Below are 56,910 nucleotides of genomic sequence, written 5' to 3' on the forward strand. Positions count from 1 at the left end.
GCAACCGGGTAGCGGTGTTCAAAAGCAAAGCGGGTTGACAGTGGGGGCGAGTCCATACATAGGAGCGAATTCATTCGCGAGAGGCCTGTACATCCGATAGATATTTATCGTTTGAAATGCCGTCTTCGCGAATAAATTCGCTCCCACGGGGTGGGTTTTATTCTGCCGAAAGCACCCGTGCCAGAGTGGATTTCACTTTGCCCATGCCATCACGCAGCGCCTGCTCGATCTCGGCCATGGTAATGATTGCCGTGGACTTGCCCGCCGCCGGGTTGACCACCAGCGCCAGACAGGCGTAATCCAGCTCCAGCTCACGGGCCAGTGCCGCTTCAGGCATGCCGGTCATGCCGACGATGTCGCAGCCATCACGCTCAAGACGAACGATCTCGGCCACCGTCTCCAGGCGCGGCCCCTGGGTGCAGGCATACACGCCACGATCACTGAACTCGCACCCTTCAGCCGCCAGTGCCGCAATCAGACGATCGCGCAGCGCCTCGCTGTAGGGGTAGCTGAAATCGATATGAGTGACCTGCTCCAGATCGTCGGCAAAGAAGGTGTGCTGACGACCGCTGGTGTAATCCACCAGATCATGGGGTACGCAGAAATGCCCGGTTCCCATGGCCGGATGAATACCGCCCACCGCATTCACGGCCAGAATCGCTTGCGCACCGGCCTGCTTCAAGGCCCAGATATTGGCGCGGTAGTTGACCTGATGCGGCGGCAGGCGATGAGGATGGCCGTGACGGGCCAGGAACATCACTTCGCGACCGGCATAATCACCGATCTGGATTTCGCCGGACGGCGCGCCATAAGGCGTGTTCATGGGCAGAGACTGGCGAATGTTCAGACCTTCAAGCTGGGTCAGGCCTGTTCCGCCGATAATCGCGTAAACCGTCATTGCAAATCCTTAATCGATCAATTGGGCATTGCGCAGCGCCTGAAGCGCCGTCAGCCAGCGCGGATGCTGGCGATAATCCGTCGAAGCATGAGCCTGGCCACGCATGCGGGCGATACGCGCCGAAGGCTTGACCTTCAGGCGTTGCGCAGCGCTCAGGGCCAGCTCGGCGGCGGCCCGGTCATTACAGACCAGACCCATGTCGCAACCGGCCGTCAGCGCAGCCTCGATGCGACTGGCCGCATCACCCACCACATGAGCACCTGCCATGGACAGGTCATCACTGAAGATGACACCGTCAAATTGCAGTTCGCCGCGCAGGATGTCCTGCAACCAGCGACGGGAGAATCCGGCAGGCTGCGAATCGACTTGCGGGTAGATGACATGGGCAGGCATCACTGCCGCCAGTTGCTTGCTCAGGCGCGCAAAAGGCACGAGGTCCTTGCTGCGAATCTCGTCCAGGCTGCGCTCGTCATTGGGGATTGCTACATGGGAATCGGCTTCCGCCCAGCCATGACCCGGAAAGTGCTTGCCGGTGGCGGCCATGCCGGCAGCCTGCATGCCACGGATAAAGGCACCAGCCAGCACGGCGGCACGCTCGGGATCGCCCTCGAAGGAACGGGTTCCCACCACAGCGCTGCGCTGGAAATCGAGATCCAGTACCGGGGCGAAACTCAGGTCCAGGCCAACAGCCAGCACTTCGGTCGCCATCAGCCAGCCGCAATGCTCGGCCAATGATTCGGCATCGGGCTTGTCGGCAATGGCACGCATCGCAGGCAAACGCACGAAACCCTGTCGCAGACGCTGAACCCTGCCGCCTTCCTGATCCACGGCCAGCAGCAAGTCAGGGCGAATGGCACGAATGGCCGCGCTCAACTCGCGTACTTGCCGCGGGTGCTCGATGTTACGGGCAAAGATAATCAAACCGCCCACTTCGGGCTGACGCAGAAACTGACGGTCTTCGGCGGTCAACCAGGTACCGGCGACATCGACCATCAGGGAGCCTTGCAGGCCTGAACTCATAGAAAAACCCTTAACACACCATTACCAATCAATCCGGGCATGGTGCTTGATCCTGGAGCCTCGCGCAATGCGAGCGCATCCAGGAATCGTCAGGCCTTGGCGGCGACGGGGGCGCTTGAGGAGCTTTTGGTGCGCGGCTTGAGCTGCGCTGCGATCATGGCGGCGTCTGTCACACCGGTTTCGGCACGCATGCCGGCTGCCAGGAATGGCACCATCAGACGCATGACCTGCTCGATGGAAGTGTTGACGCCGAAATCGGTCTCGGCGATGGCACGCAAGGCCTTGATACCGGACATGCTGAAGGCTGCGGCACCCAGCATGAAGTGAACGCGCCAGAACAGCTCGATAGGCGGAATGCGCGGGGCGGCTTCGTTGACCAGGGTCATGTAGCGGCGGAACACCTTGCCGTACATGTCTTCCAGATAGCGACGCAAGTGACCCTGGCTCTGACTGAACGCAAGCCCCAACAGACGCATGAAGATCGACAGGTCATTGCCGCTGCGCGGCTGAACCACCAGCGCCTGCTCGACAAGCATCTCCAGCAACTCTTCAAGCGTTGGCTTTTGCTCGGGCTTGGCCTGACGACGCTCCAGCTCGCGTTCGAGACTGATGCAGAAAGGCCCCAGAAAACGCGAGAAAACCGCCTGGATCAAGGCCTTCTTGGAACCGAAGTGATAGTTCACCGCAGCCAGATTGACCGACGCCTTGCTGGTTATCAGACGCAAGGAGGTTTCGGCAAAGCCTTTTTCTGCGAACAATTGCTCGGCAGCATCAAGAATGCGTTCAACGGTTTCCGACTGGGCCATGGCTCTCTGCCTAACAAACGAACGTTTGAAACATACGTATCAGCCGGGCCTCTTGTCAAGCGGGCTGTTCACAGAGTGGCCGAACAGTCACTTATCCGACCTCTTGCAGACAGACTGCAACCCGACCGTCGGGCGACGAAAATGAAAAGGACGATTGCCAACACGCCTTCACTGTATATAATCCCAGTCACTGTATAAAAAGACAGAGCGCCTGCCATGATCAAACTGACGCCACGCCAAGCCGAGATTCTTGGCTTCATCAAACGCTGCCTCGAAGACAATGGCTACCCGCCTACCCGCGCGGAAATCGCTCAGGAACTGGGCTTCAAATCCCCCAACGCGGCGGAAGAACACCTCAAGGCACTGGCCCGCAAGGGCGCCATCGAAATGACTCCGGGTGCGTCACGCGGCATCCGCATTCCCGGTTTCGAGGCAAAGCCTGACGAGAACAGCCTGCCGATCATTGGCCGCGTTGCCGCGGGTGCGCCGATCCTGGCCCAGCAGCATATCGAAGAGTCCTGCAACATCAACCCGACCTTCTTTCATCCAAGTGCCGATTACCTGCTTCGGGTCCACGGCATGAGCATGAAGGATATCGGCATCCTCGATGGCGACCTCCTGGCCGTACACACCACCCGTGAGGCCCGCAACGGCCAGATCGTGGTGGCACGGATCGGCGACGAGGTCACGGTAAAACGCTTCAAGCGTGAAGGCAGCAAGGTCTGGCTCATTGCTGAAAACCCCGAGTTCGCACCTATCGAGGTCGACCTCAAGGATCAGGAGCTGGTGATCGAAGGCCTGAGTGTCGGCGTCATTCGCCGCTAAGGAGACGTTATGCAGTTCCATCAAGCACCGCACACGCAATTACCACTGTTCGAGGCGTTCATGGCCCAGCCCATGGTCCCGATGATTGCCGAGGAACCCGAAAAAGCCTGGGGCAACGGGCCGGAAGTTTTCAGTGAACTCACATTGCGCGGCGCTGCCGGGAGCTGCCTGAGCCTTATGGCACCCATTCTTCGGGAATTGAGCCAGGACACCAACGACCGCTGGCTGACCCTGATTGCACCACCGGCAAGCCTTACTCAGAGATGGCTGAGGGATGCAGGGCTCAACCGAGAGCGAATCCTGCTATTGCAACCTCGGGGGAATCAAAGCGCACTGGAGTTGACTCGTGAGGCGCTTCGGCTGGGACGCAGTCATACGGTCGTCAGCTGGATCAATCCGCTGAGCGCTACTGCTCGCCAGCAACTGGTCAATGCGGCACGGGTCGGGAGTGCGCAGAGCCTGAATATTCGACTGGGCTGATTGCCCAGTCGTTAATGAAGCACCCGCGGGCCGGTATCTTTCTCAAGCTCACCTTCAGCCAGCCGACCGGCCATCTGCACACCTACACTCAGCATCGCCTTGGCAATCTCGACATGCTGACCTTGCATGAAAGACTTGGCATCTGCAGAGAAATCGAGGGTAACCAGCGCCCCTTCATCATCGGCGCGACGCAACTCTATGCGGCCGTCAGGTAGTTCGACAATTTCAAGAAAAGAGGTAGGCATTAGTACAAATACTCCGCGAAAGGCCAGCATTGTAACAGCCTGCCAGCCTGTAGATCATTGGTTTTAGCACTCGCTCAAGCCTTCACGAAAACGAATGGCCAGACCCTTTAGTTGTTGCCGCCAGCCTTCCAGTTCCTCACGAGTCAGCTCAATGGCCGGTTCGTCGTCCAGATTTACCGCCACAATCATCGGCTGGGTAACATCTCCCTTGGGAGCTTTAGGAGCCCGAGGCGGTTCGAACAAGGCGTTGTAGGCCGACAGAAGCTGCGCCAGCCAGGTTTCCCTGTTGCGCGCCAACTCGACCAGTTCGGCCATTTCCGGGATTGCTACGGCGTCCAGCACTTCCTGGGTCAACAGCAGCTCGGCTCGTGGCGCATTGGCCTGAGGCAACCGGTAGAAACCGGCAATTTCATGACACAACCCCAGCAGCGCACCATACAAATGAAACAGGACGGACTCACGCTCGGCCTGTAACAACGCCTGGGCATTGATGGCCTGACCTTTCTCGGCCTTGCCCAGCGCTTCAAGCGCAAGCCCGGCAAAGTAGATCTTCTGATTAGTGCGGGTATAGAGCTCATGGGCCATGGCGGCATTCTCCATAACGGTCAGATAAAAAGAGCATGGCCACAAGCGTCAAAGCTCCCGGCAGGATCAAACCCTGCCTGGAGCCCCTGGGCAAACTGTACCCGACCTGCGCCGGGCACACTTGATCAGCGCTTGTCTTCGACCTTCCAGACACCGCCATCATAGAAAGCACGCCAGCCGGTCGGCTTGCCTTCCACTTCGGTCTGAACATATTGCTCTTTGGTCTTGCGGCTGTAACGAATTACCGCCGGACGGCCATCGGGGTCTTTCTTCGGCGCTTCGCAGAGGAAGTGATACTTGGGATCGATTTCATCCTTGTGCGGCACGATCTCAATGACCAGCGGCGCACGGGTTTCACGGTTCTTCGGGAACTGGCTTGCGGCCAGGAACAGACCGGAAGCACCGTCGCGCAGGATGTAGGTGTCATCGACCTTGTCGCACTTGAGCTCAGGCATCTTCACCGGGTCCATCTTCGGTGGCGCAGCCTCACCACTCTTGAGCAGCTTGCGAGTGTTCTTGCATTCGGCATTGGTACAGCCGAAGAATTTGCCGAAACGGCCGGTCTTGAGCTGCATTTCACTGCCGCACTTGTCGCACTCCAGGCTCGGACCTTCATAGCCCTTGATGCGATAGGTGCCCTCTTCGATTTCGTAACCCGAGCAATCCGGGTTGTTGCCGCAGATATGCAGCTTGTGCTTCTCGTCCAGCAGATACGCATCCATGGCCGTGCTGCAGACCGGGCAACGGTGCTTGCCGCGCAATACGCGGGATTCGGATTCACCCTCGTCATCCTCGGCGATCTCGTCACCGGGCGTCAGGTTGACCGTCGCCTTGCAGCGCTCCTTGGGGGGCAGACTGTAGCCCGAGCAGCCGAGGAAGACACCGGTCGACGCGGTGCGGATCTGCATCGGACGACCGCACACCTTGCACGGAATGTCGGTCATGACCGGCTGGTTGGCACGCATGCCGCTGTCAGGGGCTTCGGCCACTTCAAGCTTCTTGCGGAAGTCGCCGTAGAACTCGTCCAGCACGTTCTTCCAGTCGCGCTCGCCCTGGGCCACATCGTCGAGGTTCTCTTCCATGCCGGCCGTAAAGCCGTAGTCCATCAGGTTGGAAAAGCTCTCGGACAGACGACCGGTGACAATATCGCCCATTTTTTCCGAGTAGAAACGGCGATTGTGCAATGCAACGTAGCCACGATCCTGGATGGTCGAAATGATCGCCGCATAGGTCGAAGGACGACCGATGCCGCGCTTTTCCATTTCCTTGACCAGACTGGCTTCCGAGTAGCGAGCTGGCGGCTTGGTGAAGTGCTGGCTCGGGTCCAGTGTCACCAGCTTCAGGGTTTCGCCCTGCGCCATGTCCGGCAGCACACCGTCATCGCCAGGCTTGGAGATCTGCGGCAATACACGGGTGTAACCGTCGAACTTCAGGATGCGGCCCTTGGCGCGCAGCTCGAAGTCACCGGCAGCCACACTGACCGTGGTCGACAGGTATTGCGCAGGCGGCATCTGGCAAGCCACGAACTGGCGCCAGATCAACTCGTAAAGGCGCTCGGCATCACGCTCCATGCCCGACAGCTTGCTTGGATGGGTATTCACGTCGGACGGACGAATCGCTTCGTGAGCCTCTTGCGCGCCTTCCTTGCTGCTGTAGACATTCGGGGATTCCGGCAGGTACTTCTTGCCGAACTCTGTCTCGATGTAAGCGCGCGCCATGCTGACGGCATCGGCCGACAGGTTGGTGGAGTCGGTACGCATGTAAGTGATGTAGCCCGCTTCATACAAGCGCTGGGCCATCATCATGGTTTTCTTCACACCAAAGCCCAGGCGGTTACTGGCTGCCTGCTGCAAGGTGGACGTGATGAATGGCGCAGACGGCTTGCTGCTGGTCGGCTTGTCTTCGCGCTTGACGATGCTGTAGCTGGAGGCCTTGAGCTTCTCCAGCGCCGCCATGGCCTGTGCTTCGTTGAGCGGCTTGAAGGCCTCGCCGTTTTCCCTGGCGACTTCAAAGCGCACATTGGCGCCCTTGGCAGTGCCCAGGTCGGCGTGGATTTCCCAGTACTCTTCAGGATTGAAGGCACGGATTTCGCGCTCACGCTCCACCACCAGCTTCACGGCAACCGATTGCACACGACCGGCTGACAGGCCACGAGCGACCTTTTGCCAGAGCAGCGGCGACACCATGTAGCCCACGACGCGGTCGAGGAAGCGACGGGCCTGCTGGGCGTTCACACGGGCGATATCCAGCTCGCCTGGCTTTGAAAAGGCTTCCTGAATGGCTTTCTTGGTGATTTCGTTGAACACCACGCGCTTGAAGCGGCTGTCATCCCCACCGATGGCTTCGCGCAGGTGCCAGGCAATGGCTTCCCCTTCGCGGTCCAAGTCCGTTGCGAGATAGATGGTGTCGGCATCCTTGGCCAGCTTGCGCAGCTCTTCGATCACCTTTTCCTTGCCGGGAAGGATTTCGTATTTGGCCTTCCAGCCGTGTTCGGGGTCGACGCCCATACGCGACACCAACTGGCGCCGGGCCTTTTCCTTGGGGCTCAGTGCGGGCGCTTCGCTCGCAGTTGCCTTGCCACGCTTGGCGGCAGGTTCCTTGGCAGCACTAGCCGAACCGCTGGTGGGCAGGTCTCGGATATGGCCGATACTCGACTTCACCACGTACTGGTTGCCCAAATACTTGTTGATGGTCTTGGCCTTAGCCGGGGATTCCACGATGACCAGCGATTTGCCCATGGATCAGAAAATTCCTGAAAACTAGATGAAAGACAGAGTGGAGCTTATAAAGGCCACGCTATATATAGTGGCTACAAGGTGAGGTCAAGCACAGGCTGTTGCGCGGCCCCGACTCACGGACGGGTAAAAAGACTCGGCTCGACCTGAACCAAAGCAAAGCGCGGCACTTGCTCGCCGTCAACCTCGACGGACTCGAGGAACATGCTCAAAGGACGTACCCACATCCCGAAATCACCGTAAAGAGCTTGATAGAACACCACTTCTTCCTCGGTTTCGGAATGACGCGCAACGCTGAATACCCGGTACTCCGGGCCTTTGTAATGGCGATAGAGCCCTGGCTCTAATTGCATGCTGTTGCCCTCTTGAAACATGACTGAAACAACGGGTAAAAAAATTGCTTTTTCCAAAATACAAAAGCCGGGGACCAGGCCCCGGCTCGCATCAATTCAGGGTCCGTTGACGACAACAGACCCTTTCAATCTCAGATGCGTTCAAAAACAGTGGCAATGCCCTGGCCCAGACCGATACACATGGTCGAGACGCCCAGCTTGCCGCCATTCTGCTTCATTACATTGAGCAAAGTACCCGAAATACGCGCACCGGAGCATCCAAATGGATGGCCCAGAGCGATAGCGCCGCCGTTCAGATTAACCTTCTCGTTCATCTTGTCGAGCACTTTCAGATCCTTGAGCACTGGCAGGGCCTGTGCGGCGAAGGCTTCGTTGAGCTCGAAGAAGTCGATATCGGCAATGCCAAGCCCCGCACGCTTGAGGGCTTTCTGAGTCGCAGGTACCGGGCCGTAACCCATGATTGCCGGGTCTACACCCGCAACGGCCATGGAACGGATGACCGCCATCGGCTCGATACCCAGGTCCTTGGCACGCTGGGCAGACATGACGATCATGCAGGACGCACCATCGGTAATCTGCGATGACGTACCCGCCGTTACAGTACCGCCCTTGGGATTGAATGCAGGCTTGAGCGCCGCGAGACTTTCCAGAGTGGTATCCGGACGGATGGTTTCGTCGTAGTCGAAAACCTTGAGGAAACCGTCTTCGTCATAACCCTGCATCGGGATGATCTCGTCCTTGAACTTGCCCTCCAGGGTCGCCTTGTGGGCGAGCTGGTGGGAGCGCAGGCCGAAAGCGTCCTGTTGCTCACGGGTAATGCCGTGCATCTTGCCGAGCATTTCGGCAGTCAGGCCCATCATGCCCGACGCCTTGGCGGCATGCAGGGACATGTGCGGGTTAGGGTCGACGCCATGCATCATGCCGACATGGCCCATGTGCTCGACGCCACCGATCACGAACACATCACCGTTGCCGGTCATGATCGCCTGGGCCGCCGTGTGCAGCGCGCTCATGGACGAGCCGCAGAGGCGGCTCACGGTCTGGGCCGCAGAGGTGTGCGGGATCTGGGTCAGCAACGACGCCATGCGTGCGATGTTCCAGCCCTGCTCCAGGGTCTGGTTGACGCAGCCCCAGATGACATCTTCCACCTCGGCCGGGTCGATCTTCGCATTGCGCTCCAGCAACTTGCTGATCAGGTGCGCCGACATGTCTTCGGCACGGGTGTTGCGGTGCATGCCGCCCTTGGAGCGGCCCATCGGGGTGCGACCGAAGTCGACAATCACGACGTCTCTTGGATTCAAGCTCATACGTTCATTCCTCAGAAGGCGCTTAACCGAAGAAGCTCTGGCCTTTACTGGCCATTTCACGCAGCTTCGCGGTCGGTTGATACAAGGCACCCAGCTCGGCATATTGGTCAGCGAGGGCAACGAATTGGGCGACGCCGATGGAGTCGATGTAACGCAGCGCACCACCACGGAACGGAGGGAAACCGATGCCGTAGATCAGGCCCATGTCGGCTTCGGCAGCAGTCTCGACGATGCCGTCTTCCAGGCAGCGCACGGTTTCCATGCACAGCGGGATCATCATCCAGTTGATGATGTCTTCATCGGTCACTTCACGCTGCTCGTAGACGATCGGCTTGAGCACGTCCAGCACGGTAGGGTCGCTGACCTTTTTAGGCTTGCCCTTCTTGTCCGTCTCATAGGCATAGAAGCCTTTGCCGTTCTTCTGGCCAAGGCGCTTGGCCTCGTACAGCACGTCCACGGCAGAACGAGTATCGTCCTTCATGCGGTCCGGAAAGCCTTCGGCCATGACGTCACGACCATGGTGGCCCGTGTCGATGCCGACCACGTCCATCAGGTACGCAGGCCCCATGGGCCAGCCGAACTTCTCCATGACCTTGTCGATGCGCACGAAATCCACACCGGCACTGACCAGCTTGGCGAAACCGCCGAAGTACGGGAATAGGACACGGTTGACCAGGAAGCCTGGGCAATCGTTGACCACAATCGGGTTCTTGCCCATTTTCTTGGCGTAGGCAACGGTGGTCGCCACGGCTTCTTCGCTGGACTTCTCGCCACGGATGACTTCCACCAGCGGCATCATGTGTACCGGGTTGAAGAAGTGCATGCCGACGAAGTTTTCCGGACGCTTGAGGGCCTGGGCCAGCAAGGAGATGGAAATGGTCGAGGTATTGGAGGCCAGGATAGTGTTTTCAGCCACATTGGCTTCGACTTCGGCCAGCACCGCCTGCTTGACCTTGGGGTTTTCGACTACCGCTTCGACCACCAGATCGACGTTGCCGAAATCGCCATAAGACAAGGTAGGACGAATCGCATTGAGTGCTTCAGCCATCTTGGCAGGTGTCAGACGACCTTTGTCGACACGGCCACCCAGCAGCTTGGAGGCTTCATTGAGGCCCAGTTGAATGGCTTCTTCGCGGATATCCTTCATCAGGATCGGCGTGCCTTTCACAGCCGACTGATAAGCGATACCGCCGCCCATGATCCCGGCGCCCAGTACGGCAGCCTGTTTCACGTCCTTGGCCAGTGCATCGTATGCCTTGGCTTTCTTTTTCAGCTCCTGATCGTTCAGGAACAGGCCGATCAGACTCTGCGCCGCAGACGTCTTGGCCATTTTCACGAAACCGGCAGCTTCGACTTCCAGCGCCTTGTCACGACCGAAGTTCGCGGCTTTCTGGATGGTCTTGATGGCTTCGACAGGTGCCGGATAATTCGGGCCGGCTTGACCTGCGACAAAACCCTTGGCGGTTTCAAATGCCATCATTTGCTCAATGGGATTGAGCTTGAGCTTGTCCAGCTTGGGCTGACGCTTGGCCTTGAAATCGAACTCGCCACTGATGGCGCGCTTGATCAGATCCAGAGCTGCGGCCTGAAGTTTTTCAGGGACGACCACTGCATCGACAGCACCGACCTTGAGGGCGTCTTCGGCAGCGTTTTCCTTGCCGGAAGCGATCCACTCGATGGCGTTGTCGGCCCCGATGATGCGTGGCAGGCGGACAGTACCGCCGAAACCGGGATAAATGCCCAGCTTGACCTCGGGAAGACCGATCTTCGCCGTGTTGGCAATAACGCGATAATCAGCCGCCAGACACATCTCCAGGCCACCGCCCAGTGCGATGCCATTGATGGCGACGACCGTGGGCACACCCAGATCTTCGAAGTCGCTGAAGATCCTGTTGGCCTCGAGGTTACCGGCAATCAGTTCGCTTTCCGGCAACTTGAAGTTATCGACAAACTCGGTGATGTCGGCGCCGACAATGAATACATCCTTGCCGCTGGTGACAATCACGCCTTTGACAGAAGCGTCGGCCTTGAGGGTATCAACCACCTGGCGCAGCTCGCTCAGGGTCAGGCGATTGAACTTGTTGACGGACTCACCCTTGAGGTCGAAATTCAATTCGACGATGCCACTTTCAAGAGCCTTAACCGTGATGGCTTTACCTTCGTAAATCATCAACTGATCTCCACAATAGGGAAGCTGAACAATACTCGCCGAACCTTTAGGTTCGACGAGACTACGACGTCGCCGTCGATGAACACGCCAAATCAAGCACACCCGCCGACGTGGTAGTCAGAGTTCTGTCAGAGCCGTCTGACGACCAAACGATCAATTCATACGCCCGTTTGATTTGGGTATGCACACCATCAGGCAAAACCCGAAAATTGTCAATTCGACGAAACATCAATAAAAACGGCGTATTGGCCAGATTGCAGCCTTGCCTTCACCCAAGACCCCAAGTTTGATTTGGCCCCATTCAAAAAAGTGATAATGCAAAGCTCGACGCAAACCCCGGACGGGACTTTTTTGCACCGTTGAGGCTCGCAGATGAAAAATACTCGGGAAAAACGCGACAAAACGGAGCGTAAGGTCTAAAGTCTGGCCAGTGCCTGCAAAGCCGCTCATCGGCGCGCAGGACTCGGCGATCTACGGCATTGCACCGTAACGCCACGAATTATCGGCCTGCCTGGCCAACCCCCAGCCCGATGTTGTTGTCGGGCTTTTTATTGCCTGTACATCAGGCGGGCTTCAAGCCAGCGCCCTGAGCACTGCATCGATTTTCGGCAATACCTGCGGCTCCCCCTTCTCGCCCCAGAACAAGGCAATCATCTGCGCATCGGCCTCGACCTTGAACACGTCCGCCGGCAACGTATTGAAATGATTTATCAGCCCCGCATCCTCACAAGGCTCTCGCCAGCGGTTGAGCCAGACGCCCGGCTCACTCTGCCAATAAGCCCAGCACGCCTTCTGCGAGCCGGAACGAGGCCGGTGGTATTGGGCGCAAGGGCTTGGAGGCTCCCTGGAGAGCCAGTGCGGCCATTCCTGGGGCGCCAGTTGCATGGCCATTCCCAGGCGCCGCGCTTCAAGGCGCAAAGCCATTCTGCCGCTCTGCTGACGCGAGGGACGCAGCCATACCAGCGGGCTCAACATCACACAAATGATTGACAGAACCACCAAGGTCGTCATATTTCTTGTCCCCGCCCGATCAGGCTCTGTACGAAAAGTGGCCGCAACTGGCAATATCCGGCATCGAAATGGATGCAAATGCGCGCCGATAAAAGGAGATCACCGAAAGAGTCGCAGAGCAGACAGCACCCTTGCTCGCCAGCTTTCGCAGCACTAAAAAATCAAAATAAACAATGGCTTGCAAAAGGGCCTGCCCACAAGCGTGCGAAGAAGCCATACTCACCCTTATCGCAATCCTCTCGGAGGACCTCCTTATGTCGTATCAACACATTCTGGTTGCCATTGACCTCACCGACGAGTGCGACCCAGTTATCCGTCGCGCTCGTGTATTGGCCCAGGCCAGCGATGCCACCCTGTCGATGGTGCACATCGTCGAACCCATGGCCATGGCCTTCGGGGGCGACGTTCCAATGGATCTGTCTCAGTTGCAACAGCAGCAATTCGATCAGGCCAAGGAAAAGCTGGAAAAACTGAAGGAAAAATACCCGGAGATCAAGGCAGGCGAAAGCCATCTGGTCTACGGTCAGCCACGCCAGGAAATCCATCAACTGGCCAAGAACCAGAAGTGCGACCTGATCGTTGTCGGCAGCCATGGCCGCCACGGCCTTGCCCTGCTGCTGGGCTCCACCGCCAATGACGTCCTGCATGGCGCACCTTGCGACGTGCTGGCTGTACGCCTGAAAAAGCCTGAGTAAAGCGAAAAGCCCGGGCATCGATCCCGGGCTTTTTTTTGCATCACGCAATCATCAATTCTGTAGGAGCGAATTCATTCGCGAGAGGCCCATACATCCGAAGAAAATGTATCGACCCCAATGATGTCTCGCGAATAAATTCGCTCCTACCTGCTTATCACTCGTCCAGTTCGGCCCAGCGCTCCAGCAAGGCATCAAGCTGAGCCTGCAGGCTTTCGACCTGAGCCAGCACCGCAGTGGTCTGCTCGGAAGAACGCTGATAGAAGCCCGGCTCGGCCATTTCGGCGGTCAGGGCAGCGATGAGCCCTTCCACTTCATCAATCTGCGCCGGCAAGGCTTCCAGTTCGCGCTGCTGCTTGTAGCTGAGCTTCTTTTTCGCAACCGGCATTTCCTGAGCGGCGACCGGTGCAGCCTGCACCACCGCGCTGTTCAGCTCGGCCTTGCCCGACTTGGTATCGGTCACGCCCAGCAGGCGCGGTGAACCGCCCTGACGCAGCCAGTCCTGATAACCGCCTACGTATTCGCGAACCTTGCCTTCGCCCTCGAACACCAGGGTGCTGGTCACCACGTTGTCCAGGAATGCCCGGTCGTGGCTGACCATCAGCACGGTGCCCTTGAAGGTCAGCAGCACTTCTTCAAGCAGCTCCAGGGTTTCCACGTCCAGGTCGTTGGTCGGTTCATCGAGGACCAGCAGGTTGGCCGGCTTGCTGAACAGCTTGGCCAGCAACAGACGGGCACGCTCACCACCGGACAATGCCTTGACCGGCGTACGCGCACGTTGCGGGCTAAACAGGAAATCGCCCAGGTAGCTCAGGACGTGGCGGCTCTGACCATCGATGTCGATGAAGTCACGACCTTCGGCAACGTTGTCGATCACGGTCTTTTCCAGATCGAGCTGGTGACGCAACTGGTCGAAGTAAGCGACGTCCAGACGAGTACCGACCTCGACCTTGCCCTCGGTAGGTTGCAGGTTGTCCAGCATCAGCTTGAGCAACGTGGTCTTGCCGGTACCGTTGGCACCCAGCAGACCGATACGGTCCTCGCGCTGCAGGACCATGGAGAAATCCTTGATCAGCGTCGGGCCGCCCGGATGCGCGAAGCTGACGCCTTCCAGCACCATCACCTGCTTGCCGGATTTCTCCGCAGTATCGAGCTGGATATTCGCCTTGCCGGTACGCTCGCGACGCTCGCTGCGCTCGACGCGCAGAGCCTTGAGGGCGCGCACACGACCTTCGTTACGGGTACGACGGGCCTTGATGCCCTGACGAATCCATACTTCTTCCTGAGCCAGACGCTTGTCGAACAGGGCATTGGCGGTTTCTTCCGCAGCCAGTGCCGCTTCCTTGTGGACCAGGAAGCTGGCGTAGTCGCCGTTCCAGTCGATCAGGCCGCCACGGTCGAGTTCCAGAATACGGGTCGCCAGGTTCTGCAGGAATGCCCGGTCGTGGGTGATGAACAACACAGCGCCCTGGAAATCCTTGAGGGCCTCTTCGAGCCAGGCGATTGCGCCGATGTCCAGGTGGTTGGTCGGTTCGTCGAGCAGCAGCAGATCCGGCTCGGAAACCAGTGCCTGGGCCAGCAGCACACGGCGACGCCAGCCACCGGACAACTCGGCCAGGGTCTTGTCAGCCGGCAGTTGCAGGCGGCTCAGGGTGCTGTCGACCAATTGCTGCAGGCGCCAGCCGTCACGGGCTTCGAGCTCCTGCTGGACATGCATGAGCTTGTTGAGATCTTCCTCGGTCACGCAGTTCTGGGCAAGGTGATGATACTGGGCGAGCAAGGAGCCCACCCCATCAAGACCTTCGGCGACCACGTCAAAAACGGTCCGCTCGTCGGCCACAGGCAATTCCTGGGGCAACTCGCCGATCTTGAGGCCAGGCGCACGCCAGACAGCGCCGTCATCGGGCTTCTGCACGCCCTTGACCAGCTTCAACATGCTGGATTTGCCTGTACCGTTACGGCCGATGATGCACACCCGCTCACCACGGGCGATCTGCCAGGACACCTTGTCCAACAACGGCATGGCGCCGAAAGCAAGGGACACATCGCTGAATTTGAGCAGGGTCATGATCTTCTCCAAAAACCGGGCGCGCATTCTACCTGAGATCACCCGCGGATGTCGGCATTCATGCCACCGGGCAGCGACAGAGTGTGACGGCCTTATAACATCCGGTTTCATTCAAGCGTGTTACTGCCTTCGGCAATGCTTTCACCCAAGGCTGGCAAAAGGCTAAGCTAGCGGCACTTTTCACGAATCATCTGCTCGGAAGTCTCATGCGCAGTCGCTTGTTCAGCTTTTTATCCTGCCTGCTGCTCTCTGCCACCGCGGCCCAGAACGCTCACGCGGCAGACCTCAGCCAACAACGCCAATATTACGACGAAGCAAAACGGGCACTGGCCAAGGGTGATTCGGGCCCTTATCAAATGTACAAATCGGCACTGGCCACTTACCCGCTGGAGCCCTACCTCGAATACGACGAACTGACTGCGCGTCTCAAGACCGCCAGCAATCAGGAAATAGAACGATTCCTGGCCGAACACGGCGATCTGCCCCAGGCCAACTGGATGAAACTGCGCTGGTTGCGCTGGCTGGCCGAACGCGGCGACTGGCAGCCCTTCGTCAAGTACTACAGCCCCAAGATGAATTTTGTCGAACTGGACTGCCTGTACGGCCAATACCAGTTGAACAACAACCTGCGCGCCGAAGGCTATGCCAACGCCGAAAAGCTGTGGATGACCGGCAAGACCCAGCCGGCCGCCTGCGATGCCTTCTTCAGCCAGTGGGCCGCCGCTGGCCAGTTGACCGAACAGAAACGATGGCAGCGTGCCAAGCTGGCAGCCCAGGCTCGCAACTACAGCCTGGCGAACACCCTGGTCAACAGCCTCAACTCTCTGGCGCCTCAGGGCAAGTTGCTGCTGGCCGTTGCCCAGAAACCGGAGATGCTCAATAACCCGGCGCAGTTCGCTCCCGTGGATGAGGCCATGTCCGATGTGGTGGGCCTGGGCTTGCGTCGCCTCGCCAGACAGGACCCGCAAAAAGCCCTGGCCATGCTCGACGGTTACGCCGCGACCATGCACTTCTCCCGTGAAGAACAGGTGGAGATCGCCAAGGAAATCGGCCTGACCCTGGCACGTCGCTATGACGACCGCGCTCTGGAGGTCATGACCAAATACGATCCCGAGCTGCAGGACAACACTGTGACCGAGTGGCGCCTGCGCCTGCTGTTACGCCTGGGACGCTGGGAGGATGCCTACGAACTGGCACGCCGCCTGCCTCAGGATCTGGCAAGCACCAACCGCTGGCGCTATTGGGAAGCTCGCGCACTCGAGCTTGCCCAGCCGAACAATCCGCTGATCCCGAGCCTGTACAAGGACGTGGCCAAGGAGCGCGATTTCTATGGCTTCCTGGCGGCCGACCGGACCCAGAGCCCATACCAGCTCAACAACAAGCCTCTGGCGCTCAGCCCTGCTCTGGTCAACAAGGTTCGCAACACGCCGGGCATACGCCGCGCCCTGGAGTTTCATGATCGCGGCGAAATCGTCGACGGTCGTCGCGAGTGGTATCACGTCAGCCGTCTGTTCAGCCGTGACGAAATGGTTGCCCAGGCCAGGCTGGCCTATGACATGAAGTGGTATTTCCCGGCGATCCGCACCATCAGTCAGGCGCAGTACTGGGACGATCTGGATATCCGCTTCCCCATGGCCCACCGCGACACACTGGTCCGTGAAGCTCAGGTACGCGGCCTTCATTCGAGCTGGGTATTCGCCATTACCCGTCAGGAAAGCGCATTCATGGATGACGCCCGTTCAGGCGTGGGTGCCAGCGGCCTGATGCAGTTGATGCCGGCCACCGCCAAGGAAACCGCCCGCAAGTTCAGCATTCCGCTGGCCTCGCCGCAGCAGGTGTTCGATCCTGACAAGAACATTCAACTGGGTGCTGCCTACCTGAGCCAGGTTCACGGTCAGTTCAATGGCAACCGGGTGCTCGCCTCCGCCGCCTATAACGCCGGCCCGGGCCGCGTTCGCCAATGGCTCAAGGGCGCGAACCATCTGGCATTCGATGTCTGGGTAGAAAGCATTCCCTTCGATGAAACCCGCCAGTACGTGCAAAACGTGCTGTCTTATTCCGTGATCTACGGGCAAAAGCTCAACTCACCACAGCCGCTGGTTGATTGGCATGAGCGATTCTTCGACGACCTGTAAACGCTGATGGAGGGCAAGTCAGCCGCGCTGCCTTGCCCTCCTCGACACAACCAGTTACTCCAGAATCTCCACCGGCATCCCCACTTCGAGCACACCCGCCCCGTCATTGACCATATTCTGGCCAAACATCACATCCCCCTCGACTTCACGATAGGTCTTGAGCGTCGTCAGAGGCTCACGGTCTTCGCTGCGCTGGCCGGTAGCCGGATCGATGGTGGTCAGGATGCAGCGTGCGCAAGGCTTGAGGATGCGAAACTCCATCTCGCCGATGCGGATGCGTTTCCAGTTGTCCTCGGCAAAGGCCTCGGCACCCTCGATGACCAGATTGGGCCTGAAGCGCAGCATCTCCTGAGGACGCCCGATTCTGGCAGACAGATCGTCGAGCGAACCCTGACCGATGAGCAGCAAGGGGAAACCATCGGCAAACGAAACCTTGTCAGCGCCTGTGCCGTAGCCACTGGGCAGCGAGCGTGCGCGGTCCACCGGCACATAGACCATGCGGGTCGGCTTGCCGATGAATTCGCTGACCCAGGCGGCCGCCTCCTCTCCCGCATCCGGCACCTGCAAGGTATCGCGCCAGACCGTCACACCGCGCAGAGTTGCCTCCACATCGACAGGCAGAGCCACATCCAGAGGCTGGAAACCGGGAGCAGAAAGGGTCACGCCACCTGCCGCATTCCACAGAACGGACAGCTGTGACATGTGCGGCAAGGCACGCTGAGTGAAGAACCGTCCGCTGTTTGCGTCCACCAGCATCCAGCGTCGATCGCCTGCCAGCCCCAACTCATCGAACGCTGCGCGCTGCAGCACTTCGGCTTTACAGGATTTGAGGGGGAAACGATAAAGAGAAGCGAGACGTAGCATTGCCTGTTCCTTGGTGGCTCGAAAAACTGCGACATGAAAGTCGCAGCTTATACGAGGCGCCCCAGGCAAAGCAGCAAATGTTTCAGCCGCCGCTGACCATCAACAGGCGCTGGCGCACGACTTCAACCAGTTTGTCGGGCTGGAACTTGGAGAGGAAGTTGTCGCAACCGACCTTCTTGACCATGGATTCGTTGAAACTGCCGGACAATGAGGTGTGCAACACGATGTACAGACTGCGCAGACGCGGGTCGTTGCGGATTTCCGTGGTCAGGCGATAACCGTCCATTTCAGGCATCTCGGCATCGGTAAAGACCATCAGCAGTTTTTCCTCGACGTTCTCCCCGGCGTCCGCCCAGCCCTTGAGCATGTTCAGCGCCTTGAGACCATCGCTGGCCACATGCAGCTTGAGCCCCAGTTGCGAAAGAGTGTCGCGCAATTGGGCCAGAGCCACCTTGGAGTCATCCACCAGAAGGATTTCACGACCACGGGCCTGCTCCAGAGCCGGATCTTCCAGCTTCTCGCGGGACACCTTGGCGTTGTAGGGCACGATCTCGGCGAGGACTTTTTCCACGTCGATAATCTCCACCAACTGGTCATCGACCTTGCTGATGGCAGTCAGGTAATGCTGGCGACCGGCGCTGGCTGGCGGCGGCATGATTGCATCCCAGTTCATGTTGACGATACGGTCCACGCCGCCGACCAGGAACGCCTGCACGGAGCGGTTGTATTCGGTCACGATGATGGTGCTGCCCGGGCCTGGAACCAGCGGGCGCATGCCGATCGCCTGAGACAGGTCGATCACCGGCAGCGTCTGGCCACGCAGGTTGACCACACCACAGACAAAGGAGTGACGTTGCGGCATCAGGGTCAGCTTGGGGAGCTGGAGCACTTCCTGGACCTTGAACACGTTGATCGCGAACAACTGACGACCGGCAAGGCGAAACATGAGGATTTCCAGGCGATTCTCGCCCACCAGCTGTGTGCGTTGATCTACTGTGTCGAGAATGCCAGCCATTTATAGCTCCTGAAGCGTTGATCACGATGGGTCTGCAGTACCTGTATCGGCTGCAACAGCCCGGACCTTAATAGCCATAAATACAATGTCCAAGCATTGATGTCACATTACCATCATGCTTTACTGATGTCGCACTGCCTGCGGTCAAATATGACAGAAAACTCTTCTTTGACCCCTACAAAAAACAGACTCGATGCTTTCGAGCCTAGGGGGACCCCTGAGCCCCTATCAGGGCTGACCTGATATTCTCAACTCTCAATAGCCATTATTGTGACGCCATTCACAGTGAACGAATGGAATCATGCCTGTGTTCGTCTTCCAGTCCGACAACGGTTTGGCGCCACTCAAGGCTTCATTTTTCAAATGTTCACAAGCAATCCTTAAGCAATATTCGGAAACCCCCTACATACATTCATTTGAAATCACCATTAACTGTCGTCCATTCGCTGCGGGCGAAACAAATTCGCTACCTGAAATGCGTGGAGACAGAGGATGCTGAACAGTAATGAGTGGCAGGAAAAACACGATCAGTTCCTTATCAACTCGCAGAACCTTCTCTGCAAGTCAGAGGAATGCCTGTCACACCTGGAAATGATCGGCGACGATGAAGACGCCATCGAAGGCCTGCTGACCAATCTGCTCAAACTGAGCCTCGAAGCACAGAGCGCTTCGATCGAAAGCCTTGCCGATTTCTCCAGAAAGCTGCAGCAGTGGCTCACCGAAGCCTGCCAGTACCCGGGCTTTTCGCCGGAAATCCTGAATACGCTGAAAAGCTGCCTGGAATTGATGTCCTGGCAACTGGAACTGATCGATCCGCAAACCGGCGAACTGCTCATGGATTGCGATGAGCAGCAGGCGCTTCTGGCAAAGTTGTCTGAAATCTCCAGTATCAGCGACCAGTAACAGCAGGTTTACAAGTCATCCCTGCCCAAAGCCCCCATTCCTTTTTTAAACTCTGCAGCCCCATGGAAATATCCAGAAACATTATTAAGAATAACCACCACCCATATTGACCGGCAATTTTCTGTTTACAGAAGTGCAGGTTAACCATTAAATCGTCCTGCATCGAGACAAGATTACTGACCGGGAATGGGCAGACTCTTGAGTTGACGAGCTGTTATACAACTGCCGGATATCGATCCGCACCGACCCTACAAGTGGCGCCATTCGTTATGCATGTCAGCAGGAAGCTCCCAGGGTTTCGATACCTGAACACGAAAAACGGCCACTGGCTGACCAATGCACTGTGCATAAGCGCAATCCTGGGCAACATCGGGCTGTTCCTGAGTACCGATGCCCTGCCCCTTCCACTGCTTGCCCTCAACCTGATCACCTTCATCAGTATCTGGCTCACCCGACTGCGCAACCGCCAGTTGATCCAGCTCAAGCCTCAGGAACTGGCCGAACGTATGCTGGAGGTTCAGGAAAGCGAGCGTCATCGACTCAGCCGGGAACTGCACGACGACATCGGACAGATGCTCACTGCGGCAAAGATCCAGTGCAACTGGCTGGAGCGTCGCCTGCCCGCAGAGGCGCAATCCCACGGCGCACAGCTGAATGCCATCCTTGAAGAAACCCTGGATAAAGTGCGCGACCTGTCCAGCATTCTCAATCCCCGCCAGCTGTCGAGCCTGGGACTGGAGGCCAGCCTGCGAGCCCATCTGCTGAAGAACCTCAGCGACAGTCAGGTACGCTGGAGCCTGGAGTGTCAGCAGCGGCTGGCCGGCATTCCCGAAGAAATGGCCATGGCCGCCTTTCGTATCGCTCAGGAGGCCGTGACCAACGTGCTGCGCCACTCCCATGCGAAAAACCTGCTGGTGCGCCTGCAACGCCTGCCCGGCGGGCTTTCGCTCTTTATCTCGGATGACGGCGTCGGCTTCGAGCCGACAGACAACCCCGCAGATGCCGGCCAGCGCGGCATGGCAGGCATGGCCGAACGAGTCGCCTTGCTCAATGGCTCCTGGAGCCTGCACAGCACGCCGGGGCAAGGCACCCAGATCGACGTATTGTTTCCCTGGGCCCCTCGTACACACGAACGGGCCAATGCATACAAGAAGCCTCAATGACTTGCAATCTACTGCTGATCGATGACCACTCGCTGATCAGGGCGGGCGTACGCGCTCTGGTTTCAGACATTCCCGGCTACGCCGTCATTGGCGAAGCGGCCGATGGCAGCCAGTTGGCGAGCCTTGCGCTCGAACTGCAACCTGACATCATCCTTCTGGACATCACCATGAAGGACACCAATGGCCTGGATGCTCTGGAGCAACTGCTTGCGGTACAGCCCCACAGCAAAGTGCTGATCATCTCCATGCACACCGACCCCGACACAATCATGAGCGCCCTGGAAATGGGTGCTCACGGCTATCTGCTCAAGGATGCGACCGCCAGAGAGCTGGAACAGGCGCTGGAAGCCCTGCGCAACGACGAACGCTATCTGAGCCCCGCCATCGCCCATACCGTGATCAACCGGGCCTTGCGCGGTCCGCGCACCAACAGGCCCGAAGCCCTGGACAAATACAATCTCACCGCTCGCCAACTGGAGATACTGCGTCTGGTGGTACGAGGCAAATCCACCCGGGAAATCGCCAATGGACTGGGCCTGAGCATCAAGACCGTGGAGAGTCACCGATCGCAGATCATGAAGCGCCTGCAGATCTACGATGTTGCCGGGCTGGTACTGTTCAGCGTGCGTGAACGGATCATCAGCCTGGACGATTGAGTGCCTGAACCGCTCCGAGTACAGGTGAATTCTTCGGCAGATGGACCTGCAAGGCCGCCGGACGTGCCACGAAACGCAGGTTCTCGCCCGACAGCGGCTCACCATCAAGATTGATGTCCAGCCCCTGGGCAGACTTGAGTTCGACCCAGGGCAAGCGGGCACGTACAAACATGTTGTCGATCCCAAGGCCACCTTCGAGCAGGCTCTTGAGCGTGCCGACCACTTCCTGGGGCGCTGGCAGGATGCTGATATCCAGCATGCCATCATCGACCATCGCCTCTGGACACAGCACATGTCCGCCTCCGGCCTGACGACCGTTACCGATGCCCAAGGCCAACAGATTGCCACGCCAGTGGAAGTCCGGCCCGACCAGCTCACCGTGAGCAGCATGCAGCTCGCTGAAGCGCGACAGCCCGGTAAACAGATAGGCTGCACCGCCCAGCACCTTTTTCAGGTCTTCGGATGTATTGGCCGTGACCTGGCTGCCAAAGCCACCGGTGGCCATGTTCAGGAACAATTTGCCGCCGACTTCACCGAGGTCCACTGCACGCGGCTCCACATACAGCAGATCCAGCGCGTCAGCCACTTCCAGCGGTACGCCTGCAGCCCGGGCGAAATCGTTGGCAGTGCCCAGTGGCAGGATAACCATACTGCTGCTGGTACGAGCCTGGGCCAGCGCTTCGGCTATGTCGCGCACCGTCCCGTCACCGCCTCCGGCAATGATATGCCGGTGCCCGGCTGCCAGTGCCTCAGTGACCAGTCGCTGTGCATCGCCGCCCTCCCAGGTCAGTCGTACATCCAGATCCCAGCCTTGTTTGCGCTTTTCCAGCACGGCGTTGCGGACATCCTCGTTAAGCGACTGCTTGCCGTGCAGAATCAGAATCGCTCTGCGTTTTGTCATGACGCCTCCCCATGTTCGATGATCTGTACAAGCACAATTTCCGTATAGCACCTGATGTGACCCCACCGAACAGGAAAAGGCCCGTCCCTGAAGATAATTTTTTCCGGGGCACAAGCAGTGCAGGATGACCCGCAATTACTGGGTAAAACGTCCCTGAAGCCCCTTTGCAGCACGATCAAGGGCAAAATAATATCGCCAGAGTGAAACTTTTTTTGTGTCATGAGCTTTACTGTCAAGAAACCCCCATTTGAGGTGGTTAACCTTCGAAATGCAGAGAAAAGACTTACGCTATCAAAGGCTTTGGATACCTTGGGAAAATTGACAACACTTCAAAACAACAAGGAAAAAAACCAAAAACGACAAATAAATGGCTTTACCAAAGATAAATAAATAGAAAAGATATTTTTTTGACTCTACGATATGACGACTGACAGATCATGGACCGGTGCTCGAGCCATGAGTGCCATGTAGTGAGGGAGCTTTATGCGGTTGCAACCAGTCGACAGTCTTTCGCTGACACGCACCAGCCTGGTCGAATACTTCCTTTTGGGCATCCGTCTGATACATGGAGTTTCCTGCATCCTGCCGGGGATGCTGATCCTTGCGGTGATGCACAACGGCACTATCGAAAACTTCAAGGACTACGCACTGATGCCGCTGTTCTTCAGTGTCGTCTGCGTCCTGATCTTTCAGGCACTGGGGGTTTACTCCGAAGCGCTGTTCAGTAACGCATTGCGCTTGCGCGTCATTGCTTTCGCCTGGTCTGCCGCCTTCGGCCTCTTGCTGTTCATGCACCAGACCATGGGCTTTTTCGAGCACCTGAACAACGAGCAACTGATTTTCTGGTACCTCAGCAGCCTGGCCCTGTTCTGCATCATTCGTTTGCTGATGCTGGCGTTTTTCAAGCACCAGATGCGCAAAGGTATCTTCTTGCAGAACGCAGTGATTCTGGGAGCTACGGAAAACGGCATGCGCCTGGCCGAATACCTGCTTGAGCATCAGGATATCCGTTCGGGGGTAACCGGCTTCATCGATGACCGCATCGGCCGCATGCCCAAGACCGTCGCCAACCTGCCGTTGCTGGGCAACACCAGCGATCTGGAGCGATTGATCCGTGAGGAAAAGGTTACCCAGGTGCTGGTTGCCCTGCCCTGGACTGCCGAAAACCGCATGGACTACATCATTCGCGAACTGCGCAGGCTGCCGGTGAATGTCTTGCTGGTGCCGGACATGATCGCCTTCCGGCACACCCACAACCGCATTACCGAAGTCGCCAAGCTGCCGATGTTCAATGCCTCCGATGTGCCTCTCAATGGCTGGTCGCCGTTCTTCAAGCGTGCCGAAGACATTGTGCTGTCGACCCTGGCGGTGCTGGCGCTGTCGCCGTTCATGCTGCTCATCGCCCTGGCAATCAAGCTTGATTCTCCAGGCCCGGTGCTGTTCCGGCAAAAACGTTATGGCTACAACAACCGCCTGATCGAGGTCTTCAAGTTTCGCTCCATGCATCAGCATCAGGCCGATGCGACCGCCGAGCAACAAACCACCCGAGGTGACGCCAGGGTCACTCGAGTCGGGCGCTTCATACGCAAGACCAGCCTGGATGAGCTGCCACAGTTGTTCAATGTCGTGGCAGGCAGCATGTCGATGGTGGGACCTCGGCCCCATGCGACGGCAACCAAAGCGGCCGGCATTCTCTTCGAGCAAGCGGTGAAGGAGTACACGTCACGCCACAGGGTCAAGCCAGGCATCACCGGTCTGGCACAGATCAATGGCTATCGTGGTGAAACAGACACCGTGGAAAAAATCGAAAAGCGCGTCGAATTCGATCTTGAGTACATAGAAAACTGGTCCGTCTGGTTCGACCTTTACATCCTTATGCGCACTGTTCCGGCAGTGCTCTTCACTCGTGAGGCTTACTGATGAGCAACCTCATCCCCTGCATCATCGCCGGCGGGTCCGGCACCCGACTCTGGCCAGTCTCTCGCGAAGCCATGCCCAAGCCTTTCATGCGCCTTCCCGATGGCGAAAGTCTGCTGCAAAAAACCTTCAAACGCGCCACAGGGCTGCCGGAAGTCGAAAGGCTGCTGACGGTCACCAACCGTGAAGTGTATTTCCGCACTGCTGACGACTATCGCCAGCTCAACAAGACCAGACTGCCTCTGGATTTCATTCTTGAGCCTTTTGGCCGCAACACGGCGGCCGCCATCGCCGCGGCGGCGCTGCATGTGGCCCGGTTGTATGGCGACAACGCCAAGCTGCTGGTGCTGCCCGCCGACCACCTGATCACCGATGTGGATGCCTTCTCCAAAGCCGTCGGCGTCGCCCAGGAACTGGCCGAACAAGGCTGGCTGGTGACTTTCGGGATTCTGCCGACCAAACCGGAAACCGGTTTCGGCTATATCGAAAAAGGTCCGTCACTCAATGCCGAGGGCTATCAGGTCGCACGCTTCGTCGAGAAGCCGGATGAAGCCACTGCCCAGGGTTATGTGGACGGCGGACTGCATCTGTGGAATGCAGGGATGTTCTGCATGCGCGTCGATGCCGTACTGCGCGAACTTGAAATCCATGCTCCCGACGTGCTGAAAGCGGTCAAGGCCTGCCTTGAAAAGAGCATCAGCAAAGAAGGCAACCATGAACTGCAACTGGAACTGGACAGCGAGCTATTCAGCCAGGTGCCGGACATCTCCATCGATTACGCGCTGATGGAACGCTCGCAGAAAGTCGCCGTGGTGCCGTGCCAGCTGGGCTGGAGCGATATCGGATCCTGGCAGGCCGTGCGCGAACTCACTGCCGCAGATGCACAGGGTAACCAGTGCAATGGCCAGACCGTATTGCATGACGTGACCAACTGCTACATCGACTCCCCGAAACGTCTGGTGGGTGCCGTGGGCCTGGACAATCTGGTCATCATCGATACACCGGACGCCCTGCTGATCGCCGATGGCGCGCGCAGCCAGGACGTGAAAATCATCGCTCAGGAGCTCAAGCGCCAGGGCCACGATGCCTATCGCCTGCACCGCACCGTCACCCGGCCATGGGGCACTTACACCGTGCTCGAAGAGGGCAAGCGCTTCAAGATCAAACGTATCGTGGTTCGCCCGCAAGGCTCGCTGTCGCTGCAGATGCACCACCATCGCAGCGAACACTGGATCGTGGTCAGCGGCATGGCACGGGTCACCAATGGCGAGCGGGAATTCATGCTCGACACCAATGAGTCGACCTTCATCAAACCCGGCCACACGCACCGTCTGGTCAATCCGGGAGTCATCGATCTGGTGATGATCGAAGTACAGAGTGGCGAGTATCTGGGGGAAGACGACATCGTGCGTTTCACTGACATTTATGGCCGGGCACCGGAAGCGGCCAAGGCATGAAGTTCGACGGTAAGGACACCATGGCACGTACACACACAACGATGAGGAACTGAACCACCACGCACTGGACAGGCAGTACCGGCCAACATGATTTCTTTACCCGAGAGGGAGCCTTATTCGTGCATGACAGGAGTTCAGGACCGATGAAAAGCATTCTGCTGTTAATCAGCGTATTGCTGCTAAGCGCTTGCAATACCCCCGCCAGGGTCGGCTTGCCCGACGACAAGGCGCAGATCGAAGCCGGTCAGGCGGCTGGCCGGGCTCTGGCGGGCAAACCCTTGCCACCGGAACGGATTCGCCCCGGAGATACCTTGCGTATCGTGCGTAATACCGGGGAGGCGCCATCCATATCGGCGTTCACCGCCAACTCCATCTATGAGCTGACGCTGTTTCAGGTCCTCAATGACGGGACCTTTTCCTATCCCTACATCGGTACGGTCAAGGCGGCCGGCCTGACCCTGCCGCAATTGAACGATGTACTGGAAAGCAAGCTCAAGGATGTCTATCGCGAGACCGCCCTGACCATCAATATTTCCCAGTCACCGGGCAATACCGTCTTCGTGGGCGGCGCGGTACGCAACTCGGTCACTCTGCCAGTCAATGTGGCCACCAATCTGGAGCAGGCCCTGGTCGGTGCCGGCGGGGTCGCACTGGATGCAGATGCCCGTCAGGTGGCGCTGCTGCGCCTTGAAGAGAACGGCCTCTACAAGACCTATTTCTTCGATTACAGCAAGTTTCTCTGGGCAGACGCCGGTGGTCCTCGGGCACCGGTCCTGCTGCAACGCGGCGATGTAGTGTTCGTCCCCAAATCCTCGGTCGGAAACAAGGTGGACGGTGTCAACCTGTACTTCAACCAGTTGATTCCTTTCGCGAAATCGATAGGCCTGGGCATGAACTACGAGTTGCGCAACAACAACTAATCGTCAGGGAAAAGACATGATCAATATCCGTTCATTTCGCGATCTGCTACGCCTGTTTTTTATCTTCAAGCGCGAAGTAAAGATCACCGTGATGGTGACCTTCGTCATCGTCATTCTGGGCGCGTTCCTGCTGCCCAACCGTTATGAGTCCACCGCGCTGTTGCTGGTCAAGCCAGGCCGCGATACCAGCACCGTGCCCATCGAGCTGTCCGACCGCCAGGCGATCGTGGTGCCTAACGGCCTTCGTGACCCGTTGCTGGACGAAGAGCGCATGCTCACGGGCCGCCCGATCATGCGTATGGTGGCCGAGAAGTACCTGAACGAGCTATCCAAGATCGAGCCTGAAACCGGCGTCATGGCTTCGGTGAAAAGCGGCATCAAGTACGTCGTGCGCTCGATCTTCGAGGCGGGTCACAGCGTGCTGCAATTCCTGGGACTTGCGGAAAAGCGCACGCCGGTCGAGCGCATGGCCGAAGACCTGGAGAAGAACTTCAAGGTCCGTCACGAACAGGGCTCATCGGTGATGGAGCTGACCTTCACCTGGAATGATCCGGTGACCGCGCAGATCGTGCTCAAGACCTGGATCGATGAATACCAGTTGCAACGCACCAAGACCCTGGGGCGCGTCAGCCTATACGGATTCTACGAAACCGAAGTCAAGGCGATTGGCGCCAACATCATTTCGTACAAACAACAGATCCAGGGCTATCTGAACCAGTTGGGCGCGGTGAGCATTTCCCAGCGTCTGGCCGATACATCCCAGGGCCTCAATGACCTGCGCACCGAACGCAACAACACCATCCGCGCCATCGCCTCCACCAAGGCCGGACTCGACACGCTGAAGACACAGTTGGCAGCGCAACCCAAGACCGTCTCGGCAGGCCGTGAGCTGGCGTTGAACCCCAACCGCCAGGACCTGCAAAACCGTATCAACGGCAAGGAAGTCGAGCGTCAGGAACTGCTGCGCTCGTTCAAGGAACAGGCGCCACCGGTGCGTGCCGCCAACGAGGAAATCAACAACCTCAAGCAACTGCTCAAGGAACAGGACGCAACCATCCAGCGCTCCGAAAGCATTACGCCAAACCCTATCTATAACCGCATGCAGAACGTGTATGCCGACCAGCAGACCAGCTACGCCCGCCTGCAAACTCAACTGGCACAGCAGAACGCGCAACTGGCCCAACTGGAAAGCGACCGCCAGCTGGCATTGAAACTGGAGCCTGAGCTTTCGCGCTTGCAGAACGAGCTGGATGCCGCCCAGAAAAGCTACGCGCTCTACACCGACAGCCTGGAAAAGGCGCGCATCGACCGTGAGCTGGACAACAGCCAGATCAGCAACATCGCCACCATCGAAGACGCTACGTTCAACGCCAGCCGGGTCTTCCCGAAAAGTCTGTTGATGCTGCTGCTGGCCTTCCCGTTGAGCGTTGTCGTGGGATTCCTGGCGTTGTACTTCTTCTACTTGCTGGATCAGCGCATCCACGATGGCGACAAGATCGAAGGACGCTTCGGCGTGCCGGTCTGGACCAGCCTACCGGATCTGGAACGCGCCCAGGATCGCAGTGCAGCCCTGACGGCCAACCTGCACCGGATCTACGGCATCCTGCCTTTGGGTCAGGTTGCGCAAAAAGGCCTGGCCATCGGTTTTACCTCCGTGCACCGGGGCGAAGGGGTGAACTTTGTCATCTCGCGCCTGAGTACGCTGCTGACCGAACAAGGCCATAGCGTACGCACTGAAGGCCGTGGGCCGGCCAAACCGGGAGAGATCGTGTTGATCAATGCTTCGGGGGTTTACGGCAACCAGGAAGCGTTTGTCCTGCTGCGTGATGCCGATCAGATCGTGTTGGTGGTGCGTGCCGAGCAGACCACCGTGCCGATGCTCGAAGATGCCCTGACCACCCTGAATACCGCGTTCAAGAAAGTCGACGGCGTAATTCTCAACCGTCGCCGCTTCGAAGTACCGGAGCATGTCCTGAAGTTCCTGAAACGCATCGGGAGCCGCGCCTGATGCAAATCGCCCTGCTCGCCCCGCTTCCACCGGAGCAGAACGGCATTGCCGATTATGCCGGACACCTCAAAAACGCTCTGCTGGAATCGGGGGTGCAGGTACGTACGCCCTTGCAAGGCATCGGCAACGATCCTCGCCAGGCCGAACAACGTGTCGCCGAAACCGACTGGAGTGGCATCGATCTGGTCCATGCCGAGCTGGGCGGCGGACGACTGGCAGAGTTTCAGGCATTGCGGGCATTGCGGCAGCGCTTCCCCCATTTGCCTCTGACCGCCACCGTGCATGATCCGGAGCGTCTGGTATGGCGCCGGGAAAAACTGCCATGGCCGTTATCCCTGGCCAGCAACATGCGCTCTCCCCTGCCGGAAATCGCCACGGTGCTGGCCGACCCACTGTGCCTGCGCGAAGAACGTCAACTGGCAAGAGGCATGACCCGCCTGATCACCCTGACTCAGGCCGGCAGTCAGAGCCTGAAACAGCGCATGGGACTGGAGCAGTCGCAGATGGCCGTGATCAGCCATGGCAACCTGGCAATCGAACCGGTGCCATTGCCGGCCTTGCAGCCTCTGCGGTTGCTGTATTTCGGCTTCATCTATCGCGGCAAGGGTATCGAGGATCTTCTGGATGCTCTGGCCAATGTCTTTGTCGCCCAGCCGCAATTGCGTTCCACTGTGCGCCTGACACTGGCCGGTGGCAGCGAGCCGGAAATGGCCTTCGGGCCGTCGGGCAGCTATCTGGATCAGTTGCGTCTGCGCATCCGGCAACTGGGTCTGGCGGACTTGGTGGACTGGCAACTCGACCTGCCCGCCGACCAGATCGCCCATGTCATCCAGGCCCATCATGTGATGGTCCTGCCCTATCGCGAGTCCAGCAAACTGAAGCTTCTGGGTAAGCTGCGTGGCACCAGCGGCGCACTGTCATGGGCCACCGCCTGCGGTCGCGGAGTCATCACGTCGGATGCCCGCTCGTTTGCCGAAGAAGTCTCCCATGGCAACGGCATGATCTACCCTCAGGGCGATGTAGCGGCTCTGACCGAGGCATTGAATCGTATCTGCGCGGCACCGCGAATGGCCATCGAGTGGTCCGAAAACGCTACGCGCATAGGCAAGACCCGGGTCTGGAGTCAGACGGCAGAACGTTTCAGGGATGTATTCCGGCAGGCATGCGAGGTGAACTGATATGCGGCGCACATCAAGATCATGGCTGGCCATCGCGGCACTGCTGACAAGCGCGATGACTCTGGGAACCGTCGCTCAGGCAGCGACCGTTCTGCAGGCACCGCGTGCGGTGGTCTGGAAGGACTTTCTGGGCGTCAACGTGCAGTTCCAGTATTTCGCTCCGGAGATCTACCAGCAGCAGATGGAGCGTCTGGACGCACTGGGGCTGAACTGGGTACGACTGACCATTCACTGGCCAATCATCGAGCCGGTCCAGGATCAGTACAACCTCACGGACCTGGACAACGCCATGGCTGCCATCAAAAGCCATCGCTACAACACCCTCGCCTATCTGGTGGGCTCGGCCCCCTTCGCCAGCAGTTCGGTCTCTACCGCTGCGAGCCGTGATCAGTATCCTCCGCTGGATTTCAACGTCTTCGCCGCACGCATGGCGGCACTGGCCCAGCGTTATCCTCATGTCGGCAACTGGCAGGTCTGGAACGAGCCGAACATCATCTGGCTGCCCCAGGCCGACCCGGTTGCCTACGGCAATCTGCTGACTACCACCGCCAATGCGATCCGTTCTGTCATGCCGGACAAAACCATCGTGACAGCTGGCATGGCCTACTACAGCCAGATGCAGCACCGCTCGGGCTACATGTTGCAGACGCTGGTGGAAAACGGCCTGGGTTCGCAGAACATTGTGGCGGCCTATCACCCTTACTCCGAATACCCCGAAGGCGACTCGGTCGCGGATCGGGATTTCCTGGTGCGCTCCAATGCCATGAACCAGTTGCTGCACAGCAATGGCGTTTCACAGGTCTGGGCCACCGAATGGGGCTGGTCGAGCTATGCCGGCCCGGTGGAAATGCAGGCCATCATCGGCACTCAGGGCCAGGCCGACTACACCCTGCGCCGCCTGGCACTGATGAGCGCCCTGGATTTCCAGCGCATCTTCCTGTTCAACCTCAGCGATCTGGACGAACGCGCCAGCGCCCGCGATCAGGGTTACGGCCTGCTCGACCTGCAAGCCAACCCCAAACCGGTCTATACCGCGCTGCAAAACTTTCTGAACATCACGGGGCCGCGCCTGGAGCCAGCCGCTCCGCCCACCGTCAGCGCAGTCCCCGATGATCTGTTTGCCGTGCCATGGACACGCAGCGACGGCAAACGCCTGCTGATGTTCTGGAGCGCCAACGGCACCACCTTGAATTTTCCACAAATCCATGAGGGCATCGTGCATGACCCGCTGACCGGCACCCACATTCCATTATCCGGTAGCCAGGGCATCAGCCTGGCCCTTAAACCCACCCTGCAAATTCTGGAATGGAATCCATAATCATGCGAATTCTATGGACACTGCCTTACCTGCCCTGGCCCACCACCAGCGGCGGCAAGACCCGCGAGTATCATCTGCTGCGCAATCTGGCAGCGCGTGGTCATCGCATTACCCTGCTGGTGCAATCCAAGACCCCGCTGGACGATGCCTGCCGCAGCGCCCTGGAACCCTGGCTGGAACGCCTGATCGTCATTGACCGGCGTCCGCTGCTCAGCCTGCGCACCCTGCTGGCCGTGGCTTTCGCGCCACCGCCGATGCTGGCCAGCGTCAACGGCTATGCACCGGAACTGGAACAGACTTTTGAAAAGCTGCTCGAGGAAGACTGGGACATCATTCAGCTCCAGCACACCTATGCCTTCCAGCCTTTCGAAGGGCCGCTCAAGCGTTCGGGCAAACCCTTCGTGCTCACTGAGCACAATGTCGAATCGGCGCTGGGCGCGGCCAGTTATGACCGTCTGCCCCGCTGGGCCAGCTTCTTTGCCGTCTATGACCGCTGGCGCTACCGGCGCTGGGAACTGCGGGTTTTCCGCCAGACCAGCGAGCTGGTGGCCGTGACCGAAGAAGATGCCAAGGTGCTTTCGCGCCTGAGTGGCCGGGCCACCTCCATCGCGGTCAACAGCGTGGATTGCAGCTACTACGCCAATGTTCATGCAGACCGCTACAACCGCCGCCTGCTGTTCATCGGCAACTACGAATACGGCCCCAACGTGGATGCCATCGAGTGGGCGCTGGACGAAATCATGCCGCTGGTCTGGGAGCTGTCACCCACCGTGCGCTTTGCCGTGGGCGGTTTTGGCATGCCCGAGTCCTGGCGCGAGCGCTGGCCCGACCAGCGCATCGAATGGCTGGGTTTCGTGCCGGACCTGCGAGCCCTGCAAAGCAGTTCCTCGATGTTTTTCGCGCCCTTGCGCCAGGGGGGCGGCTCGAAGCTGAAGATTCTGGAGTCCATGGCTGCCGGCCTGCCCGTAGTCACCACCGGGCAAGGTGTTTCGGGCCTGGACGTCACCCATGGCGAGCATTACCTGGGCAGCGAAGAACCAGCACAACTGGCGCGTCTGATCGCCGACAACATCGACAGCCCTGCACGCCTCATCCAGATTGGCGAAGCCGGACGTGCCTACGTGCGCTCACGGCACGACTGGTCGGTTTCGGCCGCCCAGCTGGAAGGCATCTACACCCGAATTTCGCCCCCAAGCAAGGATCTCGCGCATGCGTATCGGACTTGATTACCGCGCTGCGGCCGGTTACCCCGTCAGCGGCATCGGCCGCCAGAACTTCGCGCTGGAAGAAGCCTTTCGTGCTCACCCCGATGTGCAACTGCAATTGTTCGGGGTTGCTCCTTATGATCATCCGATCCGGCGCCTGATCCATACGCCCAAATGGGCGACCCCTCTGAACTCGGTCCATCGGCTGCCCGATCGCCTGGGTTTCGAGGGCCTGTTCCTGCCCAAGGCCCTGCGCGATACCGAAGTGCAGATCTACGTCGCCAATATCAACATGGGCCTGCCACTGGGGCGCAAGCCTGCCAACGTACGCTACGTGCTGCAGTTGCATGACCTGTTCCAGATCACCCAGAAGAACAATCACGGCTCGCGCATCAAGGCCGCGTTCTATCGCCTGACCGACTACCTTTCGATTGCCTACTCCCTGAGAGTCGCCGATGTGGTGTGGGTACCCTCGCAATTCACTGCCAATGAAGTCATCCGCCTGTTCCCGTCCGCCCGGAAAAAACTGCGCATCGTGCCGCTGCTGGTTGAAGGCTTCAAAGATGAGCCAGCGGACATTGCCGCATTGCAATTGCCCGAGCGTTACTGGCTGTGTGTCGGTACCCGGGAGCCGCGCAAGAACATTGCCTGGTTCGTCGACGCCTGGCAGAACGCCCGCCTGCAGTTCCCCACCGTGCCGGACCTGGTACTGGTCGGTGGCAACGAACCCTTGAACGAGTCCCAGCGCCGCCTGCCAGGACTGCATGTGCTCACCGGCATCAGCGACAGCGAGTTGCATGCGGTCTATCGCAACGCTGATCGCCTCTGGCAACCCTCGTATGCCGAAGGCTTCGGACTGCCAGTGATCGAGGCCCTCAAAGTCGGTACGCGGGTTGCGGTAGCCACCGGCTCGTCTCTGGATGAAATCACGCCACCGGACAGCCCGCGATTCTCGCCCACCAACAGCCCGGCCCTGGTGCAACTGATGGGTGAACTGTCCACGGCCCCTGAAGAGGACCCCGAAATCTCCAGGACCTGGGCGACCTATTACGCCCCCGAGGCTTTCTACAAACGCCTGCATGAAGCTCTCGAGGAGTTGCGTTGATGCCGGTAGCGATGCCACTGGGATTGTTTTTCGGCCTGGTCTTCGGAATCCTGATCTGGCTGCTGCCAGCCTCCAAGGTGCTGCTGATCGCGGTCGGGACAGCGTCCATCATTACCGTGATCCGCCAGCCCATTCGCGGCCTGCTGCTGTTCTGTGTGATCGGAGCCTTCATTCCCTATTCCACGATACAGATCGGCATTCGCACCACGGTATCCGAAGCCCTGATCATGCTGACCTGGGCCAGCTATCTGTTGCAGGCCATGTTCTTCGAGCAGCACCGCGTGCCGAAGATGATGCGTACCGAGCGTCTGTTGCTGGCGCTGATGCTGTTCAGTGCTTTCCCGTTCCTGATCGGCCAGCTCACCATCGTTTCCGACGGCAACGGCCCGATCAACTGGGTACGCTGGCTGTTCAACCTGTCGATCCTGTTTCTGGTGCCGCGTCTGCTGCACGATGGCAAGACACTGGAGCAGGTGATCATCGCTGTGCTGACCGGCACCCTGATGTTGCTGGTGCTGTCGATTCCGACTTATGTCATCAGTGGTTCGGCGTCGGCCATCACACCGATTCTGGCGATCATGGGCTACGGCGGCCTCGACGTGTTGAGCGAGAGCCTGCTGTCGCTGTCCAGTCGCATGGGCTCGCCGTGGCTGCACCCCAACGTGGCCGGTGGTGCCATGGCGATGATCCTGCCGATTGCATTCTGCTTCGGTATCACCCGCAGCGGCGGGCCGCGCTCCCTGGGCCTGCTCGTTGCGGCACTGGGCGCCATCGGCCTGCTGCTGACCGGCTCACGGGGCGCACTGGTGAGCCTGATGGCCGTCATGCTGTGGATGGCGCGTCGCCGCTTGCCGTATCTCGGTCGCCTGCTGATAGGGGGCGCCATCGGGGGCGTGCTGTTGCTGATGTTCTATCCGCCGTTGCAGGACCGTCTCATGGGACTGTTCAGCAACGACGACACCAGTACCGCCATCCGTTTCCTGGAGTACACGCACTTCCCGCAGGCCATGGCCCTGTTTCCGTTCGGCATCGGTTTCAAGATCGACCCTCCCGTGCCGGGCTACACCCAGTTCGGTATTTCCAACCTGTGGCTGAACTTCATCTACAAGATGGGCATTCCCGGCATGTTGCTGTTCATTGCCGTCACTGTGAGCTGGTGGAAGGAAGTCCGTCCGACCTCAGGCAAGATCATCCTCACCCCTGACAACGCCATTGGCCTGGGCTGCACGGTCGGCGTGCTGTCCGCGCTGTTCAGCGGTCTGTTCGATCACTACTTCAGTTTCACCAGCGTGCTGGTCGCGCTGTTCTGGCTATTCGTCGGCATCAGCCTGCACGAAGCCAAGCGCCTGCGCACCAAGGCTGGCCCCCCTTTGAAATCCCCCGCCGCCTCAACCGACCTGGGAACACCGCAATGAAACACCGCATGATGCATTCGCATAACCTCAGAGAGGCCCTTCCCGACTACGCCCGCAAGATGGGCGTGGACCTGGAGGAACTGCAGGCCGCCTACCAGTGGATGCTGGACAACGAGGTGTGCTTCGAAACCAGGATCAAGAACACGACCCTGTCCTTTATCTGCTACCTGAATATCGAGCCGCGCATCGAGCATCCTCTGGCCCGACGTTTCTATCGCCTGCTGGCCAGCGAAACACTGGGTGCGCTGATTCCCCTGTACGGCATCAACTGGCCGACCTTGCGCGACCGCATGCTGCGCACCTGGGAGCAGATCTACAACATCCTGATCTGCAAGATTCCCAGCCACACCTTGCGTCTGCTCTGGCTGCGCATGGGAGGTGCCAAGATCGGCAAGGGTTCGACGGTCTGGCGCAATACCGAAGTGCTGGGCGTGGACAGCCTGCGCATCGGCAACGACTCCACCGTCGGCTGGCACTGCCAACTGGATGCCCGTGGCGGTCTGGTGATAGGCGATCATGTGACCATCGCCTCCCATGTACTGATCATCGCGGGCGGGCACGACCTGAACGAGCCCGAATTCTGGGCAGTGGGCGGTCCGGTATTCATTGGCGACTACGCCTGGATCTGTAGCCGCGCCCTGCTCTCCTTCGGTGCCAATATCGGCGAAGGTGCCGTGGTCGGTGGCGGCAGTGTGGTCTCCAAGCCGATCCCGGACTACGCCATCGTCAGCGGACCGAACGCGGAAATCAAAGGCGAACGCGCCCGTAACCTCAAGTACAAAGTGGGCGGCAAAGGCCTGTTCACTTTGTTCCATTAAGCCGCCAGCCCATGCTCGGCTCGACCCTGTGGCTGACCCTCGCGACGCTGACCGGCCTGGCGGCCGGCTTTGCCCGCGAGTGGTTGCTGGTGGCCGCCTGGGGCGCGGGCAGCCAGAGCGATGCGTTTCTGGTCTCGATGTTTCTGCCCGAAGCATTGCGCATGTCCCTGGCGGCCGGCCTGCTGAGTGCGGCAGCCTTGCCGTTGTATCAACAGCGTTCTGCCGAACGGCAGCAGCACTGGCTTCAGGTGCTTGCGCCACGCCTGCTGATTTTCGGGGTGTTGCTCAGTCTGGTGCTGAGTCTGGGTGCCGGGTTATGGGTGCGGCTGATCGGCCCGGGGCTCGATAGCGAAGGCTACGCACAGGCAGGCAGCGGCCTGCACTGGCTGGCATGGTGCGCGCCGGGTTTTCTGCTGCACGGTTTGCTGTGTATTCCCCTGCAAGCGCGTTCACGTTTTGTACTGGCCGGTCTTGGCTCGCTGCTGTTCAACCTGCCACCCGTGATTTACCTCGCCGTGCTCAGCCACTCGGCGACGCCTGAGGGTCTGGCCTTTGCCTGTGTGCTGGGCAGCCTGTTGATGCCGGGTGTTCTGCTGCCGACCCTGTTTCGTTCGGGCTGGCGCCCGTGGTCCTGGCAGACCGAACAGGGCGCGGTGCGTGAGCTGCTACAACGAATCGGCCCGCTGTTGAGCAGCAACCTGGCCAGTCAGGGTCTGGCGCTGCTGGAGCGGATGGTCGCCTCGTTACTGGGTGAAGGCGCGGTGACCTGGATCAACCTGGCGCGCAAACTCATCAACCTGCCCTTGATCGCTCTGATGAGCCTTAACCAGGTGCTGCTGGGCCTGATGAGCGGCAGCGCGAACACCCAACGCCTGTCGCTGCTGCGCCGTGGGCTGGGCAGTGCCACATTGCTGACACTGCCAGCCGTGACCGGGCTGATCGGCGCGGCGGGTGCGCTGGTGGTGCTGTTGCTGCCCAACCAGACCCACGACGGCCCACTGCCACAATTACTGGCCTGGTTCGCCGTGCCCTTGATGTTCGGAGCCTGGAATGCCCTGCTGGCGCGCTATGCCTATGCCGACGGCGATACCCGCTTGCCACTGAACTGCGAATTGATCGGCAGCCTGTGCAATGCCCTGCTGTTGGGCACCTTGCCGTTCTTCCTGGGCTTGACCGGCATCGCCCTCGCGGCCCTTGGCGGCGCGCTGGTCACAGGCCTGCTATTAATGCGTCGCCAATCCTTGCTGGCAGTCGTCCCGTGGCGCAGTCATTGGCTGCTGGCCACGCTGTTCATGTTAATCGCGGCCCTGTTGCTGCATCCCTTGCAAGACATCTGGCTGCAACTGTCCCTGGGCTGCGCCTATAGCGCGGCGCTGCTGGTCGGGCTGGCGTTGTGGCTGAAACCGTGGCGATCTGTTCACGAATAACCCATGTTCTGTGGGAGATAATCCATCGGCTTCAATGCCGCCTCGCGAATGAATTCGCTCCTACTCAGGCCACGTAACTTCTGCAAGAGGCTCACCCGCAACTCCGGAAGCAAACATCCTCTGCCCCACTGTACGCGCAGTATCAAGATGAACAGCCGCATCCTGCGTTTCGGAGTCCAGCAAGAGCTCAGAGGTTACGACACGGGCACCGCAGTAATCGAAAATGCCGTGATCGATCTGGGTCTTCATCGCATCCAGATAACCATGCTTCGTGAAAGTACCCGCATCGGCACCGGCGACACCTATCAGGTGGACATTCAAGTGGCCAAGCTTCTTCACCAGCGTGGCATCGGGGCTGTAATCAAACGCCCAGCCATTGGAAAATACCCGATCAATCCAGCCTTTAAGGATCGCAGGCATCGACCACCAATAGACCGGATAAACCAGTACCAAGGCATCCGCCCGCTCGATCCTGGCCTGCTCTGCGAGCACATCGGCAGGTGGCGAAGCCTTTTCGCGATGAACAGCGTGATCGGCCATGTTGAATCTCGGATCGAATGACTCGGCAAACAGATCCGCGATTTCAAACGTATGCCCGGGATCAGCAAGCATCAGCCCTTCTGCGACCTGTGCCGCCAGACTATGGGTGAGTGACTGTGGGTCGTGATGAGCGACCACGATGAGCGCATGCATAGAGAACACTCCTGTTGATTGCGGATGAAAGACGACGCTTATATACTTTTAGTAAGTTATGCCATTAAGTTACTTTTGGTAGGTTTCCATGTCAAGCACTGACACGTCACCACAGAACCCGGACCCGCAACCGCGCCGCCGGTTATCGCGAGATGACCGACACCGCCAATTGCTCGACGTGGCATGGCAACTGGTGCGCGAGGAAGGGACTGAAGCGCTGACGCTGGGGCGGCTCGCCGAGCAGGCTGGCGTGACCAAGCCCGTGGTCTATGACCATTTCGGCACCCGGGCCGGATTGCTGGCAACGCTCTACAAGGACTTCGATGAACGCCAGACAGCCCTTATGGACGCGGCCTTTCAGACAAGCGATGCGACCCTGCTCAACAAGGCCGATATCATTGCATCGTCCTATGTGGACTGCGTCGTTTTGCATGGGGGCGAAATATCAGGTGTCGTCGCCGCACTGGCCAGCTCTCCGGAGCTTGAGAAGGTAAAGCGGGAGTACGAGGCCATCTTTCTGGAAAAGTGCCGAAATGCCCTGGCTCCGTTTTCACCCTCAGGCGTCATTTCACAGGCTGGCCTGCGAGCGATGCTGGGTGCTGCTGAAGCCTTGTCCACTGCCGCTGCGAGCGCAGAGATCACCTCAGCCCAGGCAAAGGCCGAACTGCTGGAAACCATCATTGCGATGGTCGAAAGGAACAAAATCCTTCCTGAATGAAAAAGGCAGGATCACTCACCCTCAGTGATCCTGCCCTCCTCTAACCCTGAAAAACGCTAGAACCTCAAAGCTGAAACTTCGCCACCAGCACGTTAAAAGACGTGGCCAGACGCGAAAGCTCCTGACTCGACGCACTGGTCTGGTTGGCACCCGCCGCGCTCTGGGTCGAGAGGTCCTGGATGTTCAGCAGGTTGCGGTCCACTTCACGGGCCACCTGGGCCTGCTCTTCGGAAGCAGAAGCAATCACCAGATTGCGCTCGTTGATGGTCGCGACACCGTCGGTAATCTTGACCAGCGCTGAACCTGCACGCTCTGCCAGCTCCTGAGTATTGGTGGCCAGCGACAGGCTTTTGCCCATGGCCGCAACCGCACCGTCGGCACCCGCCTGGACAGTACCGATCATGCCTTCGATTTCCACGGTCGAGGCTTGAGTGCGATGAGCAAGCGCACGCACTTCATCGGCCACCACGGCAAAACCGCGTCCCTGCTCACCGGCACGGGCGGCTTCAATGGCAGCGTTCAACGCCAGCAGATTGGTCTGTTCAGCAATGCTGCGGATCACTTCCAGCACCTTGCTGATATCCCGTACATGACCCGCCAGTTGCGCAACCGCCTCGGTCGACTGAGTAATTTCGCTGACCATGGTGGTGATGCCCTTGACGGTCTGATCCACCTGGCCACGGCCTTGCACAGCATCGTCCGTAGCGGTTTTCGAGGCTTCGGAAGTCGAAACGGCGTTGCGGGCAACCTCTTCGACCGCTGCTGTCATCTGGTTGACGGCCGTGGCCGCCTGCTGGATTTCGTCATTCTGACGGGTCAGCCCGCGAGTGCTTTCGTCGGTGACGGCGCTCAGTTCCTCGGCAGCCGAAGCCAGTTGCCCCGAAGCGCTGGCGATCTCCTGAATGGTGTATTTGAGACCGCCCTGCATATCGGACAACGCATTGAGCAATTGGCCGGCTTCGTCGCCACGATCAGAAGCGATGGGTTGAGTCAGATCACCCTTGGCGATGCGCTGGGCACTGGCGACTGCAATAGCCAGAGGACCGGTAATCATGCGGGTAATCAGGATGCCCAGAATGATTGCAACCACAAAGGCAATCGCGATCCCTGCCAACAGCATCAATGTAGAACTGGACTTGAGTTCGGCAGCGGCAATCGCGCCTTCCTTGATCTGGCGATTGTTGGAGTCAATCATGACCCGCAACAGGCTGCGAGCTTTCACAAAGTCCTCACCAGACAGGGTATTCAGGCGACTGCGTGCCTCGGTCAGGTTACCTGCCGTCATGAGTTCAGACACCTTTCTGGCACCCGAGATATAAGCAGGCATGAGCTTCTCGAACTCATCACCGGCAGCTTTCTCATCGCTCTCCAGAGGCGTGGCACGGTAAGTGGCAAACACCTTCTGCATACGTTCCAGGTCCGCAGCCAGTGCCTGGCGAACCCTCTCCTTGTCCGCCTCCGGTACGCCGCCATCCTGGGCATCAAGCAATCTGTAGAGACCACGGTTGTGGGCCGTCAGGCTGGTCAGCGTTTCATTGGTGTTACCCACCGAGACCAGATTGTTGGAAAAGGTCAATGCCAGCGCATCGGACAGTCGACTGATTCCAACCATACCCAAGCCACCCACGGCCAAGGTAATCAGGGCACAAGCGATGAAAGCTGCCAGCAGTTTGGTCGAGAATTTGGACTGACTCAGAATATTCATGTTGCGAACTCGCAAGGAAGGAGAAGGAACCAGATGAAGAAAATTTCAGGAAGCGCTCCTGTGACATCATATTGCCTTCATTAATTCGCAAAATTTTCACAAATTTTGATTTTTCTGCTTTTCCTTGCCAAATCCCCTCATGCAGGACAGCGCAATGCACGACCGGACCGGGCAATTCTCCGCTTGTCCGACCATTGCATAGGTATCGTCAGAAATGGCGTCTTCCCGGCCCTGCCGCCTTCAAACGCAACATGATGACTCAGAGCAACCCTTGCTCCGCACACACCTTCACCACCTGCTCGCGAAACCAGCCATTGGCTTCGTCTTCCTCGACATGCCTGCTCCAGACCATATCCAGAGTGAATTCCGGCAAATCAGGAGGCAGTTCAAATACGGCAACCCAGGGTTCATTGGCCAGCAAGGTCTGGATACGACGCGGCAGGACCAGGATGAAATCGGTCCCTTCAAGCATTTGCAGCGCAGCACGATAGCTGTTGGCGCGGGTAATGATGTGTCGCTCGCGTCCCTGGCGCTGCAACCAGCCATCCACCATATTGGTGTCGGACGTCCAGGGTGTCGGGTACACATGATGGCGCTGGGTGAAGGTTTCGAGATCGATGCTGGCACACTGGGGCGCGAACTGGGCGTCCATGACGCAGACCAGATCGTCTTCCAGCAGAACCTGGCTCATAAGCCCTTCGGGAATGCGATGAAAGCCAGGGCCGAAACACAAAGCCAGATCGAACTGGCCCTCATTCAGCGCCTGGGCAGGCAGCTCCTTGCTCAGCTTTTGAACGTTGACGGTCACGGTAAATCCGGCAGCGATAAAGCTGCGCATCAGGTGCGGCAGGACCAGCAGCTCGAAATACTCGGGAGCACAGACCGTGAAGGTTGTCTGCCGGCTGGTAGGGTTGAACAGTTGCAGGCCGTCATGGCACAGATTGATCTTTTGCAGGATCTGCTGCACATGACTGTGCATGGCAATGGCCTTGCGCGTCGGGCGCATGCCATTGCGGGTACTGATGAACAAGTCGTCTTCGAAGTTGGCCCGCAACTTCTTCAAGCAGTAACTGACCGTCGACTGACTGACATGCAGTGCTTCCGACACCAGTGTCAGATTACGCTGCTCGTAAACCGAAACGAAGACCATCAGGTCCTGCATGTCGAGCTTTCTGAGGGCATTACTGTTGAGCATCGAGTTTTCTCGTGGCACTGACGGCAGATCAGGTCAGCACTAGCAAGATAACATCAAAACACGATCACGCCGTCTCCCCTTCAACGTCACGGGATTCTTTGAAACCTCACATCATTACAGGGTGTAACAAGCCTCGATGCATCAGGCATTTTGCTGACGGCAGTCGCAACGTGCATGAGGCTGCCTGGTAACCGCAGCCTTGGCAGGCTCTACCGACTCATCGGCTTCCCCCACTTCCAGCCACCAGGTTTCACCACGGCACGGGTACTGGATGTAGAACGGCTGCCCCATGAGCGGCGTGGTAATGGAAACATTCTTCTCCCAGGCCAGCGCCAGAATGCGATCAAAGGGTTCGTGCCAGGCATGCATCGCCAGATCGAAGGTGCCATTGTGAATCGGCAGCAACCAGCGGCCACGCAGGTCGATATGCGCTTGCAGGGTTTGCTCCGGTTGCATATGCACATCCGGCCACTGGACGTTGTAGGCACCGGTTTCCATCAGCGTCAGGTCGAAAGGCCCGTATTGCTCGCCGATGGTCTTGAAGCCATCGAAGTAGCCAGAATCGCCGCTGAAGAAGATCCGCTGCTCATTCGCAATAATCACCCAGGAAGCCCAGAGGGTCTGATTGCTGTCGAGCAGGGTTCGTCCGGAAAAGTGCTGCGAGGGCGTGGCGACGAAACGAACACCCGACACCTCGGTGGACTGCCACCAATCCAGTTGCCGGACCTTGTGCTCAGGCACGCCCCACTCGATCAGGGTGTCGCCCACGCCCAGGGGTGCCAGGAAGTGTTCGGTCTTGTCCATCAGGGTCTTGATGGTCATGTGATCGAGATGATCGTAGTGGTTGTGCGAGAGGATTACTGCCTTGAGCGGCGGCAGTTCTTCAAGGCTGATCGGCGGCTGATGAAAACGCTTCGGGCCGGCCCACTGCACCGGCGAAGCACGCTCGGCAAAGACCGGATCGGTCAGCCAGAACTGATTGTGCAACTTGAGCAGCACCGTGGAGTGCCCGAGGCGAAACACCGTATTGTCCGGTGCCGCCAGCAATTGCTGGCGTGACAGAGGCTGAACAGGAATCTCGCCGGCAGGCCTCGTGTCACGGGGCTTGTTGAACATGGCATTCCAGAACACCCCTAGAGTGCGGACAAACCCCAGCGACTTGACTGGCGCATGGTTGCGGTAGCGCCCCTCGTGCCGCGACAGGACAGGCAATGAAGAGGTATCTGTTTTGGGGTTTGTCATGGCCATGATTTGCTGACTCCTGAGAACAGGTCGAGATTCCTGACGTACTGCTTCAAGCTAAACGCACCTTGCGGGACGTAGCGTGAAAAATGTGTAACTGTGTTTTACACTACACGGTGTAGTTTTAAGCTTGCATCATTCACCACGACAAGTAAACTGCCGAGTGTACTTTTCTCTAAACGCACGTTTGAAGCGAACCTATGAAAGCCCCCATGCGACTTACCGACCAGAAACGCGAATCCATTGTCATGGCAGCCATTGCCGAGTTTCGTGATCGCGGCTTCGAAGTCACCAGCATGGATCGCATTGCCGCACGGGCCGAGGTTTCAAAACGTACGGTCTACAACCACTTCCCCAGCAAGGAAGAGCTTTTCGCAGAAATCATCCAGCGCCTCTGGACGTGCGCAGCGCCCTCGCCAGAGGCCCCTTATCACCGCGATACCAGCCTGCGCGAACAGTTGCGCGACTTGTTGCGAAACAAGATGGATTCCCTGACGGACAGCAACTTCCTGGACCTGGCACGCGTCGTCGTTGGTGCCACTGTTCACTCTCCCGATCGCGCCCAGACCTGGATGGCTCGTCTCAACGAGCGTGAAGAAACCTTCTCAGCCTGGATTCGCGCCGCCCAGAAGGATGAGCGCCTGAAACCCGTCGACCCGGGCTTCGCGGCGTCCCAGGTGCATGCCCTGCTCAAGGCATTCGCCTTCTGGCCGCAACTGACCCTCAATGCCGAAATCCTCACGCCCGAGAAACAGAACGAAGTCATCGAATCGACGCTGGACATGTTCCTGGGCTGGTACGAAGTCAAGCCCGCTCAGTGACTCGCCTGACAATCTCGTGCCGCTGCTCAAGGGATTTGGCCAACCGCTGATGAGTCACGGCCAGAACCCTGGCAGGCGCAGTCGTTGGATAGCCCGCATTGAACGGCGGTGCAGGAGCGTATTCCAATTGCAGCTGAATCGCCTGAGCCTGCTCTTCATCGAAGAGTTCGGCCACCAGCGTCAGGGCAAAATCGATCCCCGCCGTCACTCCGCCGCCGGTCAACAGGTTGCCATCGCGCACCACGCGCCCTTGAGTGGCAATGGCCCCAAAGGCCGCCAGCAACGAATGCGAGGCCCAATGCGTGGTTGCGCGCCGTCCTTGTAATAACCCGGCAGCCCCCAGCACCAATGCGCCGGTGCATACGGACGTGACATAACGGGCCGTGCGCGCCTGAAGCTTGATGAACGCCAGTGTTTGCTCGTCCTCCAGCAAGGCATTGATGCCAAGGCCACCGGGAATGCAAATGACATCCAGCGGCGGGCAATCATTGAAATCCACCGTCGGCACCAGTACCAGCCTCGTGCTGGCTGTCAGCGGATCCAGAGTCTTCCAGATCAGGTGCACCTTGACGTCAAGCAACGAGGCAAAGACTTCGTAAGGCCCGGTCAGGTCCAGTTGCTGTACATCGGGAAACACCAGCAGGCCGATATGCAACGTCATCTCGGTAACTCCATGCAGAAAGTGGGTGGACGCATGAACTGTATCTGGATAGCCTTTGGCAGATATGCCATAAAACCCACTAATTACGCCAATCGTCTCGATAAAGGTTTCTGCATGGCTGACAGCCCGAAAATCGTCCATATCGTCGCCTTCGTCGATGTTCAGGTCCTGGATGTCTGCGGACCATTGCAGGTCTTCGCCTCGGCCAATCGCCGCCTGGAAGGCCTGGGCAAACCGCAGCCTTATGCCATGAAAGTGGTAGCAGCCGAGCCCGGCAGTGTCATGTCGTCAGCCGGGTTGGGTTTGCAGACAGGGCCGCTGCCCGCCGACGAGCCTTGCGACACCTTGATAATTGCCGGAGGTCGAGGCATCAGCGCAGCCATGGAAAATGCAGAGCTTTTGAACTGGATACAGCAACAGGCCACGACAGCGCGGCGTGTGACATCCGTCTGCTCCGGCGCGTTTATCCTGGCGCAGACCGGGCTGCTGGATAATCGGCGCGTGGTCACCCATTGGGACAGTTGCGAGCGACTGGCCAAACGCTTCCCGAGCTTGCGGGTCGACCCCGACCCGATCTTTATCAATGACGGGCGCTTCTGGACCTCGGCAGGGGTTACGGCGGGTATAGACCTGGCGCTGGCCCTGATCGAACAGGACCTCGGGCATGCCATGGCGCTGGCAGTGGCCCGTGATCTGGTGGTGTTTCTCAAGCGACCCGGCGGGCAGGCACAATTCAGCAACGCGCTGTCGATGCAGCAAGCCAGCCATCCCACGGAAAACCGCTTCGCCGACTTGCATGGCTGGCTGATGGAGAATCTGGAGGGCGACTTGTCGGTCGCCAGCCTCGCCGCTCGTGTGGGCATGAGCGAGCGCAGTTTCGTACGCCATTACAGCGCCCAGACCGGCACTACACCGGCCAAGGCTGTCGAGCAGCTTCGCGTGGAAGCTGCGCGTCGGCTGTTGAGTGAAAGCACATTGGCCATCAAACGCATCGCATCACAATGCGGCTTTGGCAGCGAAGAGACACTGCGTCGCAGTTTTCTGCGGGCCTTGTCGGTCACGCCCCAGGCGTATCGGGAGCGGTTCAAACGTTAACTCACTACCACACCCTTGCACTCGCCAAACCCGATCGACACCTGCCCTTCGCGATGACAGCGGGCGCGCAGGATCACTTCATCGCCCCGCTCCAGGAAACGCCGCTCTTCGCCATTGGGCAGCGTCACCGCTTGCTTGCCGCCTTCGGTCATCTCCAGCAGGCTGCCGAACTGCCCGGCCTGCGGACCGGACAAGGTTCCGGTGCCGAACAGATCACCCGGTTGCAGCTTGCAACCGTTGACGCTGTGGTGCGTGACCATCTGCGCCACGGTCCAGTACATGTTCAGGCTGTTGCTCAAGGCCAGACGATAGGGCTCCAGACCCTGAGCCTTCATCTGCTCGGTCAGCAGCAGGACTTCCAGTTCGATATCCAGCGCACCGCTTTCCTGATCAGCAGGATCGAGCAGGTACGACAACGGCTGCGGATCACCTCCGGGACGTGGCGGTTGAGGGCTGCGAAACGGAGCCAGGGCTTCGGCAGTCACCACCCAGGCAGAAATCGTCGTGGCAAAACTCTTGGACAGGAACGGCCCCAGCGGCTGGTATTCCCAGGCCTGGATATCCCGTGCCGACCAGTCGTTGAGCAGGCAGAAACCGGCGATGTGCTCGCTCGCCCGGTCAATCGCAATCGACGTACCCTGTTCATTGCCCGGCCCGATCCACACGCCCATTTCCAGCTCGTAATCCAGCCGCTTGCAGGGACCGAATGTCGGCACTTCCTGACCCGCAGCCAAGGTCTGGCCATTGGGGCGTTTGACCGGTGTACCGGAGATGCACAGCGTTGACGCCCGACCGTGATAGGCAATGGGGACGTACTTGTAATTGGGCAGCAAAGGATTGTCCGGACGGAACAGTTTGCCGACGTTAGTGGCGTGGTGGATGCCGACGTAGAAATCGGTGTAATCCCCTACCCTCGCCGGCACATGCAGGCGGCACTCGCTCATCGGATGCAGCAGATTACTGACGGCTTCCAGGCGAGTACGTTGCGGACTGTCTTCTGCGAGCAGGTGCAACAAGGTATGACGCAAGGTCCGCCGCGCTGTTGCACCCAGTGCAAAGAAGTCATTCAACTGATCACGGCTGGCGACCTCGGCGACCTTCTGCGCTTCGCCTTCGAAGAAACCGGCCTGTACCGCCGCTTGCAGATCGAACACCTGATCACCGATGGCCACGCCGCCACGGAGGCCTGTATTACCGTGGCTGAACACACCCAGCGGCAGGTTCTGCAAGGGGAAATCAGGATGGCCGTTGGCCGAGGCAATCCAGCTTTGGCGGGTTGAAGAAGCATTCATCAAGGCTGTCCCTTATTGAAGAGGCTGGCCATGTCATTCCAGCAAGCGTCGTAGTCGCGTTGCAGTTGTTCACAGTTCAAGGCATAGCGGCTGGGGCGCAGGACCTTGCCGGTCTCGAACATGAAGGCCAGGGTGTTATCTATCTTGTGAGGTTTTAGCTCGGCGGCGATGGCTTTTTCTGCGGTGGCATTGTCGGGGCCGTGGGCGCTCATGCAGTTATGCAGCGACGCACCGCCGGGCATGAAGCCTTCGGCCTTGGCATCGTAGACACCCTCGATCAGCCCCATGAATTCGTTCATCAGGTTGCGGTGGAACCACGGAGGCCGGAAAGTGTTTTCCGCCACCATCCAGCGCGGCGGGAAGATCACGAAATCGATATTGGCCTGCCCGAGCACCGCGCCCGGTGCCGTGAGCACAGTGAAAATCGACGGGTCCGGGTGATCGAAACTGACCGTGCCGATAGTGTTGAAGCGACGCAGGTCATATTTGTATGGCACATTGTTGCCATGCCAGCCCACCACGTCGAAGGGCGAATGATCCAGTTGCGTGGACCACAGCTCACCGAGAAACTTCTGCACCAGTTCAACCGGCGCATCGCTATTCTCGAAACGGGCGGTGGGTGCCAGAAAATCTCGCGGGTTGGCCAAGCCGTTGCTGCCGATAGGTCCCAAATCCGGCAGGCGTAGCGCACAGCCGTGGTTCTCACAGATATAGCCTCGAGCAGTGGCCTCCAGCAGTTGCACGGTGAATTTCATGCCTCGCGGCAGTACCGCGATTTCCTGAGGCTCTATATCCAGCAGCCCAAGCTCGGTGACGATGCGCAACCGCCCCTGCTGCGGCACCACCAGCCATTCGCCATCGGCATTGAAGAATGCCCGCTGCATCGAGGCGTTGGCCCGGTACACGTAAATGCTCACGCCCTCGGCCTGATCCGCTGCACTGGTACTGGCCAGAGCAATCAGGCCGTCGATGATATCCGTGGGTTCGGCGGGAATATCGAAGGCATTCCAGCGCAGGCGATTGGGTGTGATCGGCCCTTGCTCAAGCCCTGTGATCTGCCGGGCCAGGCGCTCATAGCGAGGATGAGCTGCCGAGGGCTTGATCCGGTAAAGCCAGGTACGCCGGGCTTCGGCGCGCGGGACCGTGAAAGCCGTGCCGGACAGCAGTTCGGCATACAGCCCTGACGGGTGTTTTTGCGGAGAGTTCTGACCAATCGGCAACGCGCCGGGCAGCACTTCACTGCTGAAGTGATTGCCGAAACCGGACTGGTAAGCCAGTGGTTCTTGATGGATAGGCATCTGGACCTCTTGTTTTTATGGGGTCGCATAGCGGCGATTCAAAAATCGTAAACGGATTACGAATAACGTAATTTGAGTTTGAGGTGTGGTCAAGCTATAAAGCTGCCTTTCCAGATTGGCGCCCTTCCCATGACCGATGAAATCGAAAGCCCTGCAAGCGGACGCCAGCAAAAGGTTCAGGCCGCCGAAGTCGGTCTGGGTGTACTCAAGGCCCTGGCCGAACTGACGCCTTCGACCTCGCTGTCGAAACTGGCCGAGCACCTGGGGATGCCGGCCAGCAAGGTGCATCGCTACCTGCAAGCGCTGATTGCCAGCGGTTTTGCCGAGCAGGACGGCGTCACCAACCACTACGGGCTGGGCCGCGAAGCCCTGCAGGTAGGGCTGGCCTCGCTGGGCAAGCTGGATGTACTGAAGGTCGCTGCGCCGCATCTGGCGACCTTGCGTGACGAGCTGAATCAGACCTGCTTCCTGGCGGTCTGGGGCAACAAAGGGCCGACGGTCGTGTATGTCGAGCCCTCCACAGGCGCCGTCACGCTGGTGACGCAGATCGGTTCGGTCTTGCCGCTGCTCAGTTCCTCCACCGGCCTGGTGTTCGCCAGCTTCCTGGCCGCCAGCGAAACCACCGCCCTGCGAGAACAGGAAACCCCTCACCTGAACGCCGCGCAGCTCAAGGACGTCGAACAACATGTCGAACAGATTCGCGCCAACGGCGTGCATCAGATTCAAGGATTGCTGATGCCTGGAGTCAACGCGGTGTCGTCTCCGGTCTTTGCCATGGGCAATAAACTGGCAGGCGTGGTGACGGTGGTAGGTTCGGGCGCGCTCCTGACAGGCAAGGCGCAGGACCTTGCGGCAGAGAGGTTGATAGAAGTAGCGCGGGCGATCAGTGGAAGGATGGGGGCGGAAAGCCAGTAAGCTGCAAGCTGCAAGATTAGAAGCCCATCTGCTCTTTCTTGCAGCTTATAGCTTGAAGCTTGCAGCTTGCAGCTTGCAGCTCTCCCCCCACCTACTCCTCTGCCATCAACACTCCGCGCCGAATCTGATCCCGCTCGATCGACTCAAACAGTGCCTTGAAATTGCCTTCGCCGAATCCATCATCGCCCTTGCGCTGGATGAACTCGAAGAACACCGGCCCCATCAGGGTTTCGGAGAAGATCTGCAACAGCAGACGACGCTGCCCGCCTTCGGACGAGCCATCGAGCAGGATGCCGCGGGATTTCAATTCGGCTTCCGGCTCGCCATGGTCAGGCAGGCGGCCTTCGAGCATTTCGTAGTAGGTTTCCGGCGGCGCGGTCATGAAGCGCATGCCGATGGCTTTCAGGGCATCCCAGGTCTTGATCAGGTCATCGGTGAAGAACGCCACATGCTGGATGCCTTCGCCATTGAACTGCATCAGGAATTCTTCGATCTGGCCTGCGCCTTTGGAGGACTCTTCGTTCAAGGGAATACGGATCATGCCGTCGGGCGCGGTCATGGCTTTCGATGTCAGGCCGGTGTATTCGCCCTTGATGTCGAAGTAGCGGATTTCACGAAAGTTGAACAGCTTTTCATAGAAGTTCGCCCAGTACGCCATGCGCCCGCGATAGACGTTGTGGGTCAGGTGATCGATGAATTTCAGGCCTGCGCCCTCGGGATGCCGGTCCACGCCTTCGATGAAATTGAAGTCGATATCATAGATCGAAGTGCCTTCGCCAAAACGGTCGATCAGGTACAGCGGAGCGCCGCCGATGCCCTTGATTGCAGGCAGGCGCAATTCCATCGGCCCGGTGGCGATTTCCAGAGGCTGGGCACCCAGCTCAAGGGCACGACTATAGGCCTTTTGCGCATCCTTGACCCGAAACGCCATGCCGCACACCGACGGCCCGTGTTCCGCCGCAAAGTACGACGCCAGGCTGTGGGGTTCGTTGTTGAGAATCAGGTTGATCGCGCCCTGGCGATACAGCACCACATCCTTGGAGCGATGGGTCGCAACCTTGGTGAAGCCCATCATCTCGAAGACAGGCTCAAGGGCATTAGGGGTCGGTGAGGCGAATTCGATGAATTCAAAGCCCATCAGGCCCATCGGGTTTTCGTATAGATCAGCCATGGTCTGGCTCCTTGCAGGAAAAGTGAGAACGCGGGACAGCTCACATCACTTTTCTGCGGGCGGCGCACAAGGAACGCCCCGAACACTGCGGGCGAGGAAATCACCAAAAATCAGTTGCAGACCCAATGTTTTCATAAGTTTCAGCCTAGTCTGGCTTGTCCGGTTGTGCATCCGGGTGAGCCTTCAGGAAGGCAGGAGATTGCAGCGCCCGTTGCTCGACCTGCGCGATACGTGGCCAAGCGCTCAGGTCAACCTTGAAGCGCCGCGCCGCATAGACCTGCGGTAAAAGATACACATCCGCCACGCTGGGCACATCCCCCAGACAGAACGCCGTCCCGTCAATCAACTGCTCGACGGTATTGAGCCCCTCGCCTATCCAGTGGCCAATCCAGTCGGTAATGGCGGCCTCGTCATGCCCCAGGCCGCGCAATCGGTTGAGCACCGAAACGTTGTGCAGCGGATGGATATCACAACCGATCACCGCCGCCACTGCTCGTTGCCTGGCGCGCAGCAGCAAATCCGATGCAAGCAGAGGTGGCTGCGGATAGCGCTCTTCAAGGTATTCGATAATGGCCGGCGACTGGGTAATGACTTCACCGCTCTCAAGCTGCAAGGCAGGTACGCGACACTGTGGATTGATGGCCTTGTATGGCGGCTTGAGGTGTTCACCGCTATCACCGGCCAGATTGACCGCAATTGCGGTGTAATCCAGCCCCTTGAGCGCCAGAGCGATGCGCACACGATAACTGGCCGTCGAACGGTAATAGGTAAACAGGCCAGGCCAGGCCCTATCTCGTGGGAGCGAATTCATTCGCGAAAGCTCGTTATTATTTTCGTAAATACATTACGTTATGCGTAAATTGCGTGATCGCCCTCCACCTGTCAAGCAATCCCTCAAGTCCAGCCTTGCAGCCGCAAGGTCGAGCGCACCAACCGCTGCTCTTCGTTTTCAATTTCCCGCAGGTTTTCGCTGATGCTCTGGATATGCGCGAGGGCCGCCTTGCGGGCATGCTCAGGGAGACGACCGGTCACGGCGTTGTACAGGCGGGCATGCTGGCGGTCGATCTGACGCTTCTGCGGCTCACGATGATAGAGGTTGTTGACCGAGGCATAGACGGTGTTGAGCAGCAGGTCGGTGAGCGAGCGCAAGGTCTGCACCAGCACCGGATTATGCGAGGCTTCGCAGATGGCCAGATGGAAAGCATGATCGAGACGGGCATGCTCGCTGGCTTCCAGTTCCTGGCTCTGGGCTGCGACCAGGGCGTCATAGCTGCGGGTGATCAATACAAAATCCGCATCGGTGCCGCGCAAGGCTGCCAGCCGCGCCGACTCGCCTTCCAGCAGGCTGCGCACTTCAAACAGGTCATACAGGGTGCGCGGCTGCGAACCGAACAGGTGCATCAGCGGTGAAACCTGCTGCTGGCTATTCATGTGGGCGACAAACGAACCTTTGCCCTGCTCGGTTTCGATAATCCCCCGCGCCCGCAGCAGCTTCAGCCCTTCACGCAAGGCCGTACGGGAAACGCCAAGCTTTTCGGTCAGGCGACGCTCGGAGGGCAAGAGCTGCCCCACTTTCAGGACGCCATCGACGATCAGCCGCTCGATACGTTCACAGACCACATCCGCCACTTGTGTCGGCCGCGGCTTCCTGGAACCGTTCATCCTCACTCCAACTGGTATGACCAGATTCAGGGGAAAACCGATGGCGAACCAAACCAATAACAAGGTATTGATTAAAAAGGTATTTTTCAAGATAAAGCGCCGCAACCTCTTGAAAAACTGGTTCGACCACTCCTGTAAAGCATGGACAGTAAGGCCCGCAGCACCAATGATGCAAGCCAGTCGCTGTACGCAAGCCCTACAAAAACAACATTTGGGTTGCACCATGAATATTCTTTACGACGAACGCATCGACGGCGCCCTGCCGGAGGTCGACAAGCAGCAACTGCTTGATGATCTGCAACGGCAGTTGCCCGACCTGGACATCCTGCATCGCCCCGAAGAGCTTCGGCCCTACGAATGCGATGGCCTGTCCGCCTATCGCACCACGCCCATGCTGGTGGCATTGCCTCGGCATATCGAAGAAGTACAGACCTTGCTCAGGTTGTGCCACGAACGGCGTGTGCCGGTAGTGGCCCGAGGTGCAGGCACAGGACTTTCCGGTGGAGCCTTGCCCTTGGAGAAAGGCGTGCTGCTGGTAATGGCGCGCTTCAATCAGATCCTGGAAATCGACCCCGCCGCCCGTCTGGCCCGCGTCCAACCGGGCGTGCGCAACCTGGCGATCTCCCAGGCAGCGGCACCCCATGGCCTTTATTACGCGCCGGATCCTTCCTCGCAAATCGCCTGCTCCATCGGCGGCAATGTCGCGGAAAACGCAGGTGGTGTGCATTGCCTCAAGTACGGCCTGACCGTCCACAACCTGCTCAAGGTCGAAATGCTCAGCGTCGAAGGTGAACCCATGACTCTGGGCGGCGAAGCGCTGGACTCGCCGGGCTTCGATCTGCTGGCGCTGTTTACAGGCTCCGAAGGCATGCTGGGTGTCATCACCGAAGTGACAGTCAAGCTGTTGCCCAAACCTCAAGTGGCCAAAGTGCTGCTGGCAGCCTTTGATTCGGTGGAAAAAGCCGGGCGCGCCGTGGGCGACATCATCGCAGCCGGGATCATCCCCGGTGGACTGGAAATGATGGATAACCTGGCGATTCGTGCGGCCGAGGATTTCATCCATGCCGGTTATCCGGTCGATGCCGAAGCCATCCTGCTGTGTGAACTCGATGGCGTCGAAGCCGACGTGAATGATGACTGCCAACGCGTCCGGGAAGTGTTGACCCGCGCCGGTGCCACCGAGCTGCGCCAGGCCAGGGACGAAGCCGAACGGGTGCGCTTCTGGGCCGGGCGCAAGAATGCATTCCCGGCGGTCGGGCGTCTGTCGCCGGATTACTACTGCATGGACGGCACTATTCCGCGCCGTGAGCTGCCCGGTGTCTTGCAGGGCATCACCCGATTGTCCGAAGAATACGGCCTGCGGGTTGCCAATGTGTTCCATGCCGGAGACGGCAACATGCACCCGCTGATTCTGTTCGATGCCAACCAGCCCGGCGAACTGGAGCGCGCCGAAAACCTGGGCGGCAAGATCCTTGAGCTGTGCGTTGCCGTGGGCGGCAGCATCACCGGCGAACACGGTGTTGGCCGCGAGAAGATCAATCAGATGTGTGCCCAGTTCAACAGCGATGAGCTGACCTTTTTCCATGCCATCAAAGCGGCTTTCGACGCTAGTGGCATGCTCAACCCCGGCAAGAACATCCCGACCCTGCATCGCTGTGCGGAATTCGGGGCCATGCATATTCATGCAGGTCAGTTGCCCTTCCCTGAACTGGAGCGTTTCTGATGGCGACCACCCATGACCGCGATGCCAGCCAGAGCCTGCTCGATCAGATCAATCTGGCCCTGCAAGACGCTACGCCCTTGAGGATTCAGGGCGGCAACAGCAAGCATTTCCTGGGCCGCAACGTGACAGGTAAAGTGCTCGACACCCGCGAACACCGGGGCATTGTCAGCTACGACCCCACGGAGCTGGTGATTACCGCTCGCGCCGGCACGCCGTTGAGCGAACTGATGCAAGTACTCGATGATGCCGGGCAGATGTTGCCTTGCGAACCACCGGCGTTTGGTGAAGCGACCATAGGAGGCGTCGTCGCCGCCGGACTGTCCGGGCCGCGCAGGCCATGGTCCGGTTCGGTGCGGGATTTCATGCTGGGTACGCGGGTAATTACCGGGCTGGGCAAGCATTTGCGCTTTGGCGGTGAAGTGATGAAAAACGTCGCCGGTTACGACGTTTCTCGGCTGATGACGGGCAGTCTCGGTTGCCTTGGGCTGTTGACCGAAGTCTCGCTCAAGGTCCTGCCCAAACCGCGCCAGTGCAGCAGCATTGCCCTGGAAATGAACAGTGCTCAGGCTCTGCAACGCCTGGTCCAGTGGGGACAGCAGCCGATGCCGATCAGCGCCGCCAGTCATGATGGCAGCGTCCTGTATCTGCGCCTTGAAGGAGGTGAAGGCTCGGTAAACGCTGCGCGGGACCGACTCGGCGGTCAGGCACTGGACGCCAGTTACTGGCAGAAGCTGAACGAACAGCGCTTGGACTTCTTTCTCGACAGCCGTCCGCTATGGCGCTTGTCGGTCCCCAACAATACTGGCGTGCTGGATTTGCCCGGCGAGCAACTGATCGACTGGGGCGGCGCACAACGCTGGCTGAAATCCGATGCCGAAGGCGACACGATCCGTCGCATGATCAAGGCCATCGGCGGCCATGCAACCTGCTATCAGGCGGGTAACGAAGACAATCCGTTCCAGCCGCTGGCCACACCCTTGCTGCGCTATCACCAACAACTAAAAGCCCGGCTCGATCCACAGGGCATCTTCAACCCTGGCCGAATGTACGCGGAGTTCTGACCATGCAGACCACCCTCAGCGAACACGCCAGACAATTGCCTCGGGCCGAAGAAGCCGAGCGCATCCTGCGCAGTTGCGTGCATTGCGGTTTCTGCAATGCCACCTGCCCGACCTATCAACTACTCGGCGATGAACTGGATGGCCCTCGCGGGCGGATCTATCTGATCAAGCAGGTTCTGGAAGGCAATGAAGTCACCGAGAAAACCCAGTTGCATCTGGACCGCTGTCTGAGCTGCCGCAATTGCGAAACCACCTGCCCTTCCGGCGTGGACTATCACAACCTGCTGGACATCGGACGAGCCGTGGTGGACGCCGCTGTGCCTCGCCCGCTAGGCCAGCGCCTGTTGCGCGACAGCCTTCGCCATGTGGTGCCCCATGCAGGACTGTTCAAGTCCCTGACGCAACTGGGCAATACCTTTCGCCCGTTGCTGCCTGACAGCCTCAAGACCAAACTGCCGGCTTCGATACACCCGGCAGGCACGCGCCCGGCAAACCGCCACGAGCGTCAGGTTCTACTGCTGGAAGGCTGCGTGCAGCCCGGCCTGTCGCCCAATACCAATGCGGCGACTGCCCGAGTGCTGGATCGTCTGGGCATCAGCGTGCTGCCTGTCAGCGAAGCCGGTTGCTGCGGCGCCGTGGACTATCATTTGAACGCTCAGGACGCCGGACTGGACCGGGCGCGGCGCAATATCGATGCCTGGTGGCCCGCCATTGAAAACGGTGCCGAATCCATCGTCCAGACGGCCAGCGGTTGCGGTGCCTTTGTAAAGGACTATGGCCATCTGCTGCGCCACGACTCGGCCTATGCCAGCAAGGCTGCGCGGGTCAGCGCCTTGAGCAAGGATCTGGTGGAAGTGCTGCGCGATGAACCGTTGCAGACGCTTGGCATCAAAAGCGACCTGCGGCTGGCATTCCACTGCCCTTGCACCTTGCAACACGCACAAAAACTGGGCGGGGAAGTCGAGCGAGTGCTGACGCGGCTAGGCTTCAACCTGACAACCGTACCCGACGGGCATTTATGCTGCGGCTCGGCCGGCACCTATTCCATCACCCAGCCAGAGTTATCACGCCAATTGCGCGATAACAGAATGAACGCTCTGGAAAGCGGCAAGCCAAACGTTATAGCCACTGCCAATATCGGCTGCCAGACTCACCTGTCGGGCGCCAACCGGACACCGGTAAGGCACTGGATCGAACTGATCGACCAGGCCCTCAACCCTGCCGAATCTCACTGAAAACCACTCTGGAGAATCCCATGAAAATCAAAGCCGTTCTGACCCAGACCGAAGTCAGCCAGATGCTGACTGCCGCCCGCAACGAGGCGCTGGCCAATGACTGGGCCGTGTCCATTGCCGTGGTCGATGACGGTGGTCACCTTCTGGCCTTCGAGCGTCTGGACGGTGCAGCCGCGATCAGCAGTTACATCAGCATCGAAAAAGCCCGTACTTCCGCACTGGGTCGTCGCGAGTCAAAGGGTTATGAAGAGATGGTCAATGGCGGTCGTACGGCATTTCTCAGCGCGCCGTTGCTGACATCGCTGGAAGGCGGCGTGCCGGTGATTATCGATGGGCAGGTCATCGGTGCCGTGGGCGTCTCCGGCGTGAAAGCGGATCAGGATGCCCAGGTGGCCAAGACCGGGATTGCGGCGCTGAACGCCGATTGATTTGCGCAAAGTGAAGTTTCCGTAGGAGCGAATTCATTCGCGAAAAACTGTACATCCGTCCGAGATATATCGTCTTCAATGACGTCTCGCGGATAAATCCGCTCCTACCTGCCCCTGTTTTCAACAAAACCACCAGGGATGAGGCCTGACCATGACTGATTTCATTAAATGCCAACGCTTGAAAGTGGCGGTCACTCTGCAACGTTTCATCGATGAAGAGGTACTTCCAGGTACCGGGCTTGATCGTGAAGCGTTCTGGGAGGGATTCGATGAGCTGGTTCATGACCTGGCTCCGCTGAACCGCGACCTGCTGGCCGAGCGTGATCGTCTGCAAGGCGAACTGGATAAATGGCACAAGGCACATCCCGGCCCGATCAGCGATATGCCGGCCTACC

51 protein-coding genes and 1 pseudogene (1 of these 52 only partly in view) are annotated in these 56,910 nt (G+C 58.9%); 27 read left to right on the forward strand and 25 right to left on the reverse strand.

Annotation, left to right across the window (positions count from 1 at the left end):
* Positions 1–157: 157 nt before the first annotated feature.
* The 3 genes from K5D32_RS16590 to psrA form a co-directional block, all read right to left on the reverse strand.
* Complete coding sequence (locus K5D32_RS16590; RefSeq protein ID WP_221593896.1) at positions 158–898, reverse strand: S-methyl-5'-thioinosine phosphorylase; 741 nt, start codon at positions 896–898, stop codon at positions 158–160.
* A 9-nt stretch (positions 899–907) separates the two neighbouring features.
* Positions 908–1,906, reverse strand: coding sequence for a beta-N-acetylhexosaminidase (nagZ, locus tag K5D32_RS16595; RefSeq protein WP_221560771.1), 999 nt, complete (start codon positions 1,904–1,906; stop codon positions 908–910).
* A gap of 101 nt (positions 1,907–2,007) precedes the next feature.
* Positions 2,008–2,724, reverse strand: coding sequence for a transcriptional regulator PsrA (gene psrA, locus K5D32_RS16600; protein WP_117166568.1), 717 nt, complete (start codon positions 2,722–2,724; stop codon positions 2,008–2,010).
* 216 nt (positions 2,725–2,940) lie between these two features.
* Between psrA and lexA the strand changes: the two genes are divergently transcribed.
* On the forward strand, positions 2,941–3,549 hold the full coding sequence (lexA, locus tag K5D32_RS16605; protein WP_025260736.1) for a transcriptional repressor LexA: 609 nt from the start codon (positions 2,941–2,943) through the stop codon (positions 3,547–3,549).
* Between the two features lie 9 nt (positions 3,550–3,558).
* Positions 3,559–4,029, forward strand: a complete 471-nt coding sequence (gene sulA, locus K5D32_RS16610; protein ID WP_221560750.1) for an SOS-induced cell division inhibitor SulA — start codon at positions 3,559–3,561, stop codon at positions 4,027–4,029.
* 11 nt (positions 4,030–4,040) lie between these two features.
* On the opposite strand, the gene K5D32_RS16615 is transcribed toward sulA, so the two are convergent.
* The 7 genes from K5D32_RS16615 to K5D32_RS16645 all read right to left on the reverse strand — a co-directional run bounded on the left by K5D32_RS16615 (position 4,041) and on the right by K5D32_RS16645 (position 12,435).
* The gene (locus K5D32_RS16615; RefSeq protein ID WP_117166801.1) at positions 4,041–4,274 is read right to left on the reverse strand and encodes a hypothetical protein; all 234 of its coding nucleotides are present in this window, start codon (positions 4,272–4,274) and stop codon (positions 4,041–4,043) included.
* A 63-nt stretch (positions 4,275–4,337) separates the two neighbouring features.
* Positions 4,338–4,859: a DUF6586 family protein gene (locus K5D32_RS16620; RefSeq protein WP_221560749.1), complete on the reverse strand. Its 522-nt coding sequence runs from the start codon at positions 4,857–4,859 to the stop codon at positions 4,338–4,340.
* A 125-nt stretch (positions 4,860–4,984) separates the two neighbouring features.
* Positions 4,985–7,597: a type I DNA topoisomerase gene (gene topA / locus K5D32_RS16625; protein WP_025260740.1), complete on the reverse strand. Its 2,613-nt coding sequence runs from the start codon at positions 7,595–7,597 to the stop codon at positions 4,985–4,987.
* Positions 7,598–7,710: 113 nt separating this feature from the next.
* The gene (locus K5D32_RS16630) at positions 7,711–7,947 is read right to left on the reverse strand and encodes a DUF1653 domain-containing protein (RefSeq protein WP_025260741.1); all 237 of its coding nucleotides are present in this window, start codon (positions 7,945–7,947) and stop codon (positions 7,711–7,713) included.
* Between the two features lie 131 nt (positions 7,948–8,078).
* Positions 8,079–9,254 carry an acetyl-CoA C-acyltransferase FadA gene (gene fadA, locus K5D32_RS16635; protein WP_025260742.1) on the reverse strand — a complete coding sequence of 392 codons (1,176 nt, stop codon included), beginning with the start codon at positions 9,252–9,254 and terminating at the stop codon, positions 8,079–8,081.
* A 22-nt stretch (positions 9,255–9,276) separates the two neighbouring features.
* Complete coding sequence (fadB, locus tag K5D32_RS16640; protein ID WP_221578268.1) at positions 9,277–11,424, reverse strand: fatty acid oxidation complex subunit alpha FadB; 2,148 nt, start codon at positions 11,422–11,424, stop codon at positions 9,277–9,279.
* 573 nt (positions 11,425–11,997) lie between these two features.
* Positions 11,998–12,435 carry a hypothetical protein gene (locus K5D32_RS16645; RefSeq protein ID WP_221601122.1) on the reverse strand — a complete coding sequence of 146 codons (438 nt, stop codon included), beginning with the start codon at positions 12,433–12,435 and terminating at the stop codon, positions 11,998–12,000.
* A gap of 254 nt (positions 12,436–12,689) precedes the next feature.
* Between K5D32_RS16645 and K5D32_RS16650 the strand changes: the two genes are divergently transcribed.
* Positions 12,690–13,130 carry a universal stress protein gene (locus K5D32_RS16650; RefSeq protein WP_221578266.1) on the forward strand — a complete coding sequence of 147 codons (441 nt, stop codon included), beginning with the start codon at positions 12,690–12,692 and terminating at the stop codon, positions 13,128–13,130.
* Positions 13,131–13,284: 154 nt separating this feature from the next.
* On the opposite strand, the gene K5D32_RS16655 is transcribed toward K5D32_RS16650, so the two are convergent.
* Entirely contained in the window at positions 13,285–15,195 is a 1,911-nt protein-coding gene (locus tag K5D32_RS16655; RefSeq protein WP_025260746.1) for an ATP-binding cassette domain-containing protein, read from the reverse strand.
* A gap of 206 nt (positions 15,196–15,401) precedes the next feature.
* Here K5D32_RS16655 and K5D32_RS16660 point away from each other — a divergent pair, with 206 nt between their 5' ends.
* Positions 15,402–17,330, forward strand: a complete 1,929-nt coding sequence (locus K5D32_RS16660; RefSeq protein ID WP_221601124.1) for a transglycosylase SLT domain-containing protein — start codon at positions 15,402–15,404, stop codon at positions 17,328–17,330.
* A gap of 54 nt (positions 17,331–17,384) precedes the next feature.
* Here K5D32_RS16660 and K5D32_RS16665 read toward each other — a convergent pair whose 3' ends face one another.
* Positions 17,385–18,194 carry an MOSC domain-containing protein gene (locus K5D32_RS16665; protein WP_221578264.1) on the reverse strand — a complete coding sequence of 270 codons (810 nt, stop codon included), beginning with the start codon at positions 18,192–18,194 and terminating at the stop codon, positions 17,385–17,387.
* Between the two features lie 82 nt (positions 18,195–18,276).
* Positions 18,277–19,209: a chemotaxis protein CheV gene (locus K5D32_RS16670; protein ID WP_198725674.1), complete on the reverse strand. Its 933-nt coding sequence runs from the start codon at positions 19,207–19,209 to the stop codon at positions 18,277–18,279.
* A 492-nt stretch (positions 19,210–19,701) separates the two neighbouring features.
* On the opposite strand from K5D32_RS16670, the gene K5D32_RS16675 reads away from it, so the two are divergent.
* The 3 genes from K5D32_RS16675 (at position 19,702) to K5D32_RS16685 (ending at position 21,931) form a co-directional block, all read left to right on the forward strand.
* Entirely contained in the window at positions 19,702–20,112 is a 411-nt protein-coding gene (locus K5D32_RS16675) for a hypothetical protein (protein WP_221578263.1), read from the forward strand.
* Between the two features lie 269 nt (positions 20,113–20,381).
* Positions 20,382–21,275: a sensor histidine kinase gene (locus K5D32_RS16680; protein ID WP_221578262.1), complete on the forward strand. Its 894-nt coding sequence runs from the start codon at positions 20,382–20,384 to the stop codon at positions 21,273–21,275.
* Entirely contained in the window at positions 21,272–21,931 is a 660-nt protein-coding gene (locus K5D32_RS16685) for a response regulator transcription factor (protein ID WP_221578261.1), read from the forward strand. Before K5D32_RS16680 ends, K5D32_RS16685 begins: the two co-directional genes overlap by 4 nt.
* On the opposite strand, the gene yegS is transcribed toward K5D32_RS16685, so the two are convergent.
* Positions 21,915–22,832: a lipid kinase YegS gene (gene yegS, locus K5D32_RS16690; protein ID WP_221601126.1), complete on the reverse strand. Its 918-nt coding sequence runs from the start codon at positions 22,830–22,832 to the stop codon at positions 21,915–21,917. The two genes, K5D32_RS16685 and yegS, sit on opposite strands and share 17 nt — an antisense overlap.
* Positions 22,833–23,315: 483 nt before the next feature.
* Here yegS and K5D32_RS16695 point away from each other — a divergent pair, with 483 nt between their 5' ends.
* The 11 genes from K5D32_RS16695 to K5D32_RS16745 all read left to right on the forward strand — a co-directional run bounded on the left by K5D32_RS16695 (position 23,316) and on the right by K5D32_RS16745 (position 37,600).
* Entirely contained in the window at positions 23,316–24,752 is a 1,437-nt protein-coding gene (locus K5D32_RS16695; RefSeq protein ID WP_221578258.1) for an undecaprenyl-phosphate glucose phosphotransferase, read from the forward strand.
* Positions 24,752–26,206 (forward strand): mannose-1-phosphate guanylyltransferase/mannose-6-phosphate isomerase, encoded by a 1,455-nt coding sequence (locus tag K5D32_RS16700; protein ID WP_221601128.1) that lies wholly within the window; start codon positions 24,752–24,754, stop codon positions 26,204–26,206. Before K5D32_RS16695 ends, K5D32_RS16700 begins: the two co-directional genes overlap by 1 nt.
* Positions 26,207–26,349: 143 nt before the next feature.
* Entirely contained in the window at positions 26,350–27,126 is a 777-nt protein-coding gene (locus K5D32_RS16705) for a polysaccharide biosynthesis/export family protein (RefSeq protein ID WP_221560745.1), read from the forward strand.
* A 16-nt stretch (positions 27,127–27,142) separates the two neighbouring features.
* Positions 27,143–29,134: a lipopolysaccharide biosynthesis protein gene (locus K5D32_RS16710; protein ID WP_221601129.1), complete on the forward strand. Its 1,992-nt coding sequence runs from the start codon at positions 27,143–27,145 to the stop codon at positions 29,132–29,134.
* Entirely contained in the window at positions 29,134–30,312 is a 1,179-nt protein-coding gene (locus K5D32_RS16715) for a glycosyltransferase (RefSeq protein ID WP_221578255.1), read from the forward strand. The genes K5D32_RS16710 and K5D32_RS16715 overlap by 1 nt, the downstream gene beginning before the upstream one ends.
* A gap of 1 nt (position 30,313) precedes the next feature.
* Positions 30,314–31,630 (forward strand): cellulase family glycosylhydrolase, encoded by a 1,317-nt coding sequence (locus K5D32_RS16720; RefSeq protein ID WP_221601131.1) that lies wholly within the window; start codon positions 30,314–30,316, stop codon positions 31,628–31,630.
* A 2-nt stretch (positions 31,631–31,632) separates the two neighbouring features.
* The gene (locus K5D32_RS16725) at positions 31,633–32,856 is read left to right on the forward strand and encodes a glycosyltransferase family 4 protein (protein ID WP_221593887.1); all 1,224 of its coding nucleotides are present in this window, start codon (positions 31,633–31,635) and stop codon (positions 32,854–32,856) included.
* On the forward strand, positions 32,840–33,940 hold the full coding sequence (locus K5D32_RS16730) for a glycosyltransferase family 1 protein (protein WP_221601133.1): 1,101 nt from the start codon (positions 32,840–32,842) through the stop codon (positions 33,938–33,940). Before K5D32_RS16725 ends, K5D32_RS16730 begins: the two co-directional genes overlap by 17 nt.
* Positions 33,940–35,355, forward strand: coding sequence for an O-antigen ligase (locus tag K5D32_RS16735; RefSeq protein ID WP_221593885.1), 1,416 nt, complete (start codon positions 33,940–33,942; stop codon positions 35,353–35,355). Before K5D32_RS16730 ends, K5D32_RS16735 begins: the two co-directional genes overlap by 1 nt.
* On the forward strand, positions 35,352–36,173 hold the full coding sequence (locus K5D32_RS16740; protein ID WP_221578250.1) for an acyltransferase: 822 nt from the start codon (positions 35,352–35,354) through the stop codon (positions 36,171–36,173). The genes K5D32_RS16735 and K5D32_RS16740 overlap by 4 nt, the downstream gene beginning before the upstream one ends.
* 11 nt (positions 36,174–36,184) lie before the next feature.
* Positions 36,185–37,600, forward strand: coding sequence for a lipid II flippase MurJ (locus tag K5D32_RS16745; RefSeq protein ID WP_221601135.1), 1,416 nt, complete (start codon positions 36,185–36,187; stop codon positions 37,598–37,600).
* A gap of 60 nt (positions 37,601–37,660) precedes the next feature.
* Here the strand turns inward: K5D32_RS16745 and K5D32_RS16750 are convergent, their stop codons facing one another.
* Positions 37,661–38,293 (reverse strand): NAD(P)H-dependent oxidoreductase, encoded by a 633-nt coding sequence (locus K5D32_RS16750; RefSeq protein WP_221601137.1) that lies wholly within the window; start codon positions 38,291–38,293, stop codon positions 37,661–37,663.
* Between the two features lie 88 nt (positions 38,294–38,381).
* On the opposite strand from K5D32_RS16750, the gene K5D32_RS16755 reads away from it, so the two are divergent.
* Positions 38,382–39,011, forward strand: a complete 630-nt coding sequence (locus K5D32_RS16755; RefSeq protein ID WP_221578247.1) for a TetR/AcrR family transcriptional regulator — start codon at positions 38,382–38,384, stop codon at positions 39,009–39,011.
* 64 nt (positions 39,012–39,075) lie between these two features.
* Here K5D32_RS16755 and K5D32_RS26300 read toward each other — a convergent pair whose 3' ends face one another.
* From K5D32_RS26300 to K5D32_RS16770, 4 genes and pseudogenes are all read right to left on the reverse strand, one after another.
* Positions 39,076–39,939 carry a methyl-accepting chemotaxis protein gene (locus tag K5D32_RS26300; RefSeq protein ID WP_409339088.1) on the reverse strand — a complete coding sequence of 288 codons (864 nt, stop codon included), beginning with the start codon at positions 39,937–39,939 and terminating at the stop codon, positions 39,076–39,078.
* Positions 39,937–40,716, reverse strand: a pseudogene (locus tag K5D32_RS26305) (MCP four helix bundle domain-containing protein); the annotation flags it as partial. The pseudogene K5D32_RS26305 and the gene K5D32_RS26300, both read right to left, overlap by 3 nt.
* A gap of 259 nt (positions 40,717–40,975) precedes the next feature.
* A complete protein-coding gene (locus K5D32_RS16765; protein ID WP_221601139.1) occupies positions 40,976–41,911 on the reverse strand; it encodes a LysR family transcriptional regulator in 936 nt (311 codons plus the stop codon).
* A 141-nt stretch (positions 41,912–42,052) separates the two neighbouring features.
* Entirely contained in the window at positions 42,053–43,159 is a 1,107-nt protein-coding gene (locus K5D32_RS16770) for an MBL fold metallo-hydrolase (protein ID WP_221601140.1), read from the reverse strand.
* Positions 43,160–43,353: 194 nt separating this feature from the next.
* Here K5D32_RS16770 and K5D32_RS16775 point away from each other — a divergent pair, with 194 nt between their 5' ends.
* Positions 43,354–43,974: a TetR/AcrR family transcriptional regulator gene (locus K5D32_RS16775; protein ID WP_221578243.1), complete on the forward strand. Its 621-nt coding sequence runs from the start codon at positions 43,354–43,356 to the stop codon at positions 43,972–43,974.
* On the opposite strand, the gene K5D32_RS16780 is transcribed toward K5D32_RS16775, so the two are convergent.
* On the reverse strand, positions 43,958–44,635 hold the full coding sequence (locus tag K5D32_RS16780; RefSeq protein ID WP_221601142.1) for a DJ-1/PfpI family protein: 678 nt from the start codon (positions 44,633–44,635) through the stop codon (positions 43,958–43,960). The two genes, K5D32_RS16775 and K5D32_RS16780, sit on opposite strands and share 17 nt — an antisense overlap.
* Positions 44,636–44,749: 114 nt before the next feature.
* Here K5D32_RS16780 and K5D32_RS16785 point away from each other — a divergent pair, with 114 nt between their 5' ends.
* The gene (locus K5D32_RS16785; protein WP_221601171.1) at positions 44,750–45,730 is read left to right on the forward strand and encodes a GlxA family transcriptional regulator; all 981 of its coding nucleotides are present in this window, start codon (positions 44,750–44,752) and stop codon (positions 45,728–45,730) included.
* Here K5D32_RS16785 and fahA read toward each other — a convergent pair.
* Both fahA and hmgA read right to left on the reverse strand, forming a co-directional pair.
* Entirely contained in the window at positions 45,727–47,022 is a 1,296-nt protein-coding gene (gene fahA / locus K5D32_RS16790) for a fumarylacetoacetase (protein ID WP_221601144.1), read from the reverse strand. The two genes, K5D32_RS16785 and fahA, sit on opposite strands and share 4 nt — an antisense overlap.
* Positions 47,022–48,320 carry a homogentisate 1,2-dioxygenase gene (hmgA, locus tag K5D32_RS16795; RefSeq protein WP_221601147.1) on the reverse strand — a complete coding sequence of 433 codons (1,299 nt, stop codon included), beginning with the start codon at positions 48,318–48,320 and terminating at the stop codon, positions 47,022–47,024. The genes fahA and hmgA overlap by 1 nt, the downstream gene beginning before the upstream one ends.
* A gap of 129 nt (positions 48,321–48,449) precedes the next feature.
* On the opposite strand from hmgA, the gene K5D32_RS16800 reads away from it, so the two are divergent.
* The gene (locus K5D32_RS16800; RefSeq protein ID WP_221601149.1) at positions 48,450–49,235 is read left to right on the forward strand and encodes an IclR family transcriptional regulator; all 786 of its coding nucleotides are present in this window, start codon (positions 48,450–48,452) and stop codon (positions 49,233–49,235) included.
* A gap of 91 nt (positions 49,236–49,326) precedes the next feature.
* Here K5D32_RS16800 and hppD read toward each other — a convergent pair whose 3' ends face one another.
* The 3 genes from hppD to glcC all read right to left on the reverse strand — a co-directional run bounded on the left by hppD (position 49,327) and on the right by glcC (position 52,068).
* Entirely contained in the window at positions 49,327–50,406 is a 1,080-nt protein-coding gene (gene hppD / locus K5D32_RS16805) for a 4-hydroxyphenylpyruvate dioxygenase (RefSeq protein ID WP_221578238.1), read from the reverse strand.
* A gap of 145 nt (positions 50,407–50,551) precedes the next feature.
* Positions 50,552–51,217 carry a maleylacetoacetate isomerase gene (gene maiA, locus K5D32_RS16810; RefSeq protein WP_221593873.1) on the reverse strand — a complete coding sequence of 222 codons (666 nt, stop codon included), beginning with the start codon at positions 51,215–51,217 and terminating at the stop codon, positions 50,552–50,554.
* An 83-nt stretch (positions 51,218–51,300) separates the two neighbouring features.
* A complete protein-coding gene (gene glcC, locus K5D32_RS16815; RefSeq protein ID WP_221578237.1) occupies positions 51,301–52,068 on the reverse strand; it encodes a transcriptional regulator GlcC in 768 nt (255 codons plus the stop codon).
* A 223-nt stretch (positions 52,069–52,291) separates the two neighbouring features.
* Here glcC and glcD point away from each other — a divergent pair, with 223 nt between their 5' ends.
* From glcD to K5D32_RS16840, 5 genes are all read left to right on the forward strand, one after another.
* On the forward strand, positions 52,292–53,791 hold the full coding sequence (glcD, locus tag K5D32_RS16820) for a glycolate oxidase subunit GlcD (RefSeq protein WP_221601151.1): 1,500 nt from the start codon (positions 52,292–52,294) through the stop codon (positions 53,789–53,791).
* Positions 53,791–54,852 (forward strand): glycolate oxidase subunit GlcE, encoded by a 1,062-nt coding sequence (gene glcE / locus K5D32_RS16825; protein WP_221560732.1) that lies wholly within the window; start codon positions 53,791–53,793, stop codon positions 54,850–54,852. The genes glcD and glcE overlap by 1 nt, the downstream gene beginning before the upstream one ends.
* 2 nt (positions 54,853–54,854) lie before the next feature.
* Complete coding sequence (gene glcF, locus K5D32_RS16830) at positions 54,855–56,087, forward strand: glycolate oxidase subunit GlcF (protein WP_221601153.1); 1,233 nt, start codon at positions 54,855–54,857, stop codon at positions 56,085–56,087.
* A gap of 20 nt (positions 56,088–56,107) precedes the next feature.
* Complete coding sequence (locus K5D32_RS16835) at positions 56,108–56,515, forward strand: heme-binding protein (RefSeq protein WP_221601154.1); 408 nt, start codon at positions 56,108–56,110, stop codon at positions 56,513–56,515.
* Positions 56,516–56,666: 151 nt separating this feature from the next.
* Positions 56,667–56,910, forward strand: partial view of a malate synthase G gene (locus K5D32_RS16840; protein WP_221601155.1) — the 5' end (the start) only. 1,928 nt of this gene lie beyond the right edge of the window; the window shows 244 of its 2,172 coding nt (coding positions 1–244); it begins with the start codon at positions 56,667–56,669; its stop codon lies off the right edge, out of view.

It is taken from the genome of Pseudomonas cichorii (assembly GCF_019719005.1).
GTDB lineage: Bacteria > Pseudomonadota > Gammaproteobacteria > Pseudomonadales > Pseudomonadaceae > Aquipseudomonas > Aquipseudomonas cichorii_E.

What these genes read in the sequence shown, in the direction of transcription:
- K5D32_RS16590 (WP_221593896.1), bottom strand. Translation starts at nt 898, where the DNA reads ATGACGGTTTACGCGATTATCGGCGGAACAGGCCTGACCCAGCTTGAA.
- psrA (WP_117166568.1), bottom strand. Translation starts at nt 2,724, where the DNA reads ATGGCCCAGTCGGAAACCGTTGAACGCATTCTTGATGCTGCCGAGCAA.
- lexA (WP_025260736.1), top strand. Translation starts at nt 2,941, where the DNA reads ATGATCAAACTGACGCCACGCCAAGCCGAGATTCTTGGCTTCATCAAA.
- sulA (WP_221560750.1), top strand. Translation starts at nt 3,559, where the DNA reads ATGCAGTTCCATCAAGCACCGCACACGCAATTACCACTGTTCGAGGCG.
- K5D32_RS16615 (WP_117166801.1), bottom strand. Translation starts at nt 4,274, where the DNA reads ATGCCTACCTCTTTTCTTGAAATTGTCGAACTACCTGACGGCCGCATA.
- K5D32_RS16620 (WP_221560749.1), bottom strand. Translation starts at nt 4,859, where the DNA reads ATGGCCCATGAGCTCTATACCCGCACTAATCAGAAGATCTACTTTGCC.
- topA (WP_025260740.1), bottom strand. Translation starts at nt 7,597, where the DNA reads ATGGGCAAATCGCTGGTCATCGTGGAATCCCCGGCTAAGGCCAAGACC.
- K5D32_RS16630 (WP_025260741.1), bottom strand. Translation starts at nt 7,947, where the DNA reads ATGCAATTAGAGCCAGGGCTCTATCGCCATTACAAAGGCCCGGAGTAC.
- fadA (WP_025260742.1), bottom strand. Translation starts at nt 9,254, where the DNA reads ATGAGCTTGAATCCAAGAGACGTCGTGATTGTCGACTTCGGTCGCACC.
- fadB (WP_221578268.1), bottom strand. Translation starts at nt 11,424, where the DNA reads ATGATTTACGAAGGTAAAGCCATCACGGTTAAGGCTCTTGAAAGTGGC.
- K5D32_RS16645 (WP_221601122.1), bottom strand. Translation starts at nt 12,435, where the DNA reads ATGACGACCTTGGTGGTTCTGTCAATCATTTGTGTGATGTTGAGCCCG.
- K5D32_RS16650 (WP_221578266.1), top strand. Translation starts at nt 12,690, where the DNA reads ATGTCGTATCAACACATTCTGGTTGCCATTGACCTCACCGACGAGTGC.
- K5D32_RS16655 (WP_025260746.1), bottom strand. Translation starts at nt 15,195, where the DNA reads ATGACCCTGCTCAAATTCAGCGATGTGTCCCTTGCTTTCGGCGCCATG.
- K5D32_RS16660 (WP_221601124.1), top strand. Translation starts at nt 15,402, where the DNA reads ATGCGCAGTCGCTTGTTCAGCTTTTTATCCTGCCTGCTGCTCTCTGCC.
- K5D32_RS16665 (WP_221578264.1), bottom strand. Translation starts at nt 18,194, where the DNA reads ATGCTACGTCTCGCTTCTCTTTATCGTTTCCCCCTCAAATCCTGTAAA.
- K5D32_RS16670 (WP_198725674.1), bottom strand. Translation starts at nt 19,209, where the DNA reads ATGGCTGGCATTCTCGACACAGTAGATCAACGCACACAGCTGGTGGGC.
- K5D32_RS16675 (WP_221578263.1), top strand. Translation starts at nt 19,702, where the DNA reads ATGCTGAACAGTAATGAGTGGCAGGAAAAACACGATCAGTTCCTTATC.
- K5D32_RS16680 (WP_221578262.1), top strand. Translation starts at nt 20,382, where the DNA reads ATGCATGTCAGCAGGAAGCTCCCAGGGTTTCGATACCTGAACACGAAA.
- K5D32_RS16685 (WP_221578261.1), top strand. Translation starts at nt 21,272, where the DNA reads ATGACTTGCAATCTACTGCTGATCGATGACCACTCGCTGATCAGGGCG.
- yegS (WP_221601126.1), bottom strand. Translation starts at nt 22,832, where the DNA reads ATGACAAAACGCAGAGCGATTCTGATTCTGCACGGCAAGCAGTCGCTT.
- K5D32_RS16695 (WP_221578258.1), top strand. Translation starts at nt 23,316, where the DNA reads ATGCGGTTGCAACCAGTCGACAGTCTTTCGCTGACACGCACCAGCCTG.
- K5D32_RS16700 (WP_221601128.1), top strand. Translation starts at nt 24,752, where the DNA reads ATGAGCAACCTCATCCCCTGCATCATCGCCGGCGGGTCCGGCACCCGA.
- K5D32_RS16705 (WP_221560745.1), top strand. Translation starts at nt 26,350, where the DNA reads ATGAAAAGCATTCTGCTGTTAATCAGCGTATTGCTGCTAAGCGCTTGC.
- K5D32_RS16710 (WP_221601129.1), top strand. Translation starts at nt 27,143, where the DNA reads ATGATCAATATCCGTTCATTTCGCGATCTGCTACGCCTGTTTTTTATC.
- K5D32_RS16715 (WP_221578255.1), top strand. Translation starts at nt 29,134, where the DNA reads ATGCAAATCGCCCTGCTCGCCCCGCTTCCACCGGAGCAGAACGGCATT.
- K5D32_RS16720 (WP_221601131.1), top strand. Translation starts at nt 30,314, where the DNA reads ATGCGGCGCACATCAAGATCATGGCTGGCCATCGCGGCACTGCTGACA.
- K5D32_RS16725 (WP_221593887.1), top strand. Translation starts at nt 31,633, where the DNA reads ATGCGAATTCTATGGACACTGCCTTACCTGCCCTGGCCCACCACCAGC.
- K5D32_RS16730 (WP_221601133.1), top strand. Translation starts at nt 32,840, where the DNA reads ATGCGTATCGGACTTGATTACCGCGCTGCGGCCGGTTACCCCGTCAGC.
- K5D32_RS16735 (WP_221593885.1), top strand. Translation starts at nt 33,940, where the DNA reads ATGCCGGTAGCGATGCCACTGGGATTGTTTTTCGGCCTGGTCTTCGGA.
- K5D32_RS16740 (WP_221578250.1), top strand. Translation starts at nt 35,352, where the DNA reads ATGAAACACCGCATGATGCATTCGCATAACCTCAGAGAGGCCCTTCCC.
- K5D32_RS16745 (WP_221601135.1), top strand. Translation starts at nt 36,185, where the DNA reads ATGCTCGGCTCGACCCTGTGGCTGACCCTCGCGACGCTGACCGGCCTG.
- K5D32_RS16750 (WP_221601137.1), bottom strand. Translation starts at nt 38,293, where the DNA reads ATGCATGCGCTCATCGTGGTCGCTCATCACGACCCACAGTCACTCACC.
- K5D32_RS16755 (WP_221578247.1), top strand. Translation starts at nt 38,382, where the DNA reads ATGTCAAGCACTGACACGTCACCACAGAACCCGGACCCGCAACCGCGC.
- K5D32_RS26300 (WP_409339088.1), bottom strand. Translation starts at nt 39,939, where the DNA reads ATGCAGGGCGGTCTCAAATACACCATTCAGGAGATCGCCAGCGCTTCG.
- K5D32_RS16765 (WP_221601139.1), bottom strand. Translation starts at nt 41,911, where the DNA reads ATGCTCAACAGTAATGCCCTCAGAAAGCTCGACATGCAGGACCTGATG.
- K5D32_RS16770 (WP_221601140.1), bottom strand. Translation starts at nt 43,159, where the DNA reads ATGGCCATGACAAACCCCAAAACAGATACCTCTTCATTGCCTGTCCTG.
- K5D32_RS16775 (WP_221578243.1), top strand. Translation starts at nt 43,354, where the DNA reads ATGAAAGCCCCCATGCGACTTACCGACCAGAAACGCGAATCCATTGTC.
- K5D32_RS16780 (WP_221601142.1), bottom strand. Translation starts at nt 44,635, where the DNA reads ATGACGTTGCATATCGGCCTGCTGGTGTTTCCCGATGTACAGCAACTG.
- K5D32_RS16785 (WP_221601171.1), top strand. Translation starts at nt 44,750, where the DNA reads ATGGCTGACAGCCCGAAAATCGTCCATATCGTCGCCTTCGTCGATGTT.
- fahA (WP_221601144.1), bottom strand. Translation starts at nt 47,022, where the DNA reads ATGAATGCTTCTTCAACCCGCCAAAGCTGGATTGCCTCGGCCAACGGC.
- hmgA (WP_221601147.1), bottom strand. Translation starts at nt 48,320, where the DNA reads ATGCCTATCCATCAAGAACCACTGGCTTACCAGTCCGGTTTCGGCAAT.
- K5D32_RS16800 (WP_221601149.1), top strand. Translation starts at nt 48,450, where the DNA reads ATGACCGATGAAATCGAAAGCCCTGCAAGCGGACGCCAGCAAAAGGTT.
- hppD (WP_221578238.1), bottom strand. Translation starts at nt 50,406, where the DNA reads ATGGCTGATCTATACGAAAACCCGATGGGCCTGATGGGCTTTGAATTC.
- maiA (WP_221593873.1), bottom strand. Translation starts at nt 51,217, where the DNA reads ATGAATTCGCTCCCACGAGATAGGGCCTGGCCTGGCCTGTTTACCTAT.
- glcC (WP_221578237.1), bottom strand. Translation starts at nt 52,068, where the DNA reads ATGAACGGTTCCAGGAAGCCGCGGCCGACACAAGTGGCGGATGTGGTC.
- glcD (WP_221601151.1), top strand. Translation starts at nt 52,292, where the DNA reads ATGAATATTCTTTACGACGAACGCATCGACGGCGCCCTGCCGGAGGTC.
- glcE (WP_221560732.1), top strand. Translation starts at nt 53,791, where the DNA reads ATGGCGACCACCCATGACCGCGATGCCAGCCAGAGCCTGCTCGATCAG.
- glcF (WP_221601153.1), top strand. Translation starts at nt 54,855, where the DNA reads ATGCAGACCACCCTCAGCGAACACGCCAGACAATTGCCTCGGGCCGAA.
- K5D32_RS16835 (WP_221601154.1), top strand. Translation starts at nt 56,108, where the DNA reads ATGAAAATCAAAGCCGTTCTGACCCAGACCGAAGTCAGCCAGATGCTG.